This is a genomic window from Thalassobacillus hwangdonensis, assembly GCF_042675915.1.
In the GTDB taxonomy this organism is placed as follows: domain Bacteria; phylum Bacillota; class Bacilli; order Bacillales; family Halobacillaceae; genus Thalassobacillus_A; species Thalassobacillus_A hwangdonensis.
On the sequence record NZ_JBHTKL010000002.1, the window covers coordinates 56,157 to 110,858 of the forward strand.

A 54,702-nucleotide genomic window follows, 5' to 3' on the forward strand; every position below is an offset into this window, starting at 1 on the left:
CCTCAAGAACAGATCCTCCATCAACTGCTAAGCCACTCCCGGTTGCCTGCAGCACGTTCCCTGCGAGTGAAAGGTTATCCTGATCCTGAGTGGTGATACGCCTGGATGGAGTACTGCTGACAGCAGCCACGATTGTTCCGATCGCCTCTACCCAAGCTGCGGTCAAACCTGTCAATTGCTGATCCATTGTCGACCTCTCATTTCGCCCTTTTTATTATGTGTATGCAACAGGGATTAAATCGCTATTTTTAACTATAAAAGATATATTTTTATCGAAAAACGATAAAAATGTGTTGACTAGCATGAAAATATTGGTATGATGAAAGTATCAAATGACAAGGGGATAGAAAAATGGCTAAAAAGAAGTTGACCAAGTTTTTCTCAGTTGGCAGTAAGGTTTTGTTTTATTTCTTTCTAGTAAGTGGATTGCTTGTGACGGTACTTGAAGCGATCACGATCTTTAATCCGAAAGGGAAGGTTGCAGAAGGACTGGGAGGTTTCGAACCAATCTACGGGACGTTCAATCTGACCTTCGACAAGGAACCGGCATTATACGACGAGCAGTCTTTCCAGTTACTTTCATTGGCTGACACGGTAGTTCTGTTTGCTTTTGTTACACTGTTGTTCTTATTGCTCCATAAGTTACTGAAAAATGTACACGAGGAACAAGTCTTCATGTATGAAAATGTTTCCCTCCTTTTCAAATTGGGACTGCTTGTACTTGTAATCGGATCAGTCAGCACATTGCTTGGAGAAATTTTGAGTGCAAGAGCATTGGAACAGCTGACAGTTACAAATGCAGATCTGAGCTATACACCATTTGCTTTTGCTGATTTCATCATCACGGGCATCGTCCTGATCGTCATCAGTGTGACGTTGAAGAAGGCGGTACACGCAGTGAAAGAGAATGAAGAGACGATATGATCAAAGTCAATTTAGATGTGATGATGGCTAAACGCAGGATTTCGTTGAACGATTTGTCAGAGAAAGTGGAGGTCACACCGGCCAATCTATCCAAGCTTAAGAATGAAAAAGGAAAGGCGATCCGGTTCTCTACACTTGATGCTTTGTGTAAAGCTTTGGATTGTCAGCCTGGAGATTTGTTAGAATATGTAGAGGAGAGCTGATCTCTTACTATATCGATAGAAGAAGGAGTGGCAAGCATGTCCGTAATCGATTCGATTTTGGAACACAATAAGAAATTCGTTGAAGAGCGTGGTTTCGAAGCTTATGAGACCACTAAATTTCCCGATAAGAAACTCGTAATTCTAACTTGCATGGATACTCGTTTGATTGAATTGCTGCCAAAAGCGATGAATATTTCCAACGGTGACGCGAAAGTCGTAAAAAACGCAGGCGCTATTCTGACCGACCCATTTGACAGTGTCATGCGCAGCATTATCGTTGCACTCTACGAACTTCAGGCGGATGAAGTAGCAGTCGTCGGACATTATGGCTGCGGCATGACTGGAATGAACGCAACTCCAGTTGTGGAAAAAGCATTGGATCAAGGCATGGAAAAGTCCACGCTTGAGTCGCTGGAATATGCCGGGGTAGATGTGGAGAAATGGCTGAAAGGCTTTGATGACGTGGAAGTAAGTGTCAAGAACAGTGTCGACCTGATCCGCCGCCATCCATTTTTACCAAAAGGAACGCCCGTACACGGTCTCGTCATCTCTCCTGAAACAGGGGAACTGACCGTAGTTGATAAAGCTGAATGAAGTTCTGACTGCCGAATGGTTTGGTAGTGCATCTTACTTAATAACATAAGACCAGTAAGCAAAGTCCAATTCGGAAAATGAATTGGGCTTTTTTTTAGATGATTTGTCGGAAATAAATGGTAGAATTTATATAACGTGAAAGGAGAGTGTTACAAATGAGCCAAGATTGTTTTATATGTAATAAACATCAAGGAACAATTAAAACTGCAGGAACAACAATCTATGAGGATGATTTCGTATATGTTGGTCACATTGACAGAAATGGAAAGCCGAACTATTTAGGGCACGTCATGATTGATTTGAAACGTCATGCTCCAACCCTGGGCGATATGACGGTAGAAGAATCAAAAGCATTTGGTCTCATTATGTCTAGAGTAAGTAAGGCTCTAATGGCATCGGAAGGGGCAGAACATATCTATTCGCTTGTCTCCGGAAATTCCGTTCCACATCTCCATATGCACTTAGTAGCCCGTTATCCGAACACCCCGGAAGCGTATTGGGGACCGATGGAAGTGTATGATTGGGAAGATGCTCCTATGGGTGGGGACGAAGAGGTGAACAATCTCTGCCTACGTATCAAAGCGCATTTAGAGAACAGTTGATTTGACGAAATCGAGTGGTGAGTTCAACTGGGTAGGGAGTCAAAACAACTTCGTAGACAACATAAACATAGGTGATTTGAAGTACATATCAATTGGCCGCTTTGGTGGTAACTCCACTGCAGGTCAGTACAAAAATGAAGATGGCTGTCTGGTCTGGGTGAGTGAAAAGGAAGATTGGGAGTTTGCTGTGATACTGGATGCTCACAATTCAGATGAAAGTGCAAGGTTGGTTGTAGAGCAGTTCGTGCTGAAAAAAAAGGAAATACAACACTTGCTATCGCTACCTTACGATCAGGCTTTAAAGAGGCTTGAACAAGAGATGTTGGATTTATTTCAGGAAGAGGCATTTATGGACAAATGTCGAAACGCTCAAGGTGAAACAGCCTGCCTCGTGCTTTTCAGGAAAGATAAATATATCTGGTGGTTTTCGGTGGGAGATTGCCTATCTTATCTTTTCCATTCAGATTTAGCCAAACTTGGTCAGTACCAGATTAACCAAAGACAGTTTTATGAATGGGTTGGACAAGTTAATACTTTCGAAAAAGCGGTACCTTGTTACAGTAAAGGAGTTAGAGAGCTTAGAAAAGGAATGAACCGCATATTAATGACGACAGATGGATTGATTGAGTGTCCCAATGAACCTTTTTCTTCTCCAAAGGTGATTTATCATGTAATGAAGAATGGATCGATTAAAAATAGTCTGATGACTTTATTTCAGACGGTTAAAGAAAACAATGTTCGAGACAGTACAACGATCATTTCCTGGGATGTAACTATAACAGAAGATGTCACTATACCAAGTGATCAGTAACGATGAACAGAACTACTCAGCTTACGAGTGGTTCTGTTTTTTTGTTTAATGTCGGCTTTAATCAGTAAAACTGGATGTTCAATCAGTAAATGGAAAGTTTTGATTAGAAAAGCCACACTTTTAACTAGTAAAGCGCAGGTTTTAATCAATAAATCACTCACTTTAATCAATAAGCGCAAACTCCCAACTCTACGACTTTAGTCTGAATCCCATCTCCTCCCTTTTTTCGAGCCAAACCTCACGCTAACTCCCGATGTGGGAAATCATTCCTCTATCTACAATAAAGATAAGCTAATTAACCGAAAGGGGAATGAAGGATATGAAAAATAAAGTAGTTGTCATCACAGGAGCTTCAAAAGGGCTGGGAAAAGCGTTGGCGCTGAGGTTTGCTGAACAAGGAGCAAGGCTGGGGATCTGCGCCAGGGACCACGAAGAGCTTGAAAAAGTTAAAGCCGAGGCAATCTCGAGAGGAGCGGAAGTTGTGGCTGTGACAGCGGATGTATCCAATCCAAAGGATGTTGATCGGTTCATTTCAGTCGTTGAGGATGCGTTTGGAAAAGTGGATGTACTTATCAATAATGCATCGATCTTCGGACCGGGACCGAAGCTGCTGGCGGACTATCCTGCCGATACCTTTGAGGAAGTGATCCGAGTCAATAGCTCCAACCCATTTTTCGTTACGAAACGTGTGCTTCCAGGTATGCTTGCTGCGAAGCAAGGATCGATCATCAATCTAACTTCTGAAGCAGGGAAGACAGGGTTCGGCGAATGGGGCGCCTACAGTGTTTCGAAATTCGCTTTGGAAGGACTTACTCAAATATGGGCGGATGAACTGGAAGAGACTGGCGTCCGTATCAACATGGTCGACCCAGGGGAGATGGACACAGAGATGCATGATATCGCAGTGCCTGATTGTGATTATGATCTGGCTGATCCGAATACCATTTTGGATGTGTTCCTTCACCTTGCCTCTGATCAATCGAACGAACACGGACAGCGGTTCGAAGCACAATCTTTTGTCCTTGAAAGCGAGGAAGTATGATGGGAGCAATTGCATATCCATTCCATATTCCAGATGAATTGAACGCCACTAAACCAAAGGAATTTACAAGCGGATCCCGTGATGATGTGAAGTTGCTGGTGCTTGATCCTGCATCAGGAGGCACTATCCATGATCGCTTCAATCGATTGGAGGAATTTCTATTGCCGGGTGATTTGGTAGTTTTCAATAACAGCCGCACGATTCCTGCAGTGCTGAAGGCGAAACAATCCGGTCGCGAAATTGAAGTAAGACTTTCTAGAAGAATCGATGAAAACCAATGGGAGGCACTAATGCTGGGTGAATTTATCCAAACCGGTCATACACTCCAGTTTTCTGAGCGGTTGACTGCTTCGATAACTGGTTCAGGTTCAGAAGCTCCTTTATGTAAGCTGCGCTTTTCAATAAGTGGTACAGCATTGATGGATGAAATATATCGCATCGGCGAACCGATCCGTTATGAGTATATTGATGAGGAGTGGAGCCTGGACAGCTATCAGACGGTTTATGCCTCTGTCCCTGGTTCTGTTGAGATGCCATCCGCCGGCAGAGCGTTCACATGGGAGGGCTTGAACCGATTGAAAGCAAAAGGGATCAACACCGCTTTCCTCCAGCTTCATACAGGACTCAGCTATTACGAAAACGACAGATGGCCGAATCCGAAGCACCACCCGGAAACTTATCGGATTCCTGAGGAAACGGCTGCCCTTGTGAATCGCACACGAGAGAGTGGAGGGCGGGTGATTGCAATTGGAACTACCGTCGTTCGTGCACTTGAATCAGCAGTCGATTTAAACGGACGAATTCGACCTGAAGAGGGAACAACTACTCTTTATATTGATAAAAGTCATCCACTACGGGCGGTCGACGGCTTACTTACTGGTTTTCACGAACCGGAAGCGAGTCATCTCGATATGTTGACTTCCTTCATTGATACAGCCCCATTAATGAAAGCCTACAAGGAAGCGATCCATAAAGGATACCACTGGCATGAATTCGGAGATATGAACCTGATTCTACCAAACAGGTGCAAGCCGTGAACATTCACCATGTGGGTATCGGAGTTAGCGACATGAAAACTTCCATCCAATTCTATGAAAATCAATTTGGTTTCCACTATGAACAGGGATTTTCATTGGCAGATGAGGAAATCGTGTTCATAAAAAATGGGGAGGCACGAATCGAGCTAATCTATGCAAAGGGAACATCACCTTCATCAGCTTCGCAACACGTGTGTCTGGAGGTGAAAAGCTTGAATGAATGGAAGCGGCATATTTCACTTGTTCCGGTAGAAGGACCGTTCAAGCTCAATAATGGTTGGGAGACAATTTTCTATCAAGGACCGGACGGTGAAACCATTGAACTTCTCCAACTGAACGAAAACCGAGGCACCTAGGTGCACTCGGTTTTTTACATGTAAAGGCTAGCTAGAAAAATGCCAATACTCTCCTGGTAGATTTCATCAAACTGGGATAACGGCAGCGGGTTGGTGCCTCTTCCGAGTTCCACCGTGAACCCTGGCTGTCGGAAATCTTGAATGAACCAATCCTTGTAACCTGCAAAGCTATCAACATATTGAATCGGACGGTAACCGCTAACGCGCGCGAACTCGTTGACAATCGTTTCAGACTCAGGAGGTTCAAGCCCTTCGAAGCCCCAGAAAATCACTTCGCCTTGCGTGTGGAACGTCAGCATTTTATCAAATTGACGGTTACCTGCAAGCTCTGCCATTGCGACGCTCTCTGGTTCTGTCAAGGGCTGATAACCAGGGAAATCCCGTGGTCCTGGTTCGGTAGGTTTCCTGGCTGCTTCCACTTCCCACTTCGCTGGATACTGATTATTCAAGTCTACACCACGGATATTTGCTCTCCAACCTGAGAAATCCGTGCTACCATTGTTCAAGGCAAGCACTTCATTCCCAAATGCTCCTGCAGGTGGACCGTTCAGCACAAGGTCGACTCCGTCCGGATTGACCATGGGAACAATCGATACCGTTACTCGATTATAGAACGGCTCGATATTCAGCCCCCGGATCGATTCGCGGTTGGTCAGTGCCAGTAAGTAATCATTGAGAAACTGCATGATGATTGGTGTGGTGATCCATTCCTGTGCGTGAAAGGAACCGTTCCAGTTTACGATTTCGTCCCCTCTGCCAATTTGCAGTTCTGTCAGCTGCTTACCCATTACGCTGGTTCCGATGACCTCAGTTCGAATAAACGGGTAGATGGAAAAAAGCTGAGCTAAATCCTGTCCGAGCACATTGGAATCATAATTCATTTTCCCATCAACAACCCGGGCAGTAACACGTTGAGGTAACCGGATCACTTGGCCGATTTGCAAAGCGGACGGATTGACATTCGGGTTCAATAAATAAAGTGCGTCCAGTGAAATGCGGTTGTCGGTCGCTAACTTCCAGTAGGTATCCCCAGCGTTGATGCGGTAATTCGTTGCCACGTAGCCGGGAATCCGGATGGTCTGGCCGATAAAAAGCGTAGAAGGTTCCGTTTGAGGGTTGGAGTCGACAATCAACCGAAAAGGTATATTGAATAACGTGGAATAATACCACAATGAATCGCCGCTTCTCACTGTTACATCCATGCATAGCCCTCCTCATTCATGCTCATCATCTTAATGTATGTGATGGTCTTTTTTCGCATGAATGATAGAGTTCTATGTAATTGAAAAAGGAGCTCTAATTGAGCTCCTTGTTGAACATCCATTTTACTAATTGTTTTCCTTTTGTCACATCGAGTGCGTCTCTGTCGATTGCGCTTAGGGTCGATTGCCATGATGCGTAGAGTATGAGATCGATGCCTTCGAGCTCATTACCATTCAGCACTTCCAGTAAACTTTTTATTTTGTCTTCCCGATCTAAGGGATCTGTTTCGGAAAACAACTTACAAAGCCCTTTCTTCGCTGCAAAATCCACCCCTGTAAGTAAAGCTGCTTCCAGTTTTCCCTGGCTATCAGTAAACAGGTCGGCCGCGCCTTCCATTCGATCCACAACACGTTGTTCCAATTCGTTTCGTACGACTGCGTATAGCGTCGCTTTCGATCCGAAGTGATGGTAGATTGTGCCTGTGGTCATCCCAGCCTCTTCAGCAAGTTCTTTAATATTCACTCCTTCATAGCCCTTTGTCCGGAATGCTTCAACTGCAATTGTTAATAAACGCTCTTTCTTCGTTCCTGGTACTGGTATCATATCCTTCATGAATCAAGCGTATCATATTGACAGTAAAACGTAAATGGATTATGTTATACATAACTTAATTATGTAACGGCATCAAGAGAATAAAATTTAGGGGAGGAAAATGTATGAAGTTAGCATTTTTAATGCATCCAGTAAAAGAGATGAAAGCATCTTTGAAGTTTTATCGGGAAAATCTTGGGTTAGAGGAAGCATGGAGAGAAGGCGACCATACTGTAGCACTGAAACTACCTGGGACCGAAGTACAAATGATGCTTGAAGATGAAGATGAAGGATTGCCTGGGGGTGGGGTGTTCATCGTTGATTCTGTGGACAGCTTCTATGAACAGAAGAAGGAATTACTTAAGTTTGTGAAAGACCCTGTAGATATCCCGCCTGGGCGATATGCGATCTATCAGGATGATGCTGGTAATCCGATCCGTATCATCGATATGACAAAAGAAGGTTAGAAGGTCGAATAGTAAAAGAGGACGCAACTACAGATTCTTTACCCATTATAGATGACGAAAATGACGTTGATGAGGAATCGGACAATGAACTAATGTTAACCTGTCGCGTTTCTTATCTATCAGTTAACATGATAAGTTCCCTTTACCTTTACCTTATAGAAAGAACTAGACCCACTCCTGTTCGCAAACAGATTGAGTGGGTCCCGTTATTTTCCCTTTCTCCTTTTGCCTAACAACACCAATATAATTCCACACATTAAAAGAAGGTTTGCAACAATGGCACTTAAAAAATCGAAATCGCTTGTCGTTATCTCATTCTTATTTATAGTAAATAGATAGACACTCGGTCCTAATTGCATGTACAGAAGACTTCTTATTGCATAGAGAATCATCCCAACAATCCACAGAGCAATACCAATCCTTTTATAAGTCAAACCGAATCACCCTTATAAAGCCGAACACACTCATATTTAATCCTTAAGCAGTTGGTAAAGAAGAAGCCGATATTAGTTTCCAAAAGTTTCGAAAACTTCAGGAGAAATAAGAAAATAACGGTAGATAAATCATTCTCTGAAAAGAACTCCAAATTTAATACTTGTTCTTTCCCGGCATCGTAACTCAAAATGAACTCAGTTTTAACGACGGCTAACACCGCCTTTCTCCATCAATGTTGTTTTTTGTTGCATAGGAGATTACAATTTTATTCTTCTTACCACTTTCAAAAGGGAACGCAATTGATGCGTTCCCTTTCTCATTCAATCTGCCAAACAATCAGCAAATGCTTTTGCATAAGGAGGCAAATCAGGTGGACGGCGGGCGGAAATGATGTGCCCATCTTCAACAACAGGTTCGTCAAACCAGTTTGCACCGGCATTCACCATATCATCTTTGATGCCTGGCGTACTCGTCACGTTCCTTCCCTTAAGGATATCGGCTGAGATCAGCACCCAGCCAGCGTGACAGATTTGACCGATCGGCTTCTTATGCTCGTCCATATGCTTGATGAACGACAAAACCTCAGGGAAGCGGCGCAGCTTGTCCGGAGACCAGCCACCGGGTACTAGAATTCCATCATACTCTTCCACATCGATATCAGTGAATGCATAATCGGAAGTCACTGGAACACCATACTTTCCGATGTATTCCTGTTTAGCATCTTTACCCACGATATCTACAGTCGCACCTTCTTCACGCAACCGTAATACTGGATACCATAATTCAAGATCTTCAAACTCATCACTGACAAGTGCGATGACTTTTTTATTGTTCAAACGCATATGATTCACTCCTTTTCACAATTTCAGTCTATCAAATGGAGATGGATGGGCAAAACGTAAGCTATTTCTTAGATATAACAAGCACCCACCAAATCAGCAATGGCTGGAACAGCAGTCGGATCCACAGTGCAGTCTGGTTGACCTCTTCACTCCATGGAGCGGGGATACCGACAATTGCTGCATAAATGTTAGCTGGGAAAACAACTACGAGAAAGATGGCAATCAACTTGCCAATCAATGGCCGCATAGAAGGAACCAGCAAGAGGATGGCCAGTACCATCTCCATCACTCCTGTGGCGTAAACGATTTCCACGGCAAAAGGTATAATCGACGGAATTAAAGCTGCAAACCCCTCAGGATAGACGAAATGACTGATTCCTGCACCAAAGAAAGCGAGGCTGAATAGCACTAATCCCAATTTTTTAAGAAATCTTTTCATAGTGACGTTCCTTTCAATGAAATCTACCTCTTATCGTAGCATCAAGCGGATGGAGAAAACGAATGAAAAGAATGAATTTTGATGAAAACTACCCATAATCTTGATGCGGATTGCGAATGATTACTACTAAGGTCACTATAGGTTTTATCTGATATCGTGACTTTTTGATTGTGGCGCAGATTTCTAAAAGCAGGAAAACATTCTTTCGTGTTGAATTAGTTCATATACGCCTCAAGGTCGATTCTAATTGAACGATAAAGGCGTAAACTAGTTTCGTAGGTCATATCAAAGAAAGCATAAAGGGTGAAAATTGATGGGGAAACGTATTGTTTTAGTTTTGTTGGCTGTTATGATGTTTGCCGGAATTGCAGTAAATCAAGTCGCCTATGCCTCCACAGACGGTGGGGAAGGAATAAATGAAAAGCTCGGCGTACCAATTGTCGTTTATGGAGATACGTTGACAGAAGAACAGGAAGCGGAAGTGAGAGAACTTCTTGAAGTTGGCAGCGACGAGGCTATCGATGAATATCGAGTGAATGGACAGGACATCGCAAACTACATTGATGGTAATCCTGATTCCAGGATGTATTCTTCCGTGAAAATCACTCCACGTGAAAAAGGGGAAGGACTGGAAGTGAACCTTGTCACTCCTGACAATATTACGCAGGTAACGAAGGAAATGTATGCGAACGCATTGCTGACAGCAGGTGTGGAGGATGCGAAGGTGGATGTCGCTTCTCCAGTGAAAGTGACTGGACACTCTGCATTGACAGGGATTTATAAAGCATATGATGTACAAGGCGTAAAGCTCGATGAAGACCGGATGGGTGTTGCGAGTGAAGAACTCGATGTAGCCACAAAGCTGGCCGAGCAGGCAGGAATCGATAAAGAAAAAGTAAGTGAACTGTTTACGGAAATCAAAAAAGAAATCGCAGCGCAGGATCCAGCGACAAAAGAAGAAGTCGAGCAGATCGTTGATGAAAAGCTGAAATCTTTGAATATCGAATTGAGTCCTGAAGATCGTCAGCTGTTGACGGATCTGTTTGATAAAATCCGTTCACTGGATATCAATTTTGATGCATTGCAAAAACAGCTGGATGAAATTACATCAGGCATTAAAGACTTGGTGAACGATGAAGGGTTCTGGAATAGCATCATCAACTTCTTCAAGTCGATCTTCCAGGCGATTGCAGATCTTTTCAACAGTATATTTAAATAACATCTTATTAAACAACTTGAATGATAAATAAAAATGGTGCGGGAATTCAATCGCTTTCCGCGGACGAACGGTCAAGCCTCCTCGCTGCGCTGCGGGGTCTCGACTCGTCCGTTTTTCCGCAGGAGTCTAATGAATTCCCTCCCCATTTTAACCATATTGTGCGATTGTTTAATACGATATAATTATGATTAACTATTTAATGTAAAAGGCATATCCTCTTTTGGATATGCCTTTTTTCTACTGCAAATATTTATTTGATGGTGACCGTTAGTCTAAATTACATAATGGGGTGGGGGAATTGCGAGACCCCACGGGGCTGTAAGCCCGAGGAGGCTCGACGTCTGCCCGTGGAAAGCGAGTGATTGCCCCACCACATCTCACAAAGCAATCGTAACGGTCCTTTGTATTAATAATATGGTGAAATCATGATGTAGACGATGACACCTGTAAGGCTGACGTAGAGCCATAATGGCATGGTCCAACGTGCAATTTTACGGTGTTTGTCCACTTTCATGGCAAGCCCCCGGAACAAAGTCAGCAGTGCCAATGGTACGATGGCTGCTGCCAAAACGATGTGTGTGATCAAAATGAAATAGTAGATATACGCAATTACACCTTCTCCGCCGTAAGAGGTCGAAGATGCCATCGAATGATAGGTCAGGTATGACACAAGAAACAACGCGGTGGATGTAAAGGCTGCGAAAATGAAGTTCCGGTGCCATTTGATATTCTTCTTGAAAATCATATACAGCGCTGCCAACAGGAAGACGAAAGTGAATGAATTCAACATCGCATTAAGCAATGGCAAAATCGTGATGCTTCCGCTTTCGACGACTTCGATTTTAGGTAAAAACAAAAGTGCGATAACAATTGCATTGATCGCAACGGATAATCCTATAACTAAAGGGACGTAGTTCGTATCTTTATTGATGCGCAAAGTGAACCCTCATTTCCTTAACATTTTCTATTAGTAGTATAACGGATAGGGTACTGGTATTCATCATTAACATCTTACAAACCTGTGAAATATGATAGAAGGTCACCTCGCTGCTAAACGAGAGGTGACCTTCTATTTTGTTTCTTTCTTACTGTATGGTTGATTTTTCATGGATGTGCACGGTGTTTCTGCCATTGCGTTTTGCTTCATAGAGCGCTTGATCGGCAGCTTGTGCAAGTTCCTCGTATCCATCTTCCGTTTTGGGGATGGCTGTCGCAACACCTAAACTGATCGTCACATATGGCATACATAACGAACTCTCGTGTGGGAGTCCTAATTCCACAACGCTGGAATGAAGTGAATTGGCTACGGTTTTTGCGCCATCCCGATCGGTTTGAGGCAAAATGACGGAGAACTCTTCACCTCCATAGCGGGCGATGAAATCAGAGGGTCGATGAAGCGCACCTTCCAGTGTAGAAGAGATGATCCGCAAACATTCGTCGCCTTCCAAATGACCGTATGTGTCGTTGTAGCTTTTGAAGTGATCGATATCGAGCATGATCATGGATATGGGTTTCCCATTCCGGTAGGCCTGTCGCCATTCCCTCTCCAGTGTTTCATCATAAGATCTTCGATTGGGGATCCCAGTCAACCCATCAATGTTGGAAAGGCTACGGTAAAGGTTCTCGCTTTCTTCAAGCATTTGCTGCCATTTCTTTTCTTCGGTAATATCATGCGCCACACCGACAATGCCGATGACTCGGCCATCAAGGATGATCGGAGCTGCGTTCACGTTCAGTTGAATCAGGTCGCCGCGACGATTGATGATTTCACTCTCGAAGGTTGTAGATTTACCTTGTAAAATTTTTGCGAAATGCTGTTGTGTTTTTAAACGCTGTGCAGGACGAATCAATCGACGAAGCGGTGCTCCAAGCAATTCTTCGGAAGAGAATCCACTCATCTGCTCTGCTGCTTCATTGAAATCAGTCAAATTTCCCTTACTATCCAATGAAAAGGTGGCACTTTGATTGTGTTTGAATAGGGAGGCGTACCTCAGCTTGCTTTCGCGAAGTCTTCGTTCCATCTCTTTTTGCTCCGTAACGTCACGGTAGCTCCAAAGATGCCCTGAGAAGAAATTGTTTTCCGTGTAGATTGGTGCATAATCGCGCTCGAATACTCTGCCGTCTTCGTGATAGAGCACCTCGTTCGTAACGGGAGTACGAGCTGCGCGGGTTCGTCGTACCGTCTTCATGTAATCCTCTTTGCTAGTGAACATTGTCTCAGCCTGTCGGTGTAAATGCTGTCCCTGCTCACCTGGGGGATACTCCTTTATTCCGATCAGGTCCTTGAACTTGTCGTTCATTAATGAAACTTTTCCTTCAGGGGATTCGACCAGGACGGCTGCATTGAATCCCTTCAATAGAAGTTTCAACTGGGAATTCGATTCTTTAAGGTTTGCTAAAAGCTCTGAATGGTAGAACATATGGTTTGAAAAGTAACAGGCAGCCATACCTGCTGTAAAAGATAGAGCTGCATGGACGATGCTGGTCGATATGAATAGGGATGCTTCATTCTCGAAGACTGCAAGTGTCAGGTAGAAGATGAAAGTAAGTATTCCGATGCTGGTCACATTCATCATGAGTGACTTGCTGATTTGTTTCATAGGGAGTAAGCTTATCAGTCCGCAGGCAACACCGATTGCGATCATTCCAACACCTGCCGTGATTGAAACAGCTGTCCATGAACCGAACAGAAGGATTCGCGCAAGAGCGATAATGGCGGCAGCGGTCAATGTCGCAGGGATCCCGAAGAATAAGGCCGGGATGAGAATTGCTATATGGCGCAAATCGATGATTACTTCAGAAGTCACGTTTATGCTGAAAGACATGAGGATGACACCCAATGCTCCTGTCAAAGCTCCTGAAAGCAGTTGGATATGCAGTGCGGAACGCCTTTTCGATAATGGTGACTCTCCGGTTATTCTCCCCATCAATTGCCAGAATAAGAACGGGAAAGCGACGATCATTGCAAGGTTGATGATCATTCCTTCGATCATTTTATGCCACCCCCTTCGCTTGATGAGTCTATTATACTACTTTTTGTGTCTTTTTTACTATATATTATCTTCTTTATCTTCAGAAAATTTAATTCGATGAATGTTCGAGCGTAAAACGTGACGTGCATAACATGGTCACGAGGGCTACGCAGAGAATGGTCAGGGTGGATAGCAGCAGAGTTTGACTGGAGAAGAGGTAACCACCAATCAGTATGACGGCAGCATCGATCATAAAAATGACGAAACCGACATTCAGGCGCATGAAGTCGGCCACCATTTGGGCGAGCAAGTCTGTTCCGCCGGTGCTTGTCTTATGCCGGAGCATGAATCCGATTCCTGCTCCGACGAATGCTCCCCCGATCATAGAACTGATCGCTGGGTCCAAGGGGAAGTGGAAGGCTCGCAGCCTGTAAAATAAATCAATGAAGAAAGAAGAAATAAGCAATCCGTGCAAACTATTGTAGAAATAAGATCGGTAACGGAACCAGGCGAGAATGAAGATAGGTGTACTGAACAGAATGATGGTAAGGCCGGTTTCAAATCCCCACAAATAATGCGCAATCAACCCGATGCCAATGATTCCTCCATCCAGCACATGATCCGGCATAAGAAAGAGGTTGATGCCGATTGCGAGTAAACTGCTTCCGATTAAAATGACCATCCCTTTTTTTATGAATATTTTCATTTAAGCCACCCCGCATTGGGACAAGTTTCTTCATGTATATTCAACCGAGTACATGATTAAAACTTATAGTCGGAAGATGCTTGGCAATACTATAAGAAGAAAACGGATGAGAGGATAGGTTTTATGCCAACTTTGAAGCATGAGGATTGTACGATTTACTATGATGACATGGGACGGGGGATCCCGATCATCTTCATTCATCCGCCAGGAATGGGAAGGTTGGTCTTTCTCTACCAGCACCCACTTGCCGATAACTATAGACTGTTGATCCCTGACCTGAGTGGTCACGGCCAATCATCTATTAACCGGAATCCAATTTCGATTGAAGGTTATGCTGAAGAGATTGTGGCATTGATGGATCATACAGGAGTGCAACAGGCGATCATTTGCGGCTATTCCGCGGGTGGACATGTGGCGCATGAAGTCGCACTTCGTAACCCGCATCGCGTAAGAGGCTTATTCTTGTCAGGAGGCTATCCGAAGGTGGAGAGCAAGCTGTTGCAGTTGGAGTATGCATTAGGGATGAAAATGGTCGAGAAGAATCCGGATGCTCTGATCCGTGTATTGGCTCGTACCCATTTTTCTGATACGAATATAAAACAGGTGATCTCGGGGCAGATGAGAAAGACGGAGTTGCGGAGTTGGTATTACTTTTATGAGGCGTCATTGCAATATGATTGTACAGAGAGGTTACACGAGTGGGATAAACCTCTTCACATCCTATATGGAAATAAAGTGAAGTGGATTAAATCTCATAGTCCTTATTATCGGAACTGTAAGAAAGCATGCATGATGATAATAGAAAAAGCTACTCACCAACTACCGACCAAGCATTCCCATACATTCAACCGAGTTCTGTCAGACTTTGTTCAAAGTACATGCACCCAAAAATAAAGACGCCCCAGAGGGACGTCTTTATTTATTATCACTATTTTCTTTATTGCCTTTTGCGTGCTTACCTTGGCGGCCGTATTCTTTGTTTGTTTCCTCGTTACGCTCTTCGCCGCTCTTACCTTGATTGTTATTATTGTCAGCCATGTGGATGACCTCCTTTCTAAGTATGTACATGATAGATTTCCTGAAAAAGGGAATCTTAAACATGTTTTGGAACATTCGAACTTTTTCTCTACTTCACTCTATAAAAGGGGTCTATATTCCTGTATCTTCACACCTATATACTCACTATTTTGTGTGTCGAATTTGGTAGAATAATATTAGAATTTATCAAATGACAGGTATGGACGCACCATATTCAAAGAGGGGGGGAGAGTCGATGGACCCTAGAGTGATCGTAATGGAGGGTTTCAGTGTAATTGGAGTATCAGGAAGTGTCCCTGCAAATGAAGCTGAAAAATTACAGCGCTGGCACACATTCAAACAAAGAAAAAGAACGCTTAGAGATATCCGGAAAACGCCGATAACCATAGGAATGACCGACTGTGGAAGTAATGGGGAGGGATCCTACATCGCAGGAATGCCGGTCATTCAATCCGATATACCTAAAGGGATGATACAGAAAGAGGTCCCAGGGGGATTATATGTAATGGCGACGCATCGTGGCGAAAGCAGAAGAATGCTCGAGACGTTTGATTATCTTTACTTCGAGTGGATGGCTGAAAGTGGTTACAGACCATTGGCACAGGCTTCATTTGAAATGTATGACGAAAGATTCCTCGGGCCGGACAATCCCGATTCAAAAATCGATCTATACATACCAGTTTCTATAGAAACGAGCAGGACGCGCAACCGATCATTAGTCAGTCAATAAAAAGACCAGCCATTTTGGCCGGTCTTTTATGCTTTATGGCATTTCTACGGTAATTTTATCAGTGTCAGTAACTTCATAGACCAGCCGGTCAACCATAATATCAAGGTATTGCTTTTCTTTATTTAAGTAACGACTGAATTGCATCGAGATCGATGGATCATTAGGTCCGCCTCCGCCGTGTATTGATTTGAGATCCTCTCCATTATCATCCTTCGCAGACAATAAATTTCCCATATCTCTATCTCGAAGTTGAACAAATGCGGGTATTAAATCAGTCGATAACCGGGTGGGGGATGTTTCGCTTGTCTCATAGTCTATATGAACAGTTACATCCTGCGATCCATACTCCACGCTCTCTATAATGACCTCTGTTCCATATGCCTCTTTTATTTTTTTGTCCACTGGTACCGTAAATATATCAGCCATCTCTTTTCCTTCCAAATGCTTTTGAAGATCTATTCGAAAACTGTAGGAATCTTCGGATGCAAGTTGGATGCTGTCAAATTGTATATCTATTTGATTCGGATCAGATTTGAGAGGCATCATAATCATTTCATATGTGTCTTCTTGACCATCTGATTGGTTTTGGAGGTAAAAATAAGTTTCCTCCCCATTACCTGTAATTACTTTTCCGCGTGTGTTCATCATTAATGCATGTTCTGTACCTTCTGTTTCAACAACGATAGAGTCATACCCTAACTTCATATCCATCCGTTTAACAACTAAGGTGGTGTCTCCGATAGCAAGCTTTTGGTCGATCGGTATCTGTTCAATAAGTTCATCGCTTACATCATGCTTGATTTGAAGAGGAAATTCCACACGTTTCATTTCCAACGTGTCTGGCATAGTTAAAGCAAACCCTGCGGAGAAAAGTGCATCTACTTTCTCTATCGGTTGATACCCTTGGCCCATTTGAATCAGAGGGGCAATCCCTCCTTTTTGGTAGAGGCGCCCATCATATATGATTGCCTCCTTTTCTAAAAAAGTGAAATTCGAAAAGTTCAAGTGAGGGTTACCAATTTCCTTCTTTGTATCCTCATCCATAGGGTCCAGGTGCAATCCTCTGATGAAGCTGTAACGTTCTTCGGGTAAGTCCTCTACCCCTTTGAAAAAGGATAGGTCATATCCTGTAAACAGATAACCAAAGTGAGAGTCATACCAGATCCGGTCCAAATAGAAGTTCCCTTCACGATCAGGAACCTTTGCTGACTGATTCAGTTCCTTCACTGCTCCGTGCTCTTCAGCGCGAGCCAGACCAGGGGTATTCTCACGGAAGAATTCATATACTTCTTCCTCGGATTCAGCTACCCTCACATTAGATAGCACTTCTGGTATTTCCGTTTCTTCCTTTTTTTCTTTCTGAGGAGGTAAGGCTTCCGTCTCCGCTGGACTTTCCATGACGAGTTGTGTTCCGATGAATAATAGAACAACGACACCCAATGACAGCCACAGTTTGAGCTTCGGAGTGTTCCGTTTTTCTTTTTCATTCATTTTTTAACGCTCCTTATGTAAGAAAATCTCGTAGTCGTTGCATTCAATCTACTTCAATCTGGAAGGTTTCGTTGACATAGACGTTGTAGACCAGGTTATCGATGTTGATCGTAATGGAATTGGTATCTTTAATTTTGCTTTGGTCAACTTGGATGGAAACCGTATCCTCCCCGATTCGAAGAGGCCCCGTCTGAATTATTTCACCTTGTTCATCTGTAATGGTCAAGACATTACCGACCTCCCCAGCCTTATTAGGCAGACCATCATGCATGACAGCCAGGTTGGGAGTAACCAGGAAAGGGGAGTCGCTTAACTTTTCGTAAGATAAATGAAAGGTAGCCTGAAGGTCGTTATATGTAATACGATTAAGAATGATTTTGGTTCCATAAGCTTCTTTCAGTGTCTGCTCATAGACGATTTCATTGGCATAATCTTCAGTTGGTTCGTGAATTGGCGAAATATCGACCTCGTCGGTAAGGTTTTCGTTCGAGCGGACTTCATAGGATTGAAGAGTGAAATCAATGTGTTCAGGCGTTTCATTAAAAGGTTCGGAGTTCCCTTCGTAACCGGACGATCGATCCTTGGTCAAAAAATAAATCTGCCTTGTTCCCGATTGATCAGTCTTCATCGTTGCTGCCAGTCGGCCGTTCAACTGATGATTTTCGTCAATCAGTTCAAACAGTACGGTGTTATTAGAAACTCCGATTTCCAACTGCTTGATATTCAGTTGGAGGTCGTTTTTGTTCATCTGCTTGTTGATGGCAATCGACTTGATGAAATCATCTTCAGGATTGTATGAAATCTGCATGGGGAACTCGATGGATTCATATCCTCCGGGCAATCTTAGAGGAAATGTAGCGGTAAACATATGCTGAAGGGGTAGAATCGGCTCCCATTGATCATTATGTAACGGGGAGGTCATGCCTTTATGATAAAGACGGTCTTTATATATGATTGCGCTTTGACTCGTTTCAGGCATGCCGAAGAACTTCAAATGTTGATTGGCCACATTCATTTCTTCCATAGGTTCCAAAAAAAAGCCATCCATTACAGGAAGTGTGACGTATTCATTGGATGAAGCCTCTTCCAGTAAAGATAAATCAATACTGTAAAACACAAAAAAACGGTCTTCGCTGTACCAGATCTTATCTACGTAAAACTTTCCATCACGATTTGGGACGCTGGCCTGCTGGTTGATTTTCTTCACTGCACCATTTTCTTCTGCCTGCTTCAACCCGGTTACGTTCGTCTGGAAAAACTTCTCTACTTCCTCCATCGACTGTGCAACCTTTACATTCTGAAGGGCTTCCGGGATGTTCTGTTCATCTTTTGGCTCTTCTGTTACTTTCGGGATCGTTTTTGTTTCTCCCGGCTCCTCTGTTATGAACTGGGTCATGACGAATAAGGCGAGAACTGTTCCGATAGCCAGGAAAACTTTAAGCTGGACAGAACCTTTTTTAGTTTCTTTATCCTCCATCAAACCGACTCCCCAAATTTATGTATTAGCTCTATTATAAAGTGTAGAAGGGTGGATTGGTAGGTCATTTCCAGTAACACAGCTGAACTTTATTAAAATAAAAAAATAAAGAGAGGCTGGATGCTCTCTTTATTTCTTATCTTTGTTCAAAAGCGAGTTGGTCATCATTTCGCCTTCCATCAAATGATCATCATGGTCTTCTCTAGGTCTCGTAAATGCACGATTGTAAGATGTACGTCTTGAAAAGATTTCTGCCTGCTCATTTGTTTGGACTTGAGCTCTTCTCGTTTTCTTTTCCATGCAAATCACCCTCCTCATTCTGTAGTATTCCTTTTACAAAGTGTCATTAATCGAGCTTTTTTCTTTGCAGGAAGGAGCCTTGTTTGGTTTAGTGGAAGTAATAGAATATAAAAATTAGGAGGGAAGCTCGATGCGTGAAAAATCCTTTGAAACGAGTGTCGTACATAGTGAGCATAAGCTTGATGTAAACAGCTTCAAAAGCAAACGGACACCGATCTATCAGACATCTGTATTTTCGTTCTCAGACTTGGATGAGCTGGAGGGGTATTATTCGGGGGAAAATGCTTATCTCTATTCGAGAATGGGCAACCCCAACACAGATGGATTAGGTCATACCATTGCACAATTGGAAGGAGCGCCGGCGGGGGTAGCTGCTTCTTCAGGTATGGCAGCGATTCTGGCGGGCATTCTTGTTGTTGCTAAGCATGGAGATCATATCATTGCTTCTGAGGATTTATATGGAGGCACCTTTCATTTATTGGAAAAAGAATTAAAGGATTTCGGCATCGAGGTAACCTTCGTCGCTATGGAAGATATCGAGTCGGTTGAGCAGGCGATCCAGCCTCGTACAAAGCTTTTATACAGTGAAAGCATCACCAATCCGTTCCTCCGTGTAGAGAATATCGGTAATATGATCGAGCTTGCTGATAAATATGAACTGACAACGATGATCGATAATACATTCGCTACGCCTTATCTTCTGACACCTTTCACTGAAGGGGTTGATCTGGTTGTACATAGTGCGACCAAATACATTGGTGGCCACAGTGATGTGACGGCTGGTGTATTGGTGGGCAGGGAATCGCTGATTCAAACGGCGAGAAGTAAGATTGTAAGCTTAGGAATGAACCTCAGTCCGTTTGAGGCATGGCTTGCAGAGAGAGGAACGAAGACGCTAGCTTTAAGGATGAAAAAGCAGTCTGTGAATGCAGAGTATGTAGCAGAACGCTTGAGAAATCATGCAGACGTGGAGCAAGTGTATTACCCTGCGTTTGTTTCTGAAAAAGGAAATGGCGCGATTGTTTCCATTAAATTAAAGGATCGAAGTGATATGCACAAGTTCTTCGCTGCGCTTGACTGGATCAAGATCGTGCCTAGTCTGGCTGGTGTTGAAACAAGTGTTTCCTATCCGGTGGCGACATCACATCGCGCGTTATCTGAAGATCAACGAAAGAAACTTGGCATTGATGATACGCTGGTCCGGATTTCTATTGGTATTGAGGATGAAAAGGATATCCTGTATCAATTGGAAGCTGCCATCGATCATTCCTTGTGAACCAAAAGTCCGATGTGATTTCAGGACCATCGACTGCTTCGCTGCATGCTATAATTTAAAGTGGACGGCGTTTCTGTTAGGGAGGTCAGGCTAGCCCCATTTGATCGTAAAGGGGGTGATGCCCACGGATATCTATGAAATTTTGACAGTCTTATGGTCTTTCGGCACGTTTTTAGTTGCCTTGCTTACCTTGATCATCAGTCTGATCAATAAAAAATAGACCTCCCTAATCACTCAGCCAAAAGTCGAAAGGGGAAGTCTATTCTGTATGAAGGATAGCCGCTCCCTTGGGGAACGCTGGTCCAGGACCGCAGTTGGCGCTGCGGTCTTTTTATTATTCTATAATCTTATACGTTTATCATACCATATCCTTTTATCTTTTTCCGCCTATTTTCAAGTCACGGATATAGGCTGGGTGAATACACTATCACCGAACATCGATTGAAAAGGGGAGATCGTATATGGATTATCGATTTGCACAGCAAGGCATGCCAAACGGAAATATGCAAATGCCGCAAATGCAACAGATGCCTCAAACAGGCCAGATGCCACAAATGCCACAAATGCAGCAGATGCCTCAGGCAGGTCAACAAATGCCGAGTATGCAGATGCCTCAAATGAACCAGATGCAAAACGCAAGCAACAAAGATAAGTATGACCATTGCAAAAAACATATGAATTACTACATGATCATCGTAATGAACGATGGCCAGCAATATGAGGGAATCATTGACGATGTAGACTCGGAAGGTGTCACAATGCTTGAGCCGATGGGCGATCAGGAGGATAACGACAGGGAAGACGAAAGGATTTACGGATGGGGCTATCCAGGTTGGGGATACCCTCGGAGATTCCGCAGATTTTACCGAAGACGTTTTCCGTTTTACGGTATCGGAGGGTTTTATTTCCCATTTTTCTGGTGATACCTTTAATTGACTGTCCGTCAAAGTGGCGGACGGTTTTTACATAAATTTTTCAACAAAAGTGATCCGTACCTCTGTCTTCTGCGATAGCTTGATAGAACATCCTAACAAGTTTCCGATGCGTTCATTAGGGTACATTATGCTATGATAACATTATCCACCAGAAGAGGAGCATGAGATGAGTTCTAGAGACATTGAGCTCTATCATCGGATCCAGCAAAAGGATAAGCAGGCATTGGAAGAAATCTATACGAAGTATGAAAAGCTGCTGTATTCGTTTGCATTCAAGATGTGCGGTGATAAAGAGCTTGCAGAAGAGATGATACAGGACGTATTCATGAAGTTATGGACAGACAAGGCAACCTACGATGAGTCCAAGGGGAAATTCTCCTCCTGGTTATTGACAGTAGCAAGATATACAGGGATTGATTTGATCAGAAAAAGAAAGAACAACCACGTTACGCTTGAAGAAGAGCAGGATTCGTTACATGAGGAAACGCCATCCTCAGAAGATATCGTGGTTTGGAAAGAACAACGGGCACTTGTTCAAAAAGCGGTAAGGTCCCTATCACGGGAACAAATACAAATGGTGGATTTGTTCTATTTCAAGGGCCACACGCAGAAAGAAATTGCCGATCAATGTGATCTGCCACTCGGCACAGTCAAGGGTAGGATAAGGCTAGCGTTGAAGCATCTTAAGAAAGAGCTCGAAAACATCAAGAGGAAGGGGGGCGTACAGGATGTATAAGGAATGCGAGAAAGTAATCGATTATTTCAATAACCAATTGGATGAAAAAGAGAGAGAGAACTTTGAAGAACATTTGAAAAGTTGTCCGGATTGTCAGGAAGAACTGGAAGAACTGAGAGCATTGACAGAAGACCTTCCATATTCAGCGGATCCGGTAGAACCACCATCAGGGATGAAAGACAGGGTTCTGGGAGAAGTTTTCGCAGCGGATGATAAGACAGAAGAACCTGAAAAGAAACGGGAAACAGTCGTACCCCTTTCTGACAACCGAACCTCCACAGAGGAAAACGCCCGGCAAGTACCTCAGAAGAAATCCAAAGTACCTTTAGGAATGCTTACACTGGCTGCTGCTCTTGTAGCTTCATTGATTGGGAATGTTTATTTCATTTCGAATGATGAACCGACAGTTACAGCACCTGAAGAAAGTACGGATCAGGTCCTGGAGCGCGTGCAATTACAAGGTGAAACGGAAGCTAGTGCGAGCGCAGCTGTCATTAATCAGAATGACGAACGGGTATTGGTCGTCCAGGCAGATAACCTTCAGCCATTAGAAGGAGACGAAGTGTATCAAGTGTGGTTGTTGAAAGGGGAAACACCATACAGAGCAGGTACATTCAAGTCCAATGAACAAGGAGAAGGGGCAGTAGCCTTCTCGATGGAGATGCTCGAAGAAAGTGAATGGGATGCAATCGCCGTATCAAAGGAACCGGATGCATCCAGTCAGACACCTCAGGGTGATGTGCTGATGGTATCTGAATTATAGAATTTTAGGAAAACACCTGTAAATAGGTGTTTTCTTTTTGTTTTTTATACTTGATTTTCCTTGTGGTTACGCGGTTTTCTACATGGTTGCACATTTTTTTATATTTTTTTTAAAAAAAGATGATCCAAATCTGATCCTTGTTCGATAGCTAAGTGAATAAACCAAAACAAAGGAGAGATTTGAACCATGGACATGAAGAAAACATTTCTAGCCGTACCGTTAAGCTTATCTTTATTAATTCCGACAGCAGCTGATGTGGTGAACGCAGAGGATCATAAAATGACGCCTACAGTGGACACAGCAGCCGTCGATTTAAGAGCCCAACTGGATAACCTGCTAAGTGAACACGCGTATCTTGCAGTAGAAACGATGCGTAAAGGTGCAGAAGGGGCAGCAGACTTCGAAGCTTCAGCTAATGCACTTGCCGGAAACACGGAAGACTTATCAGCAGCGATCGCATCCGTCTATGGGAAAGAAGCTGGAGAACAGTTCAAAACAATGTGGTCCGAGCACATCGGCTATTTCGTTGATTATGTGAAAGCGACCGGTGCCAATGATGAAGAAGCAAAACAAATGGCATTGGATGAACTTAACCAGTATCGTCAGGATTTCTCCCAATTCCTTGAAGGTGCAACTGGTGAACGTCTTGAAGCTGGAGCACTTGCAGAAGGATTGCAGATGCACGTCAATCAGTTGATTGGAGCGTTCGATGCTTATGTAGCGGGAGATTACGAGACTGCCTATATGAAAGAACGTGAAGCGATCAAACATATGTATGGAGTAAGTAAAGGACTATCCAGCGCAATTGTCGATCAATTCCCGGACAAATTCAATAATACGAAAGCAGTGACACCTGCAGCTGATCTTCGCAGTAACTTGAACCACTTGCTTTCTGAGCACGCTGGACTAGCAATGATGGCAATGCAGAATGGTATTGATGGATCCGAAGACTATGATGCTTCTGTACAAGCATTGAATAATAATACCGAAGACCTAACTGCAGCAATCTCTTCAATCTACGGGGAAGAAGCTGGCATGAAGTTCAAAGAGATGTGGTCTGATCATATCGGTAACTTCGTTGCTTATGTAGAAGGAACGGGAGCAAGTGACGAAGAGAAGAAACAAATGGCATTGGATGAACTGGAAGCGTATCAGCAGAATTTCGCTGAATTCCTTTCCACTGCAACTGAAGGAGGATTGCCAGCAGATGTTCTTGCCGGTAACCTTGGTGAGCATGTAGACTTGTTGATCAACACGTTCGATAGCTATACAGCTGAAGATTACGAAATGACGTATGAGACACTTCGTGAATCTTATGCACACATGTTCATGGCTGGTAAAGCATTATCTGGTGGTTTCGTAGCTCAATTCCCGGATAAATTCCAGGCAGATATGCCATCTGAAATGCCGGACACTGGTATGGGTGGAACTGCAGGTATGAATATGGACCTTTGGATTTTCGCTTCGATCCTTGCCTTAATGGGAGCAGCAGGAATCTTTATCCGCAAACAAAAACAACAGTAATTGATTATAGTTAAAAATCCAAGCCCGGAATCCGGGCTTGGATTTTTTTGTGGAAACGGTTATGTGTTAATTTGCTTGAAAAGGGAATACGTGTAGAAGACAGGAAGGAAAGGAGAATGTTGTTCCCATGTATTCAGTTACGTTGCAGAAGATCTTGCAATTCATTGTAGTTGGCGCAGCTGTAGGTTTCTTAATAAGTATCTTCGTCCGGGAAGTAAATATGGTGTACACCATTCTATTGACCGTTATCGCTACTTTTCTTACGTTGATGTATGCAGAGTTGTACCATATACGTGAGGCGATCAACCGACAGCGATCCGAACAAAAAGAATACCTGAAATGACAAATGATGCCTCTAGGTCCGAGGCATCTCTTTTATTTTTTAAGAGGAAATTTCTTATGTTGTATCGAAATATTTATTAATTCATAGAGCACCTTGTGTTACCGATTATTTCTGGAAAAAGCGCATGTGAAAAGCTGCTGGGCTTTCATGTACCGGTGCATCGTCCTTGCGCGTCGCCCTTCTTCTGTATAAGGATTTATATAAGGCTCCAGACATCTGCTGAACATTTGATCACAATAGCATGAGGCTCCGTAGTAGGCATAACATTCATCGTGCATCTTACAGCATGCATCGACTTCGTTGACTGGAGCGCCTGGCCCATTGCATCCAGGTCCACACCAATTGTAACCAGGAAACAGACACCAGCCTCGACGGTTTCTGTTTGAATGACGATCCATTTTGCACACTCCTTTTTTACTAGCATATTCCGTCTCCAGTCGTCACGTATGGATGAAGTACCTACGCGCTATTGGTCAAACGTTTGATTAAATGGCCAACTGCAGCATATCAGCAGAGTCCTTACGGTTTACGGACCAATCATAATGGGAAACAGGGAGGTAAACAGCTATGGAAAGTAAGGAAGGATGGGAAAGTATGTGGCTGGCAGATGAGGGGGCAAGATGACTTTATTTGAGATAGTGTTTCTGCTGATTACATTGGCTTGGTTTTTTGAATTTCTTCTGTTCAGGAATCGTGGGGAAACCCATGAAAACAAGGTGGAACGGTTTTCTTACCGAATAATCCTTTCCGCCATCCTGTTGACGGTTCTCTCTACTCTTCTTCTGCGTGAATTTTCCATCATCGTAGTATCATCTCCCATCATTGTTGTCATTGGTCTTGTATTTTATGGTACCGGCGTGTTCTTAAGGTATTGGGGAATCCTCTATCTGAAAGAACAATTTTCAAGGGATGTATCTGTCAAACAGGGAGATACACTCGTAAGCGACGGACCATACAAACGGTTGAGACACCCGCTTTATACGGGTCTGGTCTTCATCATCATCGGCATTCCTTTTGGCCTCGAAGTGCCATGGATGGCTGTTCCTGGCGGTATGCTCGTCATTTGGGCACTGATCTTCCGGATAAACGTCGAGGAAAGGATGCTTACAGATATACATGGAGAGGTTTACCGAAACTGGTGTGCAAAACGGTATCGATTGATTCCGTTCATATATTAATGGAGGTGCTGGGGATTGAATAAGAAAAAAGCGTTAGTAATTGGAGCAGGATTAGCAGGAATGTCTGCCGCAATTCGTTTGAGTGGGGACGGCTATGACGTAACCGTGCTTGAGAAAAACAGCAATATCGGTGGGAAACTGAATCGTCGGGGAGGGAAAGGGTTCACGTTTGACACGGGACCGTCAATTTTGACGATGCCTTGGGTGCTGGAGCAATTATTCGAGAGTGTGCATCGTAGACTGGAAGATTACATAACGGTCGAAAGGGTGGAGCCTCAGTGGCGGACATTTTTTGAAGATGGTACATCCCTGGATGTATCCAGTGATTTGCCGACGATGCTTGAAGAGATTGCGAAAGTTACAGGTAAGCCGAACCGTAAACTGACTGACTTCCTTTCCTACAGCCAGGAAATGTACGAGCTTTGCATGAAAAGTTTCTATAAATATAGTATCCAGGACCTGAAAGATTTGAAGAGTCATCATACGCTTTCCGAATTGATGGCGATGGATCCTTTGAAGACAGTAGCGAAATCAACGCACAAACACTTTGATAACAAGTACCTTGAGCAATTGTTCAACTTCTTCGTCATGTATGTAGGCTCGAATCCATACGCATCACCTGCAATTTTGAACCAGCTTGTGTATGTCCAGCTTGGACTGGGGATCCATTACGTCAAAGGCGGAATGTACAAAATCGCAGAAGCTATGGGCAAAGTGATGGATGAATTAAGGGTGGATGTTAAATTGAATACTCCTGTCCAGCAGCTGGTGGTTGAAGGGGAGACAGTTGTCGGAGCTGAAACGGAAGATGGTGAAATCTATGAAGCGGATGTAGTCGTTTCAAATCTGGAAGCGATTCCTGCATACCGCAGACTAGCACCTCAATCCGGCAAAGTGAAAAAGGAAACGAAAAAGCTGAGCAAAACGTTTGAGCCGACGGTTTCCGGCCTCGTCCTGCTGCTTGGGGTAGGTAAGCAATTTGATCAGTTGAAGCACCATAATTTCTTTTTCTCGGAAGATCCGGAGAAAGAATTCAAACAGATTTTTGAGGAAAATCAGCCGGCGGATGACCCGACCATCTATATCGGAATCTCGTCAAGGTCGGATGACACGCAAGCACCTGAAGGAAAAGACAACTTATTCGTGCTTACCCACGTACCTCCATTAAGCGATAAGAAGCGTAAACCGATTGATTGGGATGCATACAGGCAAACCGTGATCGAAAAGCTTGAAAGAATGGGATTGAAAGGCCTCAGTGACTCGATTGAATTCGAGTACCGCTTCACCCCTGAAGATTTGGAAAAGTTATACGGACCGAATGGCGGTTCCATCTATGGAATTGCTGCCGATCGATCACGCAATGGTGGGTTTAAAATTCCATCGAAGAGCCAGATCTATGAACACTTGTATTTCGTAGGTGGCTCCACCCATCCTGGTGGAGGCGTACCGATGGTCACCTTATCCGGCCAGTTGACGGCAGACTTGATCAAACAGCACGAACTGGAACCGGTAAAATAAGGAGGTTCTCTCCTTCTTATATAAAAATCCGCAAAAGGAGCGCGAACCTTCTGCGGATTTTTTATACTTAAAGGAAGTTTTATGCAGGTAACGACAATACTACTATGGAAAGGGGTGGTGGATGTGGAACTGCCAAAAGAGTTGCTGGATCAGGCGAATAAACGAATGAAACCGCATGATACCGAAGGGCTTGTCATCGGTGGGGGGAATGAACAGGCATCCATCATGATCGTAGGGGAAGCGCCGGGAGAGCATGAGGCAGTTGAAGGACGGCCGTTTATTGGCCGTGCAGGAAAAGAACTGGATAAGCAGTTGGCGTATGCAGGATTGACGAGAGATGATGTTTACATTACAAGTGCAGTGAGAAGTCGACCGTATAAATGGGTGAAGACGACCAGGAAAGGGACAGGTGGCATACGGAAAGCGAATCGCAAACCGAATAAAAAGGAAATTTTCGCACACGCCCCAATTTTGGATTACCAAATTTCAAAGCTTCAGCCATCGTTGATCATCGCTCTCGGTGGAGTGGCTTATGAAAGGCTGACAGGACGAAAAGATAAAATGAAAGAAGTGCTCGGTAAGCCGATGGACCTTCCTGTCATGAACCTGGTGGATGAACGCTACGAGCCTACCGAACAGACTTATACGATTTTTCCATTGTATCACCCTGCTGCGATTTTTTATGATCCGCGTATCAAAGAAGAAGTCTACCGCGCACTTGATAATCTGAAAGCTTATTTGACAAAGTAATCATCGGTGTTGGTGATGGGGTGTACTTTTGTATCGGGGTCATGTTTTACAACGGCATGGGCACCTGCAAACACCAAGGCACAAAGCAGGATAAGGACAAAAATTCCAGTCATAACAGTCACCTCCTCTTGGCTATGATGTTAATGTAAAGTATGAAACGCGTTTCATAGCAAGGATTTTTTTCAAGGAGTAGAACAAATGCCGAATATAAGAGATTTAGCAATTCATGCAAAGGTGTCGGTCTCGACGGTTTCCCGAGTGCTGAACGGACACCCATATGTAAAAGAGGAGAAACGGGAAGCGGTCTGGCAGGCGGTTGAGGCATTGAATTATCAGCAGAATATCAATGCGGTGCACCTGTCGAAAGGAAAGACGGAAGTCATTGGCGTCATCCTTCCTTATATCAACCATCCATACTTCGGAAGACTGCTGGAAGGAATTGCGGATGAAGCGGAAGTATGTGGGTATAAATTGATGCTGATCCAGACGAATTATGAAAGGGATAAGGAACTGGAAGCACTTGATATGCTTCGCCTGAAGCAGGTGGATGGACTGATTTTCACTTCCCGGACGATCGAGTGGGAAGCATTGATGGAATACCGTGGGTATGGACCTATCGTCGCTTGTGAAAATAAGCATGATAGTTCGATTTCAACAGTTTTCATTGACCATTATGAAGCGTTCAAAGAAGCGATGGAATTCCTGATTGAAAAAGGCCATCAGAAGATTGGCTACTGCATAGGACGACGGGAAGGGTCGAACAGTAGGCGAAGACATCAGGCATACGTGGATGTGATGAAAGGAGCGGGCATCGCATTTGATGAAGGATGGATTTTTGACCATTGCTTATACATGGACGACGGAGAGCGCGTCGTCAAGGAATGGAGAAAGCTTGCATCAGCACCGACTGCGCTGCTTGTGACCAATGATGTCGTTGCAGCAGGGATCACTCTCGAAGCACAACGGAGAGGTGTGAAGATACCTGGTGATTTGGCTGTGGTAGGGTTCGATAACCAGCCGCTTGCGAAAACACTTGATCTGACCACTGTCGAACTTCCCCTATATATAATAGGAAAAGAAGCATTCCGAATTTCAATAGGGAATGGAGAGGTTGCCCATGTAGAAAAGCCTTTCCGACTTATAAGGAGAAATACCGTATAGCGCGCCTTTTATGGTGTGCTTTTTTTATTGAAGAAAGTAGGGTTGTTCGAAAAAGGGTGATTGTTATGCGAAAAACAACCCCGCCCGAATCATAGTTGCTTGGTCATCGTATACAAGGCTTCGCTTATTTAAAATTTTCTGAAAAAACATTGACTTTTCACCGTTCTCACGTTATTGTTAGGAATAAATATATAACAAATATTACACTAACCGATAAAACTTCGTCATACAATTGGATGTTGGCCCTGTTTTTTTATTTTTGTTCAAAAATGTAAGCGTTTTACCTAGCCTCGTCACAAAAGGGGCCGGTCAATCAAGGGACTCATTTACAAGTGTTACATGCCCATAAATATCGTTGGCCAATCGTTATGAAATTTTTGGAGGAGGTAATTGAAGTGACTACAACGTTATCACTGAATGAAATGTCAGAAGAGCAAAAGTACGAGCACTTTATGCAACGGATTGAAAAAGGTGACAAAATCGAAGCGGAGGACTGGATGCCTGAAGAATACCGCATGACGCTGATCAAGCTGATTTCCATGCATGGCATCAGTGAAATCATGGGTGCACTGCCTGAAAAAGAATGGGTACCTAAAGCACCGTCGCTTCGCAGAAAGCTTGGAATCATGGCGAAAGTGCAGGATGAGATGGGTCATGGTCAGCTATTACTTCGTGTGACAGAGGACCTGATGAAACCTTATGGCAAGACTCGTGAAGAGATCATGCAGGACCTTTTCAATAAAGATTTGAAATTCCACAACGTATTCCATATGCCTGCTCCAACTTGGGGAGATGCAGGGCTGATTGGTTGGCTTGTCGATGGAGCCGCAATCATTACGCAAACGAATATGTTAAAGGCTTCATATGGCCCCTATGCGCGTGCATTGAAGCGTATTTGTGCGGAAGAAGTTTTCCATGCGCAGCACGGAGAAGCAATCATCATGGCTTTGGCAGAAGGTACGGAAGAGCAGCGTGAACTGATCCAGGATTCTCTTAATCGCTGGTGGGATTCACTGTTGATGTTCTTCGGCCCGGCAAGCTCCAATACGACAGGAAGCTCGAAACAGGATACGACAATCAAATACCGTATCCGTACAAAAACGAATGAACAGCTGCGTCAGGACTTCCTTGATAAGTACATTCCACGTGTGCTTGCACTTGGCCTGACAGTTCCTGATGAGACGCTCCATTATGATAAGGAAAAAGAGCAGTGGAACTACAAGCAGCCGGATTGGAATGAATTCAAGAAAATCATCAAAGGTAACGGGCCTAAATCGGAAGATCGCTTGAACCTTCGCATCAATGCTTATAAGAATACCGCTTGGGTACGGGAAGCATTGAGCCCGGATGAAGCAAAAGTATGATAATGACTAATCACATTGGGGGGATTCGATGAGCGCGAACGGAAGAGATTTTTATCAGGAATATGAAGTGTTCAGCAGTAAGAAAAATGGAGCACCGATGCAATATCAATTCAGTCTGCTTGCTCCGAATGAAGAAATTGCCTTAGTCATGGCGCAGGAGAATTTTATGAGACGGGAACCTGCAGTGGATATCTGGGTCGTCAAACGATCCCATATCCGTAAGATGACGCAGGAAGAAAAGGAATCATTGAACCGCCTTGATAATAAAGATTACCGCCAGACAAGTGGCTACGGTTATCTGAAGAAGAAATGGCGTCATTATGAACAGAACATACTCGATGAAAAGGAAATTCTATCATGGGGCGGTGACGAAAGCTGATGAAAACGGCACAGGAAGCGAACGAAAACAAAGCATATAAAGAAGCAGTGACTGAACTGTTATATCAACTTGCGGATGACGATTTCATCCATGCTTTCCGAGGTTCGGAATGGCTTGGACTTGCGCCGCATATCGAAGAGGACGTCGCCTCTTCTTCAATCAGCCAGGACACGATGGGACATGCGACGATGTACTATCAACTTCTTGAAGATCTAGGAGAAGGGGACAGCGACGAACTTGCTCATGGGAGAAAACCTGAACAACGTAAAAACGCCATCATTCTCGAAGAAGTGAATGGGCCTGGGAACTATTTGAAGGAACCGGACTTCGACTGGGCTTTCGCAGTTGTCAGACAGTACTTTTACGCACAATCGAAAAAAATCCGCATCGATTCACTGAAGAACTCTTCTTACCAGCCTTTGGCGGACGTTGCGGTCAAGGTGAACATGGAGCTCTATTATCACCTGATGCACTGGCGGACTTGGTTCTCCCAACTGGTCAACGGTAAAGGAGAAGCACCGGAGCGCATGAAGAAAGCGATCGAAAAAGTGTGTAAGGATTTCGATGGTGTGTTGACATTGGGACCGAACGCAGAAGTGATGGCTTCCCATGGCTTGATTGAAGAAGAAAAAGTGCTGAAGCAGCGTTGGGAAAATGAGATGGAAAATGTATTTGCATCTCTTGGAATCTCACTGCCTGAGCTTGGCATGGAACGAGGAAATGGTCGTAAAGGTGAGCATACGAAGGATCTCGATGGAGCACTTGCCACACTGGGTGAAGTCTACTTGAGCGATCCAGCTGCAACTTGGTAAGAAGTTTATGGATCGGACTCTATAACGAAAGAGGGGATGAACATGCAGATGATGACAACAAAAGAAGCATCCGTCAAATCGATGTTACAAGAGGTGAAAGATCCGGAAATCGATTCTGTCAGTGTCCTGGAGCTTGGGATGGTGGAACAGGTGCAGGTGGACGATGCTATTGTCCATGTTCAGATGCTTCCTACGTTTATGGGGTGTCCTGCGCTTGAAATCATTCGAGCAAATGTTGAAAAAGCGATTAAACAGCTCGAGTGGGTTAATGAAGTGAAGGTGGAATTCATTTATCAGCCGCCTTGGACGTCTGAACGTGTTACTGATATCGGGCGCCAGAAGCTGAAAGAGTTCGGTATCGCACCTCCACCGAAGCAGATAGGTGAAGATGGAGAATGGCATGTCGACTGCCCTTATTGCGGTTCGACCTACACGACGATGGATAACATTTTCGGACCGACTGCGTGCAGAAGTATTCTCTACTGTAAAGGATGTAAGAATCCTTTCGAAGCAATGAAACCTGTATCGACAATGATGTAACTATTATATATTGGAGAGGAAGATGAACATGGTAAAATTGATCGCACTTTATAAGCACCCAGAAAACAAAGAGAAATTTGATGAGCACTACTTCAACACACATGCACCGATTACAGCAGAGATTCCTGGCCTGAAGGAAATGAAAGTCACGCGCGTAACTGGTTCACCAATGGGTGGAGAAGGTAAATACTACCTTATGTGCGAAATGTTCTATGAAGACTATGATTCTATGAAAGCGGCAATGAAAACGGACGAAGGTAAAGCATCCGGTAAAGACTTGATGTCCTTCGCTGGAGACTTAGTGACATTGATGTTTGGTGAAGAAGTAGAATGAGTGGATTCGAATTCATTTCGACTTCAGTGAATGACCAGGTCGGTTCAATTATATTGAACCGGCCAAAAGTGTTGAATGCACTGAACAGGAAAATGGTTTCAGAAATTGTCGTTGCAATGGAAACTTTTGATCAGAATGAAGATGTCCGCGTGATCCTGGTGACCGGCGAAGGCAGGGCTTTCGCAGCAGGAGCTGACATTGATGAAATGGCAGAAGACGGCTCCATCGACTTTGAGCTGCTGAACCAGTTTGCAGAGTGGGACAGGATCGCGTTAGTGAAAAAGCCGATCATTTGTGCCGTTCAGGGCTTCGCACTTGGCGGTGGATTTGAACTGGTACTCGCATGTGATATGGTTCTTGCTGCAGAAGATGCAGAATTCGGCTTTCCGGAAGTGAACATTGGTGTCATGCCGGGGGCAGGCGGAACACAGCGCCTTACGAAACTGCTCGGAAGGACCCAGGCATTGCAATATCTATGGACAGGGGACCGGATTACAGCGAAGGAAGCGGAAGCGAAAGGAATCATTAATAAACTCATTTCGCCAGAGCTGTTGAAGGATGAAGCCGAAAAATTCGCGAAGCGTCTGAGTAAGCAGGCACCTTTGTCCTTGCGTATGATCAAGGAATCCGTGAATAAGGCTGTCGATTACTCCTTGTACGAAGGCATGCAGTTTGAACGGAAAAATTTCTATTTATTATTTTCATCAGAAGACCAGAAGGAAGGGATGAACGCATTCATCGAGAAGCGCCGTCCTAAATTCAAAGGAAAGTAGGGTGAACGCCATGTTCGAAACGATTTCCTATGATGTACATAATCATGTGGCTTGGATCAAGATGAATCGCCCGGATAAATTGAATGCATTCACTGCTGCGATGAATCATGAAGTAGCAAAAGCGGTAAAGCAAGCAACAAAAGATGAAGAAGTACGCTGTCTGGTCATCACTGGAGAAGGGCGTGCTTTTTGTTCTGGCCAGGACTTATCCAGTGTAGACGAAGGCACCGATTACGGAGATGTCCTTCGTGACAACTACGGACCAATGGTAAGAGCGATCGATGCGTGTGAAAAACCAATCATCGCTGCATTGAATGGTGTCACTGCAGGTGCGGGGTTGAGCCTGGCATTAGCGTGTGATTTCCGTCTGGCTAAAGAGGATGTGAAACTGATCCAGGCATTCATTCATGTCGGATTGATTCCTGATGCCGGTAATATGTATTACCTTCCGAAGCTGATTGGCCACGCGAAAGCGCTGGAACTGGCTGTCCTTGGAGAGAAGGTATCAGCAGCTGAAGCGAAAGAACTTGGCTTGCTGACGAAGGTAGTGTCCGCGGATGAGTTCGACGAGGAAGTGAACGCGTTCGCAGCCCGGCTTGCTGCAATGCCGACGAAAGCGATTGGCTTGATCAAGCGCAGCCTCAAAGCAGGCTGGAATGAAGACTTTGATACGTACCTTGAGAGAGAAGCGCAGGGGCAGCGGATAGCAGGGATGACAGAAGACCACCGTGAAGGTGTCGGAGCATTCATGGAGAAACGCAAACCGCAGTTCACTGGTAAATAAGGATAAAGGGACAGACCCGGAGAGGTCTGTCTTTATTGCATAATCCGGGGACAGTCCCCCGCCACATCACCGCATTAACGCAAGTGGGGACAGTCCCTCGCTGCTGTGTCGCGTTAAAGAGGTGGGGGACAGTCCCCCTTTTCAGGAGGGATAGGAATGATCAATCGTATAGTTGTGGTCGGCTCTGGAGTAATGGGCAGAGGTATTGCTTATGTCAGTGCTCTTGGGGGATTCGAGACTACGTTAGTAGATATTAAAGATGAACAGTTGGAAAGTGCGAAGAAAGAGTTGGAGAAGGTATTCCAGAAAGGGATCGATCGCGGGAAGGTGACAGAAGAACAGCGTGACCGTGCTCTGACCAATCTGACTTATAATACCAATCTTTCTCAGGCGGCAGAAACTGCAGATCTAGTAATTGAAGCCGTACCGGAAAAAGCGGAAATCAAGAAAAGCGTCTATGAAACTCTGGAACAATCCGCATCGGAAACATGTTACTTTGCAACGAACACGTCTACGATGAGTCCGACGGAAATCGGTTCCTATACAAACCGACCGGAAAAAGTGATAGCGATGCACTTTTTCAATCCAGTTTACAAGATGCCCCTTGTTGAAATCATCCGTGGACTTGAAACGAGTGATGAAACAGCAGATATCATCAGACAGACTGCAGAACAAATGGGGAAAGAAACTGTAGTCGTAAACGAATTCCCTGGGTTCGTAACGAGCAGGATCAGTACGCTTGTCGGGAATGAAGCGTTCTACATGCTTCAGGAAGGTGTCGGTACACCGGAAGAAATCGATAAAGCGATCAAGCTCGGGTTGAACTATCCGATGGGACCATTTGAACTGGTCGATCTCGTGGGCCTTGATGTCCGTCTGAACAACCTGCGCTATTTGCATGAAAAGCTGGGAGAGAAATACCGCCCGGCACCATTGCTTGAACAGTATGTTAAGGCTGGCCGTCTCGGAAGAAAGAGTGGCCGCGGCATCTACGATTACACTGATCGAAACTAACGAATGGAGGAGTCACAATCATGAGAGAAGTCGTCATAGTTGATGCAATACGTTCTCCGATCGGGAGATATAAAGGTGCGTTGAAAGCGATTCGCCCGGATGACCTGGGCGCGATGGCAATCAAAGCCTTGTTAAAAAGAAACCCGGATGTGCCGGTGGATCAGATCGAAGAAGTCGTGTTCGGAAATGCCAACCAGGCAGGGGAAGACAATCGTAACGTAGCGAGGATGTCTTCCTTATTGGCAGGTTTACCTGTAGAAGTTGCTGGAACGACGATCAACCGCCTATGCGGGTCTGGACTCGACGCGGTCAATTACGCTGCTCGTGCAATCCTTGCCGACGAAGGCGACATTTTCATCGCAGGCGGAACGGAAAGTATGACAAGGGCACCCCTGGTCATGCCGAAGCCGGAAAAGGAATTCCCACGTGGAAATATGGAAGTGTTCGACACGACCATTGGCTGGCGTTTCGTAAACAATAAGCTTGCAGAGGCTTATGGAACAGACAGTATGCCTCAAACAGCAGAAAACGTCGCACAGCGTTACAACATTTCTCGTGAAGACCAGGATGCTTTTGCGCTGGATAGTCAGCTGAAAGCAAAAGAAGCGATGGAAAGTGGCAGGCTGAAGGATGAACTGTTTGCGGTGACGTACACCGATCGTAAAGGGAACGAAATCACTGTCGATCAGGATGAGCATCCACGCCCGGGCTCGTCTATGGAAAAACTTCAGAAACTCCGTCCACTTTTCGAAAATGGGACAATCACTGCCGGGAATGCATCGGGAGTGAATGATGGATCCTCAGCAGTACTTGTCATGTCTGCGGAGAAGGCGAAACAGTTGGGATTGAAGCCGCTGGTTAAATACAAAGTTTCTGCAACGGCAGGCCTTGAGCCGGATATCATGGGACTTGGCCCGATTCATGCTACGAAAAAAGCACTCTCCCGTGCCAAGCTGACAGCTTCTGACCTTGGCCTGATTGAACTGAATGAAGCATTTGCTTCGCAGTCCCTGGAGTGCATCAAACAGTTGGAACTTGATCGCTCGAAAGTCAACGTCAATGGTGGAGCAATCGCCTACGGTCATCCGCTTGGAGCGAGTGGTGCCCGGATCCTGACGACATTGATCCATGAGATGAAAAAACAGAAAGTTCAATACGGATTGGCTACAATGTGTGTGGGGGTCGGGCAAGGAATCGCTACGATCGTAGAGAACATAGATTAGTAGATTGTCAGAGGAGGTATGGAGATGGATTCTGTTTTATACGAAGTGAAAGAACACATTGCTTACGTTACCATCAACCGGCCTGAAGCGTTGAACTGCTTCAATTATGATACGTTAGTGAAACTTGGCGAGGTTGTAGAAGACATCCATGTCAACAAAGATGTCAGGGTTGTCATTTTCACGGGTGCAGGCGAAAAAGCCTTTAGTGCAGGGGCCGACTTGAAAGAACGGAAAACACTTTCTGAACAGGAAGTAAGACGTAATGTCAAGAAGATCAGTGCAGTCTTCAATGCGGTTTCGCAACTGCCACAACCGACTATCGCAGCGATTAACGGCTACGCTTTCGGTGGCGGATTTGAACTGATGCTCGCATGCGATTTCCGTATCGCTGTAGAAGAAGCGAAGATGGGCTTGACCGAATTGAGCTGGGGTATCATTCCTGGCGCAGGTGGAACGCAGCGTCTTCCGCGTTTGATTGGTGAAGCGAAAGCTAAAGAGCTGATTCTGACTGCAGAGAAAATGACCGCAGCAGAAGCGTTGGAATACGGCGTATTAAACCGTGTGGAAACAAGCAGTAACCTGATGGGGGCTTGTGTCCAGATTGCCAATCGCATCCTTAAACAAGGACCAGTAGCTGTCCAACAGGCTAAATTCGCGATTAACCAGGGCATGAATGTCGACCTGCAAACGGGTCTGGCTGTAGAAGCGAAAGCCTATGAAATTACTATCCCGACCGAAGACCGTATCGAGGCACTCGAAGCTTTCAGTGAAAAGCGCGAACCAGTCTTCAAAGGAAAATAAAAAAAAGAGGATGTCTCATCGAGGCATCCTCTATCTTTACGTTCAGTAGTAGAGTAGGAAAGGGGAATCTACTTACTGCTGTTCCTTACTGAGGCATTCCGCCTCCAAGTGTACTACGAAGCTCACGCATCATACCCAACGCATGGGTCATGTCATCTTCGCTTGCGTCCGTCAATGTCGTGCCATTGAAGCAAGTGATACCAGTGAAGCAGCTCAAATCTACTTCCACACACACTCCGGTTCCTTTGAAACCGCCGAATTTGAATGGGCACCCAGGTTTGCTAGGGCACTGGGTAGGAATCAATAGCTCCAAGATTGCACAACAGTCATAATCATCCTTGAATTTCTTCACTTTGAAGAATGGGGATGGAATGATCGTAGAGCAGTCGTTATCAAGTTTTTTTGCACCCCATGCAAAGTAAGGCAGCAATCCAGCAAACGTATTTTCACAGCCACACAGCAACATGAATGGAATGGTGTCATTGCCGTTTCCATTGCCTGTTGGGGATAGCAAATCTTTGATGGATTGCTCACAGGAACCGTTTCTGCAATGGTCGTTATTGGAGACTGCATCCTGGACCTCTGCAATCTTTCTTACTTTATTGCACACACAATTATCCTTTTTACAGCTCATTATTTTCTCACACTCCTTTCCTCTTTCACCCTCAGGTGTACTAATAGATTATGTAAGCGGGACAAAGTGGTATAGGAGGTTGTCTCGGTTTAAAAAAATGTACGATTGTACATGATGAAGCTATCCATAGTGTGGCGTGGATCAGCCTCTCCGTTGTAAAAGCGTTGTAGATGTGCTATCATTATTTTCTGAAAATTTTATTTTCCAGAAAGAAAGAAGGATGAAAAATGGGAATGAATACGAGATCGATGATTTTCACCCTTTATGGGGATTACATAAGGCATTACGGTAACAAAATTTGGATTGGCAGTCTGATCAGTCTCCTGAAGGAATTCGGACATAATGAACAGGCGGTCCGTGCAGCGATCTCACGCATGTATAAGCAAGGGTGGGTGGAATCGAAGAAAAAAGGTAACAAAAGCTATTACTTCCTGACTGAACGTGGAGAGAAACGGATGGAAGAGGCTGCCGAACGTATTTTCAAATTCAACCCGGAAGATTGGGATGGGAAATGGCGGATGCTCATGTACACCATTCCGGAAACGAAGCGGAATGCCAGGGATGAGTTCCGTAAAGAACTCGTATGGAGCGGATTCGGTGCGATGTCCACCAGCACATGGATTTCACCGAACAATCTGGAGAAACAGGTGCGCGATCTAATTGAAAAGTATGAGATCGAGACGTATGTAGACTTTTTCGTATCTGAATACAAGGGTCCGAACGACAGTCGTGAACTGGTGGAGAAATGTTGGAATCTCGATGAAATCAATGAAAAGTATAATGAATTCATCACCTATTACAGCCAGAAGTATGTCATCGATAAAAATAAGATCCAACGAGGCGATATGTCCGATGCGGAATGCTTTGTAGAACGGACGAATCTTGTACACGAATATCGTAAGTTTCTCTTCGTCGATCCTGGTCTGCCTGAGCAACTGCTGCCGGATAAATGGCTTGGAAGTCATGCGGGTTCATTGTTCAGTGAATATTACAGGGAACTAGCCGAGCCTGCATCAAGGTTTTTTGAAAAAGTGTTTGAAGATGGTAATGAATTGAAGCATAAAGACAAAGCCTATAATGCGATGGAACATCCGTTAATCATGGAATGAAAAAATGTCCGCTTTCCTATATTGGAGGCGGACATTTTTTGTAATGGGGTTGGCGCTCACCTGGCCAACATCAAGACTGTTCCTGCTGATATTCCTTCCCTTTTTGGACATAAGTATCGATCGACATCTGAATCATTTCAAAGTCCTTCTCGTTCAGTTCCCTTACGACCTTTCCAGGTGATCCGACAACCAGAGAGCGAGGTGGAATCTTCTTCCCTGGTGGAATAAGCGTGTTCGCACCGATGATCGTTTCTTCACCGATTACAGCGCCATCAAGAATCGTGGAACCCATACCGATAATGCAACGTTCCTCGACCGTGCATCCATGCAAAATAACATTGTGGCCGACGGTGACTTCGTCTTTTACTACCAGTGGGAAACCTTCATAAAGGTGGCATGTGGCATTATCCTGGATGCTGCATCGTTCGCCGATCGTAATCGGTGCTTCATCCCCGCGCAATACTGCGTTGTACCAGATCGTCGACTCTTTTCCGATGGTTACGTCCCCAATGATATGCGACCCAGGTGCTTCAAACACACTGGAGTGTACTTCGGGCTTTTTTCCGCCATATGTATGCTGCATGATTCTCCTCCTTTGAATTGTGTAAATTTTAGAATTATTATACCATTATTTTAACGAGGGGGGAAATTCATGCAACAACTATGTGATCTATTGAACATCAACTATCCGATCATCCAAGGTGGGATGGGGAACATCAGTAATGCACCGCTTGCTGCAGCAGTGTCTGAAGCTGGCGGGTTAGGCACAATCGGAGCAGGAACGATGGAGCCTGCGGAGCTGGAGCAGAAAATTGTGGAAGCACAATCGATGACTTCTCGCCCGATTGCCGTGAATATCGCGATTAAGGTTACACCTTATTTGAAGGAAATCGTAGAGCTTGTCATCAAGCATGATGTACCAGTCGTCTCCTTATCTGCGGGGAATCCTGCTCCATTGATCCCTGTGTTCAAAGAAAAGGGCATCAAGGTGATCACCGTAACTGCTTCGGTAAGACAGGCGGTGAAAGCGGAGCAGGCAGGAGCGGATGTGATTGTTGCGGAAGGCTATGAAGCAGCAGGAATCAACTCCAACCTGGAACTTACGACTATGACGCTGATTCCTCAAATCGCTGCAGCCGTGAAGGTTCCTGTAGTAGCCGCAGGTGGTATCGGTGATGGAAGAGGACTTGCTGCTGTTCTGTCTCTTGGAGCAAGCGGCGTGCAGATGGGGACCAGGCTGATTGCAACGAAGGAAGCACCTTTCCATGACGCTTACAAACAGACGCTTTTGGAAGCGAAGGAGAATGATACGGTCATTGTCGGAAGAACAGTAGGAAAAGTGCGCAGAGTAATGAATACACCTTATGCACAAAAGCTGCTGGAAAGTGAGAAGAACGGCGTATCGGTGGAAGATTTTGATCAAATGACTTCCGAAGACTATCATAAGCAGGGTGCCATAGAAGGCAAGCTGTCAGAAGGATTCATCAATGGGGGGCAGGTTTCAGGTTTAATCGCTGATCTACCTACTGTCAAGCAATTGCTGACCTCGATGATGGAAGAGGCAGAAGCTCGCATCACTTCCATTCGAGCGTCTTTTAGCACCCTGAGGAAAAACCTGTAAAACGTTGCAGAAATGCAGCGTTTTTTCTTTGTCCAAAAGCCTCAGAATAGCAGGAAATACAGGGTTTAAGTCGAATTGTTTAGTAGGAGGATTTGTAAGCAATATTCTGAAAATAAATTGACGAACTATCCTCTGAATGATACTATAACGGTAATATTACGTTATACATAGTGAGTATTATAATAAAATGTAATCGCTTCCATGACGAACTGGTGAGATGATCACGATTCTTGGCGAATCGAGATTTCATAAATAACAAAATAACGAGGGGGACCAAAATGAAAAGAGGTTTAGGAGTAATTTCGTTGTTGGTGTTGAGTTTGATTTTGTTGGTTGGGTGCGGCAGTGAAGATGCATCCGGTTCGGAAGAGAGTGTCACGGTAGGAATCACACAGATTGTGGAACATCCATCCTTGGATGCAGCTACAGAAGGGTTCAAGAAGGCTTTGGAAGATAACGGTTACGTTGAAGGAGAAAATATCGAGTATGATGAGCAGCTAGCTCAAGGCGATATGAATAATGCTCAGACGATTGCGAAGAACTTCGCTGGTGACGAAGTTGATATGATCTTTGCTAATGCTACACCTAGTGCACAGGCTGCGCTGAATGCTACAAAGGAGATTCCAATCGTATTCACATCTGTAACAGACCCGGTTGGTGCGGAATTGGTTACATCATTTGAAGAGCCGGGCGACAACATCACAGGTACTTCCGATACACATCCAGATGCAATCCCTCAGACAATCAACTTCATTGTGGATGAAATCGGAGCGAAATCGATCGGTGTCATCTATAACTCTGGTGAACAGAATTCTACAGTACAAGTAGATACTGTCAAAGAAGCTTTGGAAGGTACGGATGTTGAGCTTGTTGAAGCAACAGTTTCAACTTCTGCAGAGGTACAGCAGGCGGCAGAATCCCTGGTTGGACGTGCGGATGCAATCTATGTACCGACGGATAACACAGTGGTTTCTGCATTGGAAGCTGTTCTTGGCGTTGCAGAATCAGAACAGATCCCTGTATTTGCAGGTGAATTGGATTCAGTAGAACGTGGAGCACTTGCAGGTAGTGGGTTCAGCTATGAAGACCTTGGATATGAAACTGGTGAAATGGCTGCTCAGATCCTGAAAGGTGATAAAGATCCATCTGAAATCGAAGTCTCTTATCCAAAGAATTTGAAATTGGTCATCAATAAAGAAGCTGCTGAGAAAATGGGCGTAGAGATCAAGGAAGAGTGGAGCGAAAAAGCTGAGTTTCTGGGTGAATAAACAGAAAGGATGATTCAATCATGTTTACAGCAGTATTTGGATCCGTGGAATCCGGAATCATTTACGCAATCATGGCCCTTGGTGTTTATTTATCCTTTCGAATCCTTGACTTCCCAGACCTTACAGTAGACGGAAGCTTTGTAACTGGAGCAGCTGTCGCGGCGATCATGATCGTGAACGGGATCAACCCGTTCATCGCAACAGTGACCGCTCTGGTTGTCGGATTTGTTGCCGGTTGTATTACCGGCGTGCTACATACGATAGGTAAAATCAATGCTTTGTTATCAGGGATACTGATGATGATTGCGCTTTATTCGATCAACTTGAGGATCATGGGGAGATCGAATGTTCCATTATTAAGTCAGGAAACTTCATTTACACATGTGGAAGGAATATGGGCGAGCCTCGGTATTGATCAGTTCATCAATGGAGTGTTCAATTCCATCGGGCTTGGCGATTACACACCTTCAACATGGTCCATCTTGTTTTTCATGATCATCGTTACACTGGCTGTGAAGTTTTTGACCGATATGTTCCTGAAAACGGAAATCGGGCTTGCTGTCCGGGCAACTGGTGATAACAAACGAATGATCCGCAGCTTTTCTGCGAATACGAATCTATTAGTCATTCTTGGACTGGGTCTATCAAATGCTATGGTAGCTTTCTCCGGCGCCTTGATTGCACAGTATGGTTCCTTTGCAGATGTCGGTATGGGGATCGGAATGATCATCATCGGCCTCGCCTCCGTCATTATCGGAGAGGCGTTGTTCGGTACGAAGACGATTGCGCGTACGACGCTTGCAGTCATCGGTGGAGCGATCATCTACCGCATCGTCGTCAGCCTAGCACTGCGTGTCGACTTCCTGGAAACAGGCGATATGAAGCTGATTACAGCAACCATCGTTATCGTCGCCCTCGTTCTTCCGAAGGTGATGGATAACTATAAAGATAAAAAGCGGAAAAAACGTAAGCACCAGGAGCGGATGGCGAAATATTCTTCGGATGAGGAGGAACATCATGCTGCAGCTAAATAACATTCATAAAGTCTTCAATGAAGACACGCCGGATGAAAAGATTGCACTCGATGACATCAACCTCACGCTCGAACCGGGAGATTTCGTCACCGTCATCGGAAGTAACGGTGCAGGGAAATCGACATTGATGAACATCGTGTCTGGGGTCCTATTGCCGGATACCGGCTTAGTGAAAATCAATAACAAAGACGTCTCGATGGTTCCGGAATATAAGCGGTCGAAGATGATCGGCAGGGTATTCCAGGATCCGATGGCAGGTACTGCGCCTACCATGACGATTGAAGAAAATCTGGCGATGGCGTATTCCCGTAATCGAACCAGAACATTAAAAAAAGGTGTGACAAAGCGGAGGAGGCAGCATTTCAAAGAAGTACTGGAAAGCCTTCATCTCGGTTTGGAAAACCGTTTCAATGCGAAGGTCGGACTCCTGTCAGGTGGAGAACGCCAGGCTTTATCACTGCTGATGGCAACTTTCACAGAGCCTGAAATCCTACTATTAGATGAGCACACGGCTGCACTGGATCCATCCAGAGCAGAGCTGATTACGAATCTAACGAAAGAAATCGTTGAGGAATATCAACTGACGACCATGATGGTTACACACAATATGCAGCAGGCGCTGGACCTTGGAAATCGTTTGATCATGATGGATAAAGGCCAAATCATTCTGGAAGTGAATGAGGAAGAAAAGAAAGGTTTGACCGTCAAGAAACTATTAGCCGAATTCCAGCGTATTCGTGGAGAACAAATGGCGAGCGATCGAGCATTGCTCAGTTGATATGTGGTGGTCTATGGACTGCCGATGCAGAAAAGATGCCTTTTTTGGCATTTTTTTTGCACGTTAAGAACAGGTAAGGGGGGATGCCATGAAACCGGGTATGGAGATTGGTCAGAAAGCCACGCACACCATCACGGTCACTGACGAGATGTTTGCGAGCTTCGAGGGAGAAGTCGTCCATCCTACGTATTCTACGGTTTCCATGGTCTATCACATGGAATGGACAGCAAGGAAAATCATCCTTCCATTCCTTGAGGAAGACGAGGAAGGCATGGGGGCGGCGGTCAACATCAAGCATGTACGCCCAGCTCCAAAGGGTTCGACAATCATCGTCACAGCAGAACTTACAAAGATCAAAGAGAATGTTGTCCTTACAGAAATGACAGCAGAAAGCGAAGGGGAACTTGTGGGATTGGGAGAAGTGAAACAGGTCATCCTGCCAAAAAAGAAAATCAAACAGATGTTGATGGCCGATTAGAGGAGGAGACACGATGAACACATTTACTAAAAAAGATTCCTTGAAAGTCACGAATATGGAAGGAAGTGCTCGCGATATGGATTTCTTTGAACGAATCCAGGAGCATCAACAAGTTCTGTTCTGTAATGATGAGGAAACTGGGTTGAAAGCGATCATCGCAATACATGATACAACGCTTGGTCCGGCGCTCGGAGGATGCCGCATGCAGCCATATGAAAGTGTCGATGCCGCATTGGAAGACGTTCTACGTCTATCAAAAGGGATGACCTACAAATGTGCTGCGGCCGATGTTGATTTCGGTGGAGGAAAAGCCGTCATCATCGGAGACCCGAAAACAGATAAAAATCCAGAGATGTTCCGGGCATTCGGCCAATTCGTAGATTCATTGAATGGCCGCTTCTATACAGGAACTGACATGGGTACGACTCCGAGCGACTTCGTCCATGCATTGAAAGAAACCAACTGCATCGTGGGCGTCAATGAAGAATATGGTGGAAGCGGAGATTCCTCCGTACCGACGGCCCTTGGTGTCATGTATGGATTGAAGGCGACGAACCAGGCAGTTTGGGGAAGTCAGGAATTAGGCGGTAAAGCGTACGCGATTCAGGGCCTTGGAAAAGTAGGATTCAAAGTAGCCGAGCAATTGCTTCAGGAAGGTGCTGACCTTTACGTGTCGGATATCAACCAGGAAGCGCTCGACTTGATAGTAGCTAAATCCAAAGAGCTTGGTGGCAAGGTGGAAGTCGTCAGTGCAGAAGAAATTTATGGTGTCGATGCGGATGTATTCGTACCTTGTGCACTAGGTGGAATCCTTAACGATCAGACAATTGAACAGCTTAAAGTTCGTGCAGTAGCGGGTTCTGCAAATAACCAGCTGCTTGAAACGAGACACGGTAAAGTACTGCAGGATAAAGGGATCCTTTATGCACCGGATTACATTGTCAATGCTGGAGGACTAGTACAAGTTGCCGATGAGCTTTATGAGCCGAACAAAGCGCGTGTTCTTCAGAAAACAAGAGCAATCTATGAATCTCTGATTGATGTTTATCAACAATCGATCGAAAAAGGGATCACTACAGTAGAAGCTGCCAACAATCTTTGTGAACAGCGGATCGAAGCACGTACGAAGCGTAACAGCTTTTTCTCACATGCCAAACGACCAAAATGGGCGGTACGTAACTGACAACAACAAGACTGCGTGAATAGAAAAGGGTGACGAGATGGAAAAACAATTTCCGATACAAACATGGGTGGATGGTAATGGGAATATTACCGAACCATCTTATGAAGAAAAAGTAACAGAAGAATTGACGAAGAAGTTTTACAAACATATGGTGCGCATCCGTACCTTTGACCGCAAAGGGATCAGCCTTCAGCGTCAGGGCCGGATCGGTACTTATGCACCTTATGAAGGACAGGAAGCTTCCCAGGTCGGAAGTGCGCTGGCGTTGCAGGGAGAAGACTGGATGTTCCCTTCCTATCGCGATCACGGCGCAACGATGACATTCGGACATTCATTATTGAATATTCTTTTATTCTGGAATGGTAGAAATGAAGGGTGTGTACCACCTGAAGGAAAAAATATTTTCCCACCAGGGATTCCGATTGCCACACAGCTTCCGCATGCGGTCGGAGCGGCTTACGCAGAAAAACGGAAAGGTACGGATAACGCAGCGATTGTCTACTTTGGCGATGGCGCGACATCCGAAGGTGATTTCCATGAAGGGTTGAACATGGCGAGCGTATTCGATGCTCCGGTAGTATTTTTCAACCAGAACAATCACTATGCAATTTCAGTACCTGTAGAAAAACAAATGAAGACAAAAACCATCGCACAAAAGGCACTGGCATATGATATTCCTGGTGTACGTATTGATGGGAATGACATCTTCGCTGTTTATTTTGAAACGTTGAAAGCGCTTGATCGCGCGCGAAATGGTGATGGACCAACTTTGATCGAAGCGGTGACGTGGCGTTATGGTGCCCATACGACTGCAGATGATCCGACAAAGTACCGTGATCAGTCACAAAGTGATGAGCGACGGGATACGACCGATCCACTCGTCCGACTGGAGCGATTGATGAAAAATCAGGGGTATTTCGATACTCAATGGGCAGAGGAAATCCAGCGCGAAGCTTCTGAAGAAGTAGATGCAGCTGTCAAAGCGATGGAAGAGTTCCCTAAAGCAGATCCAGCTGACATTTTCGATCATGTGTATGAAACAGCAACATGGTCACTCAAGGAACAAAAAGAAAACTACCTCCAGTGGAAAAGGGGTGAACCAACATGGAAACAACATCAGTGAAAACCAATACACTCACACTAGTCCAGGCCATTACTGATGGCATGCGGACAATGCTGAAGGAAAGTGAAGAGGTTCTAGTACTCGGTGAAGATGTCGGTAAAAACGGGGGAGTGTTCCGAGCTACGGATACACTTCAGGATGAATTCGGTGAAGACAGAGTAATGGATACGCCGTTAAGTGAAGCTGGCTTTATAGGTGCAGCGATCGGGATGGCGGTCAATGGGTTCCGTCCTGTAGCTGAAATTCAATTTCTTGGGTTCATTTATCCTGCATATGAGCAGATCATGACTCACGCCTCACGTCTTCGTGCGAGAACGATGGGCCATTATACAGTTCCAATGGTCATCCGTGCGCCTTATGGTGCAGGGGTCCGCGCTCCGGAAATCCATTCAGATAGTACGGAAGCGATTTTCACACATATGCCTGGGCTCAAAGTAGTTTGCCCGTCATCTCCTTATGATGCAAAAGGGCTTCTCATTGCAGCGATCGAGGATCCAGACCCGGTGCTGTTCCTGGAACCGATGCGCAGCTATCGTTCATCACGTGATGAAGTTCCTGAGGGCAAATACACGGTTGAAATCGGCAAAGCCAACCTGCTTCGTGAAGGGGAAGATGTCACTGTCATCTCATGGGGTGCAATGGTTCCGGTAGCTTTGAAAGCAGCAGATAAAATGAAAGAGAAAGGGATCCATTGTGATGTGATCGACCTCAGGTCCCTGTCTCCGATCGATAAAGATGCGATTGCAGAATCCGTACAAAAAACAGGAAGAACTGTCATCGTTCATGAAGCACATGCAACAGGTGGAGTCGGAAATGATGTCATCTCCATCATCAACGATACTTCTTTCCTATATCAGAAAGCACCAGTCGAACGTGTGACAGGCTTTGACTCTCCTGTACCGTTCTTCGGTTTTGAGGACGATTACCTTCCGACACCAGAACGGGTAATGGATGGAATCGAGAAAGTTTTCAATTACTGAAGCTAGAGAGGGGGTACCAAGGTGGAAATCAAACTACATGATATCGGTGAAGGAATGACAGAAGCAGAAGTGACCCATTTCCTTGTGAAACCCGGAGACAAAGTTGCTGTCGACCAGCCGATGGTAGAAGTACAGACAGATAAGATGACTGCGGAGATCCCAGCGCCGCGTGCTGGAGTAGTCAAAGAACTGAAAGTGGAAGAAGGCAATACGATCTCAATCGGTACAACAGTTCTTTTGCTTGAAGCGGAAGATGCCCAGGCGGAAACGGCCGCTACGGTTGAAGCTGTCAAAGAAGAGCCGGAAGTTCAGGAACACGAGGCTACGGAAGCTGAAGTAGAATATACGCCGACCTCACCAGGTCGTCGAGTGAAAGCTGCACCATTTACGAGGAAAGTTGCCCGAGAACTCGGTGTCTACATAGAAGAGGTCGAGGGGACAGGGAAATGGGGCAGGATTACTGTTGAAGATGTGAAGCGTCATGCGGAAGGTGGAAGCTCAACGGTTGCAGATCAACAGGAAACACCTGAGGCACCAGAAGTGTCCTCAGCTCCAACCCTTGAAGCCAAGACTGTACCATTCCGTGGACGCAGAAAACAAATCGCGAAAAAGATGACCCAGTCATTGTTCACGATTCCGCATTGTACACATTTCGAAGAGATCGATGTTACGAACCTGATCGAATTGAGAAACGAATTGAAGCAGATGGATACGAAGATATCTGCTACAGCCTTTTTCATCAAAGCGATTTCGATTGCGTTGAAAGAGTTCGAAGTATTCAACGCTAAATTGGATGAAAAGGAAGAAGTCATTCGAGTGGAAGCACACCACAACATCGGGGTGGCAACAGATACGGAGGATGGATTGATCGTGCCTGTGATTCATCAGGTTGAGAAGAAATCCTTGAAACAGATCCACCAGGAACTGAAGCAGCTTACTCAAAAAGCGCTTGAAGGAAAGCTGACAAGCAAGGAACTTACAGGTGGCACGTTCACAATCAGCAACGTAGGTCCGCTTGGGGGGAGCATCGGTGCAACTCCGATCATCAATCACCCGGAAGTCGGCTTGATGGCTTTCCATAAGACGAAGGAACGTCCGGAAGTATATAAAGGTGAAATCGCAATCCGCTCGATGATGAACATTTCCATGGTATTCGACCATCGTGTTACAGATGGGGGCACAGCGGTTGCCTTTACGAACAAGATCCAGCGTCTGATCGAAAATCCGAATACGATGATGATCGATCTTATCTAAGTGAATGACAGGGGGCTGCCGCTCCCTTCAAATAAAACAAGTGGAGGTTTTTCTTATGAAAGAACAAGCGACAAAAACTGCCGAGTCCGTGAAAGATTTCTTTCCTGTAAAGGAAGTCGATTATCTTGAGTTCTATTCTGGTAATGCAAAGCAATCCGCCCACTTTTTCAGTACTGCTTACGGTTTTAAAACAGTAGCTTACTCCGGCCTGGAAACAGGTAATCGCGAGACGGTTTCCTATGTACTGCAACAAGGAAAGGTCCGCCTTGTCATCACAGGATCTCTTAACGACAGCAGCCGTGTTGCTGAATTCACGAAGAAACATGGAGATGGCTTCAAAGACGTTGCGCTGGTTGTGGATGATGTAGAAGTAGCTTATGAAGGTGCAGTTTCACGTGGAGCGATCGAAGTGAAGCCGCCGGAATCGTTCAGTGATGAGCACGGTACAATCAAAAAAGCTGTAATCGGAACATACGGCGATACAATCCACACGCTGGTTGAACGTAAGGATTATAAAGGTGTATTCATGCCTGGATTCGAAGCGATTGATACGATCATCCCGCATACAGACTGTGGAATTGCCGCAATCGACCACGTTGTAGGAAACGTGGAGCGCATGGAAGAGTGGGTGTCCTACTACGAGCGCGTGATGGGCTTCAAAGAAATGCGTCACTTCTCTGATGAAGACATCAGCACGGAGTACTCTGCATTGATGTCCAAAGTCATGCACAATGGTGGACGTATCAAGTTCCCGATCAACGAACCTGCCGAAGGAAAGAGAAAATCCCAGATTGAAGAATATCTGGAATTCTATAACGGGCCAGGCGTCCAGCATATCGCCTTGATTACAGGAGATATCGTCAAGACCGTAACGCATTTGAAAGAAAACGGAGTAGAATTCCTCCAGACGCCGGACACGTATTATGAAGAATTGTCTGATCGTGTTGGAGAAATTGATGAAGAAATCGAAAAACTGAAAGAGTTGAAGATTCTAGTAGACCGTGATGACGAAGGATACTTGCTGCAGATCTTTACAAAGCCGATTGTAGATCGCCCGACCGTATTCATTGAAATCATCCAGCGTAAAGGTGCACGTGGATTTGGTGAAGGTAACTTCAAAGCGTTGTTCCAATCCATCGAGCGTGAGCAGGAGCGCCGCGGAAATCTTTAATTTGTGACAATCGAGGATGTCTCTGGTGGAAGGGTGAAGCCTACCCTGTTGAGGCATCCTCGCCTTTTTTCATCCAAGAAGTAAAAGTTGTGGAAAGTGTGGTGTTCGATTGTGGAAATCAAACCAAATACTCTGGAGTGGCCGGATGCTTATAAACTGCTGATCGGTTCAGTACTGCCAAGACCGATTGCATTTGTATCGACCTGTGATGAAGATGGGAATACGAATCTAGCACCGTTCAGTTTTTTCACAGGCATCTGTGCTGATCCTTTGCTTGTCTGTTTTGCGCCGATGATCAGCAGTGCAGATGGCGAGAAAAAAGATACGCTCATCAATATTGAAAAGACGAAGGAATTTGTCATCAATGTAGTCAGTGAAGAATTCGTACAACAGATGAATGATACAGCGATCGAATATGAACCAGGTATCGATGAATTTCAGGAAGCAGGTTTCACGAAACAGGATAGTACGACAGTACGTCCTCCACGTGTGAAAGAAAGCAAAGTGCATCTTGAATGTGAACTGCATGAACTGTTGCACTTTGGAGATCAGCCTGGTGCAGGAAGCCTTGTCATCGGTAAAGTGAGACTCGTAAATGTCCAGGATGACCTATATGTGGATGGCAGGATCGATACGGAAAAACTGAATCCGATTGGCAGGATGGCCGGCCCGACGTATACGAAAGCTATTGCGAAAACCTTCCAATTGCAGCGGAAACAGGGGAAAGCATAATGAAGCTTGTCTCGTTCAAGAACTGCAGTCAGAACCTCGTAGGTGGATGGGTCGACGGAGAGCTTGTCGTTGATATGCATGAAGCTTCCGGAGGCGAACTTCCTAACCAGATTTTTACACTGATTGAAGACTGGGACGATCATGCAGACACCGTGAAAGAGCTGGCCGCACGCATCGAATTCGGGGATAAAGGCGTCTACCATGAAGCGGATGTCCAACTGCATGCACCGTTGCCAAGACCGGTAAGCTTCCGGGATTTTTATGCATTCGAGCAGCACGTTAAGACAGCTCGTGGAAAAAGAGGGCTCGACGTCGTCCCAGAGTGGTATGACTTTCCGGTGTTTTATTTTTCAAATCATCTTGCTATCAAAGGACCTCAGGACACGGTCGATAAGCCTCACTCATGTGAATGGCTTGATTACGAGCTGGAAATTGCCTGCATCATTGGAAAAGAAGGCAAAGACATCACGGTGGAAGAAGCGGAAGAGCATATCTTCGGCTACTGCATTCTGAATGACTGGAGTGCCCGCGACTTACAGCGCGAAGAAATGAAAGTCGGATTAGGACCGGCGAAGGGGAAAGACTTTGCCACTTCAATTGGTCCATGGCTTGTCACTAAGGATGAACTTGAAGCCTACCGGATCGGTGATCGTTTTGATTTGGAAATGACAGCTTCGGTTAACGGGGAGCTGCTTTCCAAAGGGAATTACAAGGATATTCACTATACGTTTGCGGAAATGATTGCGCGGGCTTCAGAGGGTGTGACGCTCTATCCTGGAGAAGTGATCGGATCCGGGACAGTCGGAACCGGCTGTATTCTTGAATTGGGTACCGACATCCATCCGTGGCTGAAGCCTGGAGATGAAGTGGAACTTGAAATTACTGGTTTAGGACAGTTGAATAATAAAATCAGAGGATAAAAGGGGGAGTGACAATGTTCTATCGTAAAATGGGAGATGTGCCGCATAAGCGCCATACCCAATTTCGAAAAGAGGATGGAACCCTCTATCGTGAGCAGGTGATGGGGACGAAAGGATTTTCCGGTACGCAGTCGATCCTTTACCATCACCACATGCCGACAGAGGTTTCAAAGGCTAGTAAAGTCGAGCAGTATTTGCCTGAATTCGAAGAACTGGATGCACTGCGTCACCGTCATTTTCTGACGCCGGAAGGAACGAAAAAGGGAGATGCACTTAGTGCAAGGACGTACACCCTAGGAAATGAAGATTTACTGATGGGAACCATGCATCTGACTGAAGCGATGGAGTCCTTCTACCGAAATGGTGACGGCGATGAAATGCTGTTCGTCCATTACGGTTCAGGTAAGATCGAGACGATGTTCGGAACGATTCACTATAAAAAAGGAGATTATGTTATCATTCCGATCGGCACGATCTATCGCGTGATTCCGAATCTGGAGGAAGACAACAAAATTTTCTTCGTTGAATCGTTCAGCCAGTTGACCACACCACGTCGTTATCGCAACGAATACGGTCAGTTACTTGAGCATAGTCCATTCTGTGAACGCGATATGCGAGGACCTGAGAAGCTTGAAACCTATGATGAAAAAGGTGAGTTCGAAGTCCTGACAAAATCGCGCGGGTATATCCATTCCCACATTTTCAATCATCATCCATTGGATGTCGTCGGATGGGATGGCTACCTTTATCCTTGGGTGTTCAATATCGCTGACTTCGAGCCGATAACAGGGCGTATCCATCAGCCGCCTCCGGTCCATCAGACGTTTGAAGGGCATAACTTCGTCGTTTGTTCATTCGTGCCTAGGCTGTTCGATTACCATCCAGAAGCAATTCCTGCTCCTTACTATCACAGTAACGTCAACAGCGATGAAGTCCTTTACTATGTCGAAGGCAACTTCATGAGCAGAAAAGGTGTGAACGAAGCATCGATCACCCTGCATCCGAGTGGAATTCCGCACGGGCCGCACCCTGGCACGACCGAGGCGAGTATCGGTAAAAAGGAAACACTCGAACTTGCAGTCATGGTCGATACCTTCCGCCCGCTGAAAATCGTCAAGAACGCCAAAGAGTATGAAGATAATAAATATATGTACACGTGGGTCGAGTGATCTCCTACGTACAGTCAAAGAGCATGGCCATCAGGTCCATGCTCTTTTTCAATTGGTTTAGTTAAATCTCGTTGAGAACTTTTAGGACCTCCTTGCTTTTATCAGACTACGGTATACGTTGATTTACAGGTCTTCAACTGCTTAAGTTTGAGAGTTATTTCTTGAAAATCATACAGAGCATGGGTCGTTCACCAAACACACAGAGGGTGGCGGGGAAACTGCGAGACTCCAGTGGGAGAAGGACCTAGGCGAGACCCCACAGGGGGTAAAACGACCGAGGAGGCTCGCCAGCTCCCCCACAGGAAAGCGAGTAGTTTCCCCGCCGCCCTTTCTACTGATTCGGTAACGCCCCTATTTCTATTAGTAAAACCACAAATCATACATGCCTCGTTAGATAAATGTCATAAAAAAGTGATTAATTTGTTGAAATTTCTAAAAATTACCCTGTTTCTTGTCGATATGTGTAGTAGAGAGAGAATTGCTATATCCAAGGATGGGGGTCCTACAATGAAAAAATGGAATACGATTAAGTTCAAATTGCCATTATTAATGGTAGTCTTATTGATCATCCCTATGACGATCGTCGGGGGTGTCGCTTATTTACAGACGGAAGTATTGGAAAAATCGGTGATTCAAAAACAAGAGCTTGAAGCTATGGATGAAGATTTTGCTGAAATATTCAATGAGTACGAACAGACGTTGGCTGAAATCAGTAACCAGGAACAATTGCAGTTCCAAACCTATGGTTTCCCGGATACGTCCGATAACTTTTCGAATATGCCAAGCGTAAACGACCCGGTCAAAACGGTCTTTTATGAGGAGTATTTATCTGAACAGGCGGAAGAAAATGAATTTGCATTGAATCTATACTTTGCTACTGAAGAACAGGGAGAGTTTTATTTATCAAACATTCCCCCTGAAGAAGTCGATTTGACGCAATTCGATCCTAGACAGCGAGATTGGTACACCAGTGCGATGGAAGCCGGAGGAGATCCGATTTGGACGGAACCATACATAGATACAGGTACTGGAAAGTCGACGATTACTCTGGCAAGAATGATGACCAACGATGCTGGTGAATCAGTCGGTGTCATCGGTCTTGATTTCAAAACGTCGATGCTGGCGGAAATGATCCGTAATGACATTTTACAAACGACATTGATTGTCACGTTGATTTCGATTGTAGTAGGTCTGGTACTCGTCTATTTGTTCGTAAAAGGGTTCAACCGTAACCTTGGTGCGATTCAGAAAGGGATGAACCGAGTAGCCGAAGGAGACCTGACGGTTGAAACGATCCATACGAAAAGTAAGGATGAAATCGGTGAGATGGTCGGCAGTTTCAATCAAATGGTTGTAAATCTGAAAGAACTGATCAGCAGTGTGATCGATACCTCTCAGCAGGTAGCTGCTTCCTCCGAGCAATTGAGTGCGAATGCAGACGAAACAGCGAAAGCGACCGAGCAGATTGCAACCTCGATCCAGGAGGTGTCTTTCGGTACAGAAGAACAGTCCTCCAGCGTGAACGAGTCTTCTGCAAGCGTATCCGAACTTTCAAAAGATA

General features: G+C 45.0%; 64 protein-coding genes (2 of these 64 running past the window's edge). 48 read left to right on the forward strand and 16 right to left on the reverse strand.

Features of this window, described 5'->3' with window-relative positions; all coding sequences use genetic code 11:
- Positions 1 to 187, reverse strand: partial view of a DUF6944 family repetitive protein gene (locus ACFQ2J_RS08145; RefSeq protein WP_386058556.1) — the 5' portion only. It extends 362 nt beyond the left edge of the window; only the first 187 of its 549 coding nucleotides appear in the window; the start codon lies at positions 185 to 187; the stop codon falls past the left edge of the window.
- A 164-nt stretch (positions 188 to 351) separates the two neighbouring features.
- Here ACFQ2J_RS08145 and ACFQ2J_RS08150 point away from each other — a divergent pair, with 164 nt between their 5' ends.
- From ACFQ2J_RS08150 to ACFQ2J_RS08185, 8 genes are all read left to right on the forward strand, one after another.
- Positions 352 to 924, forward strand: a complete 573-nt coding sequence (locus tag ACFQ2J_RS08150; RefSeq protein WP_386058558.1) for a DUF2975 domain-containing protein — start codon at positions 352 to 354, stop codon at positions 922 to 924.
- Positions 921 to 1,127 carry a helix-turn-helix domain-containing protein gene (locus tag ACFQ2J_RS08155; RefSeq protein ID WP_386058560.1) on the forward strand — a complete coding sequence of 69 codons (207 nt, stop codon included), beginning with the start codon at positions 921 to 923 and terminating at the stop codon, positions 1,125 to 1,127. Before ACFQ2J_RS08150 ends, ACFQ2J_RS08155 begins: the two co-directional genes overlap by 4 nt.
- 36 nt (positions 1,128 to 1,163) lie before the next feature.
- Entirely contained in the window at positions 1,164 to 1,721 is a 558-nt protein-coding gene (locus ACFQ2J_RS08160; protein WP_386058563.1) for a beta-class carbonic anhydrase, read from the forward strand.
- Between the two features lie 155 nt (positions 1,722 to 1,876).
- Positions 1,877 to 2,323 carry an HIT family protein gene (locus tag ACFQ2J_RS08165; RefSeq protein WP_386058566.1) on the forward strand — a complete coding sequence of 149 codons (447 nt, stop codon included), beginning with the start codon at positions 1,877 to 1,879 and terminating at the stop codon, positions 2,321 to 2,323.
- A 1-nt stretch (position 2,324) separates the two neighbouring features.
- Entirely contained in the window at positions 2,325 to 3,134 is an 810-nt protein-coding gene (locus ACFQ2J_RS08170; protein WP_386058568.1) for a protein phosphatase 2C domain-containing protein, read from the forward strand.
- Positions 3,135 to 3,453: 319 nt separating this feature from the next.
- The gene (locus tag ACFQ2J_RS08175) at positions 3,454 to 4,176 is read left to right on the forward strand and encodes an SDR family NAD(P)-dependent oxidoreductase (protein WP_386058571.1); all 723 of its coding nucleotides are present in this window, start codon (positions 3,454 to 3,456) and stop codon (positions 4,174 to 4,176) included.
- Entirely contained in the window at positions 4,176 to 5,213 is a 1,038-nt protein-coding gene (locus ACFQ2J_RS08180; protein WP_386058574.1) for an S-adenosylmethionine:tRNA ribosyltransferase-isomerase, read from the forward strand. The genes ACFQ2J_RS08175 and ACFQ2J_RS08180 overlap by 1 nt, the downstream gene beginning before the upstream one ends.
- Positions 5,214 to 5,224: 11 nt before the next feature.
- Positions 5,225 to 5,569, forward strand: a complete 345-nt coding sequence (locus ACFQ2J_RS08185; protein ID WP_386059034.1) for a VOC family protein — start codon at positions 5,225 to 5,227, stop codon at positions 5,567 to 5,569.
- 14 nt (positions 5,570 to 5,583) lie between these two features.
- On the opposite strand, the gene ACFQ2J_RS08190 is transcribed toward ACFQ2J_RS08185, so the two are convergent.
- Together ACFQ2J_RS08190 and ACFQ2J_RS08195 are read right to left on the reverse strand one after the other, a co-directional pair.
- Complete coding sequence (locus ACFQ2J_RS08190) at positions 5,584 to 6,771, reverse strand: M14 family metallopeptidase (RefSeq protein ID WP_386058577.1); 1,188 nt, start codon at positions 6,769 to 6,771, stop codon at positions 5,584 to 5,586.
- 94 nt (positions 6,772 to 6,865) lie between these two features.
- Positions 6,866 to 7,384, reverse strand: coding sequence for a TetR/AcrR family transcriptional regulator (locus tag ACFQ2J_RS08195; protein WP_386058580.1), 519 nt, complete (start codon positions 7,382 to 7,384; stop codon positions 6,866 to 6,868).
- Positions 7,385 to 7,488: 104 nt separating this feature from the next.
- Between ACFQ2J_RS08195 and ACFQ2J_RS08200 the strand changes: the two genes are divergently transcribed.
- A complete protein-coding gene (locus ACFQ2J_RS08200; RefSeq protein ID WP_386058583.1) occupies positions 7,489 to 7,830 on the forward strand; it encodes a VOC family protein in 342 nt (113 codons plus the stop codon).
- Positions 7,831 to 8,585: 755 nt separating this feature from the next.
- Here the strand turns inward: ACFQ2J_RS08200 and ACFQ2J_RS08205 are convergent.
- Both ACFQ2J_RS08205 and ACFQ2J_RS08210 read right to left on the reverse strand, forming a co-directional pair.
- Positions 8,586 to 9,107 carry a type 1 glutamine amidotransferase domain-containing protein gene (locus ACFQ2J_RS08205; RefSeq protein ID WP_386058586.1) on the reverse strand — a complete coding sequence of 174 codons (522 nt, stop codon included), beginning with the start codon at positions 9,105 to 9,107 and terminating at the stop codon, positions 8,586 to 8,588.
- Between the two features lie 61 nt (positions 9,108 to 9,168).
- A complete protein-coding gene (locus ACFQ2J_RS08210) occupies positions 9,169 to 9,546 on the reverse strand; it encodes a DoxX family protein (protein ID WP_386058589.1) in 378 nt (125 codons plus the stop codon).
- A gap of 313 nt (positions 9,547 to 9,859) precedes the next feature.
- Here ACFQ2J_RS08210 and ACFQ2J_RS08215 point away from each other — a divergent pair, with 313 nt between their 5' ends.
- Complete coding sequence (locus tag ACFQ2J_RS08215; RefSeq protein WP_386058592.1) at positions 9,860 to 10,765, forward strand: DUF1002 domain-containing protein; 906 nt, start codon at positions 9,860 to 9,862, stop codon at positions 10,763 to 10,765.
- A 406-nt stretch (positions 10,766 to 11,171) separates the two neighbouring features.
- On the opposite strand, the gene ACFQ2J_RS08220 is transcribed toward ACFQ2J_RS08215, so the two are convergent.
- The 3 genes from ACFQ2J_RS08220 to ACFQ2J_RS08230 form a co-directional block, all read right to left on the reverse strand.
- Positions 11,172 to 11,702 (reverse strand): DUF420 domain-containing protein, encoded by a 531-nt coding sequence (locus tag ACFQ2J_RS08220; RefSeq protein WP_386058595.1) that lies wholly within the window; start codon positions 11,700 to 11,702, stop codon positions 11,172 to 11,174.
- Between the two features lie 148 nt (positions 11,703 to 11,850).
- The gene (locus tag ACFQ2J_RS08225; protein WP_386058598.1) at positions 11,851 to 13,758 is read right to left on the reverse strand and encodes a diguanylate cyclase domain-containing protein; all 1,908 of its coding nucleotides are present in this window, start codon (positions 13,756 to 13,758) and stop codon (positions 11,851 to 11,853) included.
- An 88-nt stretch (positions 13,759 to 13,846) separates the two neighbouring features.
- On the reverse strand, positions 13,847 to 14,443 hold the full coding sequence (locus ACFQ2J_RS08230; RefSeq protein ID WP_386058601.1) for a YitT family protein: 597 nt from the start codon (positions 14,441 to 14,443) through the stop codon (positions 13,847 to 13,849).
- Positions 14,444 to 14,566: 123 nt separating this feature from the next.
- Here ACFQ2J_RS08230 and ACFQ2J_RS08235 point away from each other — a divergent pair, with 123 nt between their 5' ends.
- Positions 14,567 to 15,337 (forward strand): alpha/beta fold hydrolase, encoded by a 771-nt coding sequence (locus tag ACFQ2J_RS08235; protein ID WP_386058602.1) that lies wholly within the window; start codon positions 14,567 to 14,569, stop codon positions 15,335 to 15,337.
- 21 nt (positions 15,338 to 15,358) lie between these two features.
- Here ACFQ2J_RS08235 and ACFQ2J_RS08240 read toward each other — a convergent pair whose 3' ends face one another.
- Positions 15,359 to 15,481: a hypothetical protein gene (locus tag ACFQ2J_RS08240; RefSeq protein WP_386058605.1), complete on the reverse strand. Its 123-nt coding sequence runs from the start codon at positions 15,479 to 15,481 to the stop codon at positions 15,359 to 15,361.
- A gap of 235 nt (positions 15,482 to 15,716) precedes the next feature.
- Here ACFQ2J_RS08240 and ACFQ2J_RS08245 point away from each other — a divergent pair, with 235 nt between their 5' ends.
- Complete coding sequence (locus ACFQ2J_RS08245) at positions 15,717 to 16,211, forward strand: GyrI-like domain-containing protein (RefSeq protein WP_386058608.1); 495 nt, start codon at positions 15,717 to 15,719, stop codon at positions 16,209 to 16,211.
- A 33-nt stretch (positions 16,212 to 16,244) separates the two neighbouring features.
- Here the strand turns inward: ACFQ2J_RS08245 and ACFQ2J_RS08250 are convergent, their stop codons facing one another.
- From ACFQ2J_RS08250 to ACFQ2J_RS08260, 3 genes are all read right to left on the reverse strand, one after another.
- Positions 16,245 to 17,702: a hypothetical protein gene (locus ACFQ2J_RS08250; RefSeq protein WP_386058611.1), complete on the reverse strand. Its 1,458-nt coding sequence runs from the start codon at positions 17,700 to 17,702 to the stop codon at positions 16,245 to 16,247.
- A gap of 43 nt (positions 17,703 to 17,745) precedes the next feature.
- Positions 17,746 to 19,179, reverse strand: a complete 1,434-nt coding sequence (locus ACFQ2J_RS08255) for a hypothetical protein (RefSeq protein ID WP_386058613.1) — start codon at positions 19,177 to 19,179, stop codon at positions 17,746 to 17,748.
- Positions 19,180 to 19,308: 129 nt separating this feature from the next.
- Positions 19,309 to 19,479 carry a hypothetical protein gene (locus ACFQ2J_RS08260; protein ID WP_386058615.1) on the reverse strand — a complete coding sequence of 57 codons (171 nt, stop codon included), beginning with the start codon at positions 19,477 to 19,479 and terminating at the stop codon, positions 19,309 to 19,311.
- Between the two features lie 130 nt (positions 19,480 to 19,609).
- On the opposite strand from ACFQ2J_RS08260, the gene ACFQ2J_RS08265 reads away from it, so the two are divergent.
- The 7 genes from ACFQ2J_RS08265 to ACFQ2J_RS08295 all read left to right on the forward strand — a co-directional run bounded on the left by ACFQ2J_RS08265 (position 19,610) and on the right by ACFQ2J_RS08295 (position 25,056).
- Positions 19,610 to 20,755 (forward strand): trans-sulfuration enzyme family protein, encoded by a 1,146-nt coding sequence (locus tag ACFQ2J_RS08265; protein WP_386058618.1) that lies wholly within the window; start codon positions 19,610 to 19,612, stop codon positions 20,753 to 20,755.
- Between the two features lie 118 nt (positions 20,756 to 20,873).
- Complete coding sequence (locus ACFQ2J_RS08270; protein ID WP_386058620.1) at positions 20,874 to 20,975, forward strand: putative holin-like toxin; 102 nt, start codon at positions 20,874 to 20,876, stop codon at positions 20,973 to 20,975.
- 241 nt (positions 20,976 to 21,216) lie between these two features.
- Positions 21,217 to 21,678, forward strand: a complete 462-nt coding sequence (locus ACFQ2J_RS08275; RefSeq protein WP_386058622.1) for a hypothetical protein — start codon at positions 21,217 to 21,219, stop codon at positions 21,676 to 21,678.
- A 178-nt stretch (positions 21,679 to 21,856) separates the two neighbouring features.
- On the forward strand, positions 21,857 to 22,426 hold the full coding sequence (locus ACFQ2J_RS08280; RefSeq protein ID WP_386058624.1) for an RNA polymerase sigma factor: 570 nt from the start codon (positions 21,857 to 21,859) through the stop codon (positions 22,424 to 22,426).
- Positions 22,419 to 23,189, forward strand: a complete 771-nt coding sequence (locus ACFQ2J_RS08285) for an anti-sigma factor (RefSeq protein ID WP_386058627.1) — start codon at positions 22,419 to 22,421, stop codon at positions 23,187 to 23,189. The genes ACFQ2J_RS08280 and ACFQ2J_RS08285 overlap by 8 nt, the downstream gene beginning before the upstream one ends.
- A 186-nt stretch (positions 23,190 to 23,375) precedes the next feature.
- The gene (locus ACFQ2J_RS08290; RefSeq protein ID WP_386058630.1) at positions 23,376 to 24,713 is read left to right on the forward strand and encodes a copper amine oxidase; all 1,338 of its coding nucleotides are present in this window, start codon (positions 23,376 to 23,378) and stop codon (positions 24,711 to 24,713) included.
- Between the two features lie 127 nt (positions 24,714 to 24,840).
- Positions 24,841 to 25,056 (forward strand): hypothetical protein, encoded by a 216-nt coding sequence (locus ACFQ2J_RS08295; protein WP_386058633.1) that lies wholly within the window; start codon positions 24,841 to 24,843, stop codon positions 25,054 to 25,056.
- A gap of 98 nt (positions 25,057 to 25,154) precedes the next feature.
- Here ACFQ2J_RS08295 and ACFQ2J_RS08300 read toward each other — a convergent pair whose 3' ends face one another.
- Positions 25,155 to 25,454: a phospholipase gene (locus ACFQ2J_RS08300; protein WP_386058636.1), complete on the reverse strand. Its 300-nt coding sequence runs from the start codon at positions 25,452 to 25,454 to the stop codon at positions 25,155 to 25,157.
- A gap of 222 nt (positions 25,455 to 25,676) precedes the next feature.
- On the opposite strand from ACFQ2J_RS08300, the gene ACFQ2J_RS08305 reads away from it, so the two are divergent.
- The 3 genes from ACFQ2J_RS08305 to ACFQ2J_RS08315 all read left to right on the forward strand — a co-directional run bounded on the left by ACFQ2J_RS08305 (position 25,677) and on the right by ACFQ2J_RS08315 (position 28,502).
- Positions 25,677 to 26,234: a methyltransferase family protein gene (locus tag ACFQ2J_RS08305; protein ID WP_386058639.1), complete on the forward strand. Its 558-nt coding sequence runs from the start codon at positions 25,677 to 25,679 to the stop codon at positions 26,232 to 26,234.
- A gap of 15 nt (positions 26,235 to 26,249) precedes the next feature.
- Positions 26,250 to 27,752 (forward strand): phytoene desaturase family protein, encoded by a 1,503-nt coding sequence (locus ACFQ2J_RS08310; RefSeq protein WP_386058642.1) that lies wholly within the window; start codon positions 26,250 to 26,252, stop codon positions 27,750 to 27,752.
- 81 nt (positions 27,753 to 27,833) lie between these two features.
- On the forward strand, positions 27,834 to 28,502 hold the full coding sequence (locus ACFQ2J_RS08315) for a uracil-DNA glycosylase (RefSeq protein WP_386058645.1): 669 nt from the start codon (positions 27,834 to 27,836) through the stop codon (positions 28,500 to 28,502).
- On the opposite strand, the gene ACFQ2J_RS08320 is transcribed toward ACFQ2J_RS08315, so the two are convergent.
- The gene (locus tag ACFQ2J_RS08320; protein WP_386058648.1) at positions 28,487 to 28,615 is read right to left on the reverse strand and encodes a hypothetical protein; all 129 of its coding nucleotides are present in this window, start codon (positions 28,613 to 28,615) and stop codon (positions 28,487 to 28,489) included. The two genes, ACFQ2J_RS08315 and ACFQ2J_RS08320, sit on opposite strands and share 16 nt — an antisense overlap.
- A gap of 85 nt (positions 28,616 to 28,700) precedes the next feature.
- Here ACFQ2J_RS08320 and ACFQ2J_RS08325 point away from each other — a divergent pair, with 85 nt between their 5' ends.
- The 11 genes from ACFQ2J_RS08325 (at position 28,701) to ACFQ2J_RS08375 (ending at position 37,687) form a co-directional block, all read left to right on the forward strand.
- On the forward strand, positions 28,701 to 29,663 hold the full coding sequence (locus ACFQ2J_RS08325) for a LacI family DNA-binding transcriptional regulator (protein ID WP_386058651.1): 963 nt from the start codon (positions 28,701 to 28,703) through the stop codon (positions 29,661 to 29,663).
- A gap of 422 nt (positions 29,664 to 30,085) precedes the next feature.
- Positions 30,086 to 31,027 (forward strand): 1,2-phenylacetyl-CoA epoxidase subunit PaaA, encoded by a 942-nt coding sequence (gene paaA, locus ACFQ2J_RS08330; protein WP_386059037.1) that lies wholly within the window; start codon positions 30,086 to 30,088, stop codon positions 31,025 to 31,027.
- A 28-nt stretch (positions 31,028 to 31,055) separates the two neighbouring features.
- Positions 31,056 to 31,406, forward strand: coding sequence for a 1,2-phenylacetyl-CoA epoxidase subunit PaaB (gene paaB, locus ACFQ2J_RS08335; RefSeq protein WP_386058654.1), 351 nt, complete (start codon positions 31,056 to 31,058; stop codon positions 31,404 to 31,406).
- Complete coding sequence (gene paaC / locus ACFQ2J_RS08340) at positions 31,406 to 32,218, forward strand: 1,2-phenylacetyl-CoA epoxidase subunit PaaC (RefSeq protein ID WP_386058657.1); 813 nt, start codon at positions 31,406 to 31,408, stop codon at positions 32,216 to 32,218. Before paaB ends, paaC begins: the two co-directional genes overlap by 1 nt.
- A 42-nt stretch (positions 32,219 to 32,260) precedes the next feature.
- The gene (gene paaD / locus ACFQ2J_RS08345) at positions 32,261 to 32,758 is read left to right on the forward strand and encodes a 1,2-phenylacetyl-CoA epoxidase subunit PaaD (protein ID WP_386058659.1); all 498 of its coding nucleotides are present in this window, start codon (positions 32,261 to 32,263) and stop codon (positions 32,756 to 32,758) included.
- A 28-nt stretch (positions 32,759 to 32,786) separates the two neighbouring features.
- Entirely contained in the window at positions 32,787 to 33,092 is a 306-nt protein-coding gene (locus ACFQ2J_RS08350; RefSeq protein WP_386058662.1) for an EthD family reductase, read from the forward strand.
- A complete protein-coding gene (locus ACFQ2J_RS08355; RefSeq protein ID WP_386058665.1) occupies positions 33,089 to 33,865 on the forward strand; it encodes an enoyl-CoA hydratase/isomerase family protein in 777 nt (258 codons plus the stop codon). Before ACFQ2J_RS08350 ends, ACFQ2J_RS08355 begins: the two co-directional genes overlap by 4 nt.
- 10 nt (positions 33,866 to 33,875) lie before the next feature.
- The gene (locus ACFQ2J_RS08360) at positions 33,876 to 34,649 is read left to right on the forward strand and encodes an enoyl-CoA hydratase-related protein (protein WP_386058666.1); all 774 of its coding nucleotides are present in this window, start codon (positions 33,876 to 33,878) and stop codon (positions 34,647 to 34,649) included.
- Between the two features lie 156 nt (positions 34,650 to 34,805).
- Positions 34,806 to 35,663 carry a 3-hydroxyacyl-CoA dehydrogenase gene (locus ACFQ2J_RS08365; RefSeq protein ID WP_386058667.1) on the forward strand — a complete coding sequence of 286 codons (858 nt, stop codon included), beginning with the start codon at positions 34,806 to 34,808 and terminating at the stop codon, positions 35,661 to 35,663.
- A 20-nt stretch (positions 35,664 to 35,683) separates the two neighbouring features.
- Entirely contained in the window at positions 35,684 to 36,886 is a 1,203-nt protein-coding gene (locus ACFQ2J_RS08370; RefSeq protein WP_386058669.1) for a thiolase family protein, read from the forward strand.
- A gap of 24 nt (positions 36,887 to 36,910) precedes the next feature.
- Positions 36,911 to 37,687: an enoyl-CoA hydratase-related protein gene (locus ACFQ2J_RS08375; RefSeq protein WP_386058672.1), complete on the forward strand. Its 777-nt coding sequence runs from the start codon at positions 36,911 to 36,913 to the stop codon at positions 37,685 to 37,687.
- Between the two features lie 85 nt (positions 37,688 to 37,772).
- Here ACFQ2J_RS08375 and ACFQ2J_RS08380 read toward each other — a convergent pair whose 3' ends face one another.
- A complete protein-coding gene (locus ACFQ2J_RS08380; RefSeq protein WP_386058675.1) occupies positions 37,773 to 38,321 on the reverse strand; it encodes a CotY/CotZ family spore coat protein in 549 nt (182 codons plus the stop codon).
- 233 nt (positions 38,322 to 38,554) lie between these two features.
- Between ACFQ2J_RS08380 and paaX the strand changes: the two genes are divergently transcribed.
- Positions 38,555 to 39,430 (forward strand): phenylacetic acid degradation operon negative regulatory protein PaaX, encoded by an 876-nt coding sequence (paaX, locus tag ACFQ2J_RS08385; protein ID WP_386059040.1) that lies wholly within the window; start codon positions 38,555 to 38,557, stop codon positions 39,428 to 39,430.
- Between the two features lie 70 nt (positions 39,431 to 39,500).
- Here paaX and ACFQ2J_RS08390 read toward each other — a convergent pair whose 3' ends face one another.
- Positions 39,501 to 40,013, reverse strand: a complete 513-nt coding sequence (locus ACFQ2J_RS08390; RefSeq protein WP_386058678.1) for a gamma carbonic anhydrase family protein — start codon at positions 40,011 to 40,013, stop codon at positions 39,501 to 39,503.
- Between the two features lie 69 nt (positions 40,014 to 40,082).
- Here ACFQ2J_RS08390 and ACFQ2J_RS08395 point away from each other — a divergent pair, with 69 nt between their 5' ends.
- From ACFQ2J_RS08395 to ACFQ2J_RS08460, 14 genes are all read left to right on the forward strand, one after another.
- Positions 40,083 to 41,051: an NAD(P)H-dependent flavin oxidoreductase gene (locus ACFQ2J_RS08395; RefSeq protein WP_386058681.1), complete on the forward strand. Its 969-nt coding sequence runs from the start codon at positions 40,083 to 40,085 to the stop codon at positions 41,049 to 41,051.
- Positions 41,052 to 41,329: 278 nt separating this feature from the next.
- Positions 41,330 to 42,319 (forward strand): ABC transporter substrate-binding protein, encoded by a 990-nt coding sequence (locus ACFQ2J_RS08400; protein ID WP_386058683.1) that lies wholly within the window; start codon positions 41,330 to 41,332, stop codon positions 42,317 to 42,319.
- 20 nt (positions 42,320 to 42,339) lie between these two features.
- Complete coding sequence (locus ACFQ2J_RS08405; protein ID WP_386058686.1) at positions 42,340 to 43,353, forward strand: ABC transporter permease; 1,014 nt, start codon at positions 42,340 to 42,342, stop codon at positions 43,351 to 43,353.
- Positions 43,337 to 44,131 carry an ABC transporter ATP-binding protein gene (locus tag ACFQ2J_RS08410; RefSeq protein WP_386058689.1) on the forward strand — a complete coding sequence of 265 codons (795 nt, stop codon included), beginning with the start codon at positions 43,337 to 43,339 and terminating at the stop codon, positions 44,129 to 44,131. The genes ACFQ2J_RS08405 and ACFQ2J_RS08410 overlap by 17 nt, the downstream gene beginning before the upstream one ends.
- A gap of 88 nt (positions 44,132 to 44,219) precedes the next feature.
- On the forward strand, positions 44,220 to 44,609 hold the full coding sequence (locus tag ACFQ2J_RS08415; protein ID WP_386058691.1) for a thioesterase family protein: 390 nt from the start codon (positions 44,220 to 44,222) through the stop codon (positions 44,607 to 44,609).
- A gap of 76 nt (positions 44,610 to 44,685) precedes the next feature.
- Positions 44,686 to 45,792 (forward strand): Leu/Phe/Val dehydrogenase, encoded by a 1,107-nt coding sequence (locus ACFQ2J_RS08420; RefSeq protein ID WP_386059043.1) that lies wholly within the window; start codon positions 44,686 to 44,688, stop codon positions 45,790 to 45,792.
- 37 nt (positions 45,793 to 45,829) lie between these two features.
- Positions 45,830 to 46,915: a pyruvate dehydrogenase (acetyl-transferring) E1 component subunit alpha gene (gene pdhA, locus ACFQ2J_RS08425; protein ID WP_386058694.1), complete on the forward strand. Its 1,086-nt coding sequence runs from the start codon at positions 45,830 to 45,832 to the stop codon at positions 46,913 to 46,915.
- Complete coding sequence (locus ACFQ2J_RS08430; protein ID WP_386058697.1) at positions 46,897 to 47,895, forward strand: alpha-ketoacid dehydrogenase subunit beta; 999 nt, start codon at positions 46,897 to 46,899, stop codon at positions 47,893 to 47,895. The genes pdhA and ACFQ2J_RS08430 overlap by 19 nt, the downstream gene beginning before the upstream one ends.
- A gap of 21 nt (positions 47,896 to 47,916) precedes the next feature.
- On the forward strand, positions 47,917 to 49,149 hold the full coding sequence (locus ACFQ2J_RS08435; RefSeq protein WP_386058699.1) for a dihydrolipoamide acetyltransferase family protein: 1,233 nt from the start codon (positions 47,917 to 47,919) through the stop codon (positions 49,147 to 49,149).
- A gap of 55 nt (positions 49,150 to 49,204) precedes the next feature.
- A complete protein-coding gene (gene hppD, locus ACFQ2J_RS08440) occupies positions 49,205 to 50,320 on the forward strand; it encodes a 4-hydroxyphenylpyruvate dioxygenase (RefSeq protein ID WP_386058701.1) in 1,116 nt (371 codons plus the stop codon).
- A gap of 111 nt (positions 50,321 to 50,431) precedes the next feature.
- Positions 50,432 to 51,052, forward strand: coding sequence for a flavin reductase family protein (locus ACFQ2J_RS08445; RefSeq protein WP_386058702.1), 621 nt, complete (start codon positions 50,432 to 50,434; stop codon positions 51,050 to 51,052).
- Positions 51,052 to 51,972 carry a fumarylacetoacetate hydrolase family protein gene (locus ACFQ2J_RS08450; RefSeq protein WP_386058704.1) on the forward strand — a complete coding sequence of 307 codons (921 nt, stop codon included), beginning with the start codon at positions 51,052 to 51,054 and terminating at the stop codon, positions 51,970 to 51,972. The genes ACFQ2J_RS08445 and ACFQ2J_RS08450 overlap by 1 nt, the downstream gene beginning before the upstream one ends.
- An 8-nt stretch (positions 51,973 to 51,980) precedes the next feature.
- Positions 51,981 to 53,141 (forward strand): homogentisate 1,2-dioxygenase, encoded by a 1,161-nt coding sequence (locus ACFQ2J_RS08455; protein ID WP_386058707.1) that lies wholly within the window; start codon positions 51,981 to 51,983, stop codon positions 53,139 to 53,141.
- Between the two features lie 507 nt (positions 53,142 to 53,648).
- Positions 53,649 to 54,702, forward strand: partial view of a methyl-accepting chemotaxis protein gene (locus ACFQ2J_RS08460; RefSeq protein ID WP_386058710.1) — the 5' portion only. It continues 734 nt past the right edge of the window; 1,054 of the gene's 1,788 nt are visible here — the first part of the coding sequence; it begins with the start codon at positions 53,649 to 53,651; the stop codon falls past the right edge of the window.

What these genes read in the sequence shown, in the direction of transcription:
- ACFQ2J_RS08180 (WP_386058574.1), top strand. Translation starts at nt 4,176, where the DNA reads ATGGGAGCAATTGCATATCCATTCCATATTCCAGATGAATTGAACGCC.
- pdhA (WP_386058694.1), top strand. Translation starts at nt 45,830, where the DNA reads ATGGAAAAACAATTTCCGATACAAACATGGGTGGATGGTAATGGGAAT.
- paaA (WP_386059037.1), top strand. Translation starts at nt 30,086, where the DNA reads ATGTCAGAAGAGCAAAAGTACGAGCACTTTATGCAACGGATTGAAAAA.
- ACFQ2J_RS08195 (WP_386058580.1), bottom strand. Translation starts at nt 7,384, where the DNA reads ATGAAGGATATGATACCAGTACCAGGAACGAAGAAAGAGCGTTTATTA.
- ACFQ2J_RS08230 (WP_386058601.1), bottom strand. Translation starts at nt 14,443, where the DNA reads ATGAAAATATTCATAAAAAAAGGGATGGTCATTTTAATCGGAAGCAGT.
- ACFQ2J_RS08400 (WP_386058683.1), top strand. Translation starts at nt 41,330, where the DNA reads ATGAAAAGAGGTTTAGGAGTAATTTCGTTGTTGGTGTTGAGTTTGATT.
- ACFQ2J_RS08390 (WP_386058678.1), bottom strand. Translation starts at nt 40,013, where the DNA reads ATGCAGCATACATATGGCGGAAAAAAGCCCGAAGTACACTCCAGTGTG.
- ACFQ2J_RS08190 (WP_386058577.1), bottom strand. Translation starts at nt 6,771, where the DNA reads ATGGATGTAACAGTGAGAAGCGGCGATTCATTGTGGTATTATTCCACG.
- ACFQ2J_RS08225 (WP_386058598.1), bottom strand. Translation starts at nt 13,758, where the DNA reads ATGATCGAAGGAATGATCATCAACCTTGCAATGATCGTCGCTTTCCCG.
- ACFQ2J_RS08260 (WP_386058615.1), bottom strand. Translation starts at nt 19,479, where the DNA reads ATGGAAAAGAAAACGAGAAGAGCTCAAGTCCAAACAAATGAGCAGGCA.
- ACFQ2J_RS08160 (WP_386058563.1), top strand. Translation starts at nt 1,164, where the DNA reads ATGTCCGTAATCGATTCGATTTTGGAACACAATAAGAAATTCGTTGAA.
- ACFQ2J_RS08275 (WP_386058622.1), top strand. Translation starts at nt 21,217, where the DNA reads ATGGATTATCGATTTGCACAGCAAGGCATGCCAAACGGAAATATGCAA.
- ACFQ2J_RS08350 (WP_386058662.1), top strand. Translation starts at nt 32,787, where the DNA reads ATGGTAAAATTGATCGCACTTTATAAGCACCCAGAAAACAAAGAGAAA.
- hppD (WP_386058701.1), top strand. Translation starts at nt 49,205, where the DNA reads ATGAAAGAACAAGCGACAAAAACTGCCGAGTCCGTGAAAGATTTCTTT.
- ACFQ2J_RS08450 (WP_386058704.1), top strand. Translation starts at nt 51,052, where the DNA reads ATGAAGCTTGTCTCGTTCAAGAACTGCAGTCAGAACCTCGTAGGTGGA.
- ACFQ2J_RS08370 (WP_386058669.1), top strand. Translation starts at nt 35,684, where the DNA reads ATGAGAGAAGTCGTCATAGTTGATGCAATACGTTCTCCGATCGGGAGA.
- ACFQ2J_RS08245 (WP_386058608.1), top strand. Translation starts at nt 15,717, where the DNA reads ATGGACCCTAGAGTGATCGTAATGGAGGGTTTCAGTGTAATTGGAGTA.
- ACFQ2J_RS08355 (WP_386058665.1), top strand. Translation starts at nt 33,089, where the DNA reads ATGAGTGGATTCGAATTCATTTCGACTTCAGTGAATGACCAGGTCGGT.
- ACFQ2J_RS08175 (WP_386058571.1), top strand. Translation starts at nt 3,454, where the DNA reads ATGAAAAATAAAGTAGTTGTCATCACAGGAGCTTCAAAAGGGCTGGGA.
- ACFQ2J_RS08285 (WP_386058627.1), top strand. Translation starts at nt 22,419, where the DNA reads ATGTATAAGGAATGCGAGAAAGTAATCGATTATTTCAATAACCAATTG.
- ACFQ2J_RS08290 (WP_386058630.1), top strand. Translation starts at nt 23,376, where the DNA reads ATGGACATGAAGAAAACATTTCTAGCCGTACCGTTAAGCTTATCTTTA.
- ACFQ2J_RS08210 (WP_386058589.1), bottom strand. Translation starts at nt 9,546, where the DNA reads ATGAAAAGATTTCTTAAAAAATTGGGATTAGTGCTATTCAGCCTCGCT.
- ACFQ2J_RS08205 (WP_386058586.1), bottom strand. Translation starts at nt 9,107, where the DNA reads ATGCGTTTGAACAATAAAAAAGTCATCGCACTTGTCAGTGATGAGTTT.
- paaB (WP_386058654.1), top strand. Translation starts at nt 31,056, where the DNA reads ATGAGCGCGAACGGAAGAGATTTTTATCAGGAATATGAAGTGTTCAGC.
- ACFQ2J_RS08280 (WP_386058624.1), top strand. Translation starts at nt 21,857, where the DNA reads ATGAGTTCTAGAGACATTGAGCTCTATCATCGGATCCAGCAAAAGGAT.
- ACFQ2J_RS08235 (WP_386058602.1), top strand. Translation starts at nt 14,567, where the DNA reads ATGCCAACTTTGAAGCATGAGGATTGTACGATTTACTATGATGACATG.
- ACFQ2J_RS08415 (WP_386058691.1), top strand. Translation starts at nt 44,220, where the DNA reads ATGAAACCGGGTATGGAGATTGGTCAGAAAGCCACGCACACCATCACG.
- ACFQ2J_RS08305 (WP_386058639.1), top strand. Translation starts at nt 25,677, where the DNA reads ATGACTTTATTTGAGATAGTGTTTCTGCTGATTACATTGGCTTGGTTT.
- ACFQ2J_RS08255 (WP_386058613.1), bottom strand. Translation starts at nt 19,179, where the DNA reads ATGGAGGATAAAGAAACTAAAAAAGGTTCTGTCCAGCTTAAAGTTTTC.
- paaC (WP_386058657.1), top strand. Translation starts at nt 31,406, where the DNA reads ATGAAAACGGCACAGGAAGCGAACGAAAACAAAGCATATAAAGAAGCA.
- ACFQ2J_RS08420 (WP_386059043.1), top strand. Translation starts at nt 44,686, where the DNA reads ATGGATTTCTTTGAACGAATCCAGGAGCATCAACAAGTTCTGTTCTGT.
- ACFQ2J_RS08155 (WP_386058560.1), top strand. Translation starts at nt 921, where the DNA reads ATGATCAAAGTCAATTTAGATGTGATGATGGCTAAACGCAGGATTTCG.
- ACFQ2J_RS08410 (WP_386058689.1), top strand. Translation starts at nt 43,337, where the DNA reads ATGCTGCAGCTAAATAACATTCATAAAGTCTTCAATGAAGACACGCCG.
- ACFQ2J_RS08300 (WP_386058636.1), bottom strand. Translation starts at nt 25,454, where the DNA reads ATGGATCGTCATTCAAACAGAAACCGTCGAGGCTGGTGTCTGTTTCCT.
- paaX (WP_386059040.1), top strand. Translation starts at nt 38,555, where the DNA reads ATGAATACGAGATCGATGATTTTCACCCTTTATGGGGATTACATAAGG.
- paaD (WP_386058659.1), top strand. Translation starts at nt 32,261, where the DNA reads ATGCAGATGATGACAACAAAAGAAGCATCCGTCAAATCGATGTTACAA.
- ACFQ2J_RS08360 (WP_386058666.1), top strand. Translation starts at nt 33,876, where the DNA reads ATGTTCGAAACGATTTCCTATGATGTACATAATCATGTGGCTTGGATC.
- ACFQ2J_RS08315 (WP_386058645.1), top strand. Translation starts at nt 27,834, where the DNA reads ATGCAGGTAACGACAATACTACTATGGAAAGGGGTGGTGGATGTGGAA.
- ACFQ2J_RS08405 (WP_386058686.1), top strand. Translation starts at nt 42,340, where the DNA reads ATGTTTACAGCAGTATTTGGATCCGTGGAATCCGGAATCATTTACGCA.
- ACFQ2J_RS08375 (WP_386058672.1), top strand. Translation starts at nt 36,911, where the DNA reads ATGGATTCTGTTTTATACGAAGTGAAAGAACACATTGCTTACGTTACC.
- ACFQ2J_RS08320 (WP_386058648.1), bottom strand. Translation starts at nt 28,615, where the DNA reads ATGACTGGAATTTTTGTCCTTATCCTGCTTTGTGCCTTGGTGTTTGCA.
- ACFQ2J_RS08265 (WP_386058618.1), top strand. Translation starts at nt 19,610, where the DNA reads ATGCGTGAAAAATCCTTTGAAACGAGTGTCGTACATAGTGAGCATAAG.
- ACFQ2J_RS08270 (WP_386058620.1), top strand. Translation starts at nt 20,874, where the DNA reads ATGCCCACGGATATCTATGAAATTTTGACAGTCTTATGGTCTTTCGGC.
- ACFQ2J_RS08250 (WP_386058611.1), bottom strand. Translation starts at nt 17,702, where the DNA reads ATGAATGAAAAAGAAAAACGGAACACTCCGAAGCTCAAACTGTGGCTG.
- ACFQ2J_RS08395 (WP_386058681.1), top strand. Translation starts at nt 40,083, where the DNA reads ATGCAACAACTATGTGATCTATTGAACATCAACTATCCGATCATCCAA.
- ACFQ2J_RS08215 (WP_386058592.1), top strand. Translation starts at nt 9,860, where the DNA reads ATGGGGAAACGTATTGTTTTAGTTTTGTTGGCTGTTATGATGTTTGCC.
- ACFQ2J_RS08200 (WP_386058583.1), top strand. Translation starts at nt 7,489, where the DNA reads ATGAAGTTAGCATTTTTAATGCATCCAGTAAAAGAGATGAAAGCATCT.
- ACFQ2J_RS08380 (WP_386058675.1), bottom strand. Translation starts at nt 38,321, where the DNA reads ATGAGCTGTAAAAAGGATAATTGTGTGTGCAATAAAGTAAGAAAGATT.
- ACFQ2J_RS08240 (WP_386058605.1), bottom strand. Translation starts at nt 15,481, where the DNA reads ATGGCTGACAATAATAACAATCAAGGTAAGAGCGGCGAAGAGCGTAAC.
- ACFQ2J_RS08150 (WP_386058558.1), top strand. Translation starts at nt 352, where the DNA reads ATGGCTAAAAAGAAGTTGACCAAGTTTTTCTCAGTTGGCAGTAAGGTT.
- ACFQ2J_RS08165 (WP_386058566.1), top strand. Translation starts at nt 1,877, where the DNA reads ATGAGCCAAGATTGTTTTATATGTAATAAACATCAAGGAACAATTAAA.
- ACFQ2J_RS08295 (WP_386058633.1), top strand. Translation starts at nt 24,841, where the DNA reads ATGTATTCAGTTACGTTGCAGAAGATCTTGCAATTCATTGTAGTTGGC.
- ACFQ2J_RS08365 (WP_386058667.1), top strand. Translation starts at nt 34,806, where the DNA reads ATGATCAATCGTATAGTTGTGGTCGGCTCTGGAGTAATGGGCAGAGGT.
- ACFQ2J_RS08430 (WP_386058697.1), top strand. Translation starts at nt 46,897, where the DNA reads ATGGAAACAACATCAGTGAAAACCAATACACTCACACTAGTCCAGGCC.
- ACFQ2J_RS08325 (WP_386058651.1), top strand. Translation starts at nt 28,701, where the DNA reads ATGCCGAATATAAGAGATTTAGCAATTCATGCAAAGGTGTCGGTCTCG.